40 protein-coding genes and 1 pseudogene (2 of these 41 cut by a window edge) are annotated in these 57,671 nt (G+C 72.7%); 22 read left to right on the top strand and 19 right to left on the bottom strand.

Annotation, left to right across the window (positions count from 1 at the left end; all coding sequences use genetic code 11):
* On the top strand, positions 1 to 1,016 hold the 3' portion of the coding sequence (locus ACIQVL_RS37535) for a glycoside hydrolase family 97 catalytic domain-containing protein (protein WP_403477586.1). 886 nt of this gene lie to the left of the window's left edge; 1,016 of the gene's 1,902 nt are visible here — the last part of the coding sequence; its start codon lies beyond the left edge, outside the window; it ends in the stop codon at positions 1,014 to 1,016.
* Here ACIQVL_RS37535 and ACIQVL_RS37540 read toward each other — a convergent pair.
* From ACIQVL_RS37540 to ACIQVL_RS37560, 5 genes are all read right to left on the bottom strand, one after another.
* Positions 1,007 to 1,921 carry a phytoene/squalene synthase family protein gene (locus tag ACIQVL_RS37540; RefSeq protein ID WP_403425503.1) on the bottom strand — a complete coding sequence of 305 codons (915 nt, stop codon included), beginning with the start codon at positions 1,919 to 1,921 and terminating at the stop codon, positions 1,007 to 1,009. The two genes, ACIQVL_RS37535 and ACIQVL_RS37540, sit on opposite strands and share 10 nt — an antisense overlap.
* Before the next feature lie 38 nt (positions 1,922 to 1,959).
* Complete coding sequence (locus ACIQVL_RS37545; protein WP_403477587.1) at positions 1,960 to 2,787, bottom strand: class I SAM-dependent methyltransferase; 828 nt, start codon at positions 2,785 to 2,787, stop codon at positions 1,960 to 1,962.
* Between the two features lie 114 nt (positions 2,788 to 2,901).
* Positions 2,902 to 3,348 carry a MarR family winged helix-turn-helix transcriptional regulator gene (locus ACIQVL_RS37550; RefSeq protein ID WP_403477588.1) on the bottom strand — a complete coding sequence of 149 codons (447 nt, stop codon included), beginning with the start codon at positions 3,346 to 3,348 and terminating at the stop codon, positions 2,902 to 2,904.
* A gap of 65 nt (positions 3,349 to 3,413) precedes the next feature.
* Positions 3,414 to 4,376, bottom strand: coding sequence for an alpha/beta fold hydrolase (locus ACIQVL_RS37555; protein WP_403425498.1), 963 nt, complete (start codon positions 4,374 to 4,376; stop codon positions 3,414 to 3,416).
* Between the two features lie 30 nt (positions 4,377 to 4,406).
* On the bottom strand, positions 4,407 to 6,110 hold the full coding sequence (locus tag ACIQVL_RS37560) for an MFS transporter (protein ID WP_403477589.1): 1,704 nt from the start codon (positions 6,108 to 6,110) through the stop codon (positions 4,407 to 4,409).
* A 246-nt stretch (positions 6,111 to 6,356) separates the two neighbouring features.
* Between ACIQVL_RS37560 and ACIQVL_RS37565 the strand changes: the two genes are divergently transcribed.
* Together ACIQVL_RS37565 and ACIQVL_RS37570 are read left to right on the top strand one after the other, a co-directional pair.
* Complete coding sequence (locus tag ACIQVL_RS37565; protein WP_403477590.1) at positions 6,357 to 7,292, top strand: LysR family transcriptional regulator; 936 nt, start codon at positions 6,357 to 6,359, stop codon at positions 7,290 to 7,292.
* A 120-nt stretch (positions 7,293 to 7,412) separates the two neighbouring features.
* Entirely contained in the window at positions 7,413 to 8,156 is a 744-nt protein-coding gene (locus ACIQVL_RS37570) for a DUF1275 family protein (RefSeq protein WP_403477591.1), read from the top strand.
* Positions 8,157 to 8,213: 57 nt separating this feature from the next.
* Here ACIQVL_RS37570 and ACIQVL_RS37575 read toward each other — a convergent pair whose 3' ends face one another.
* Positions 8,214 to 9,674, bottom strand: a complete 1,461-nt coding sequence (locus ACIQVL_RS37575) for an aldehyde dehydrogenase family protein (RefSeq protein WP_403477592.1) — start codon at positions 9,672 to 9,674, stop codon at positions 8,214 to 8,216.
* A 47-nt stretch (positions 9,675 to 9,721) separates the two neighbouring features.
* Complete coding sequence (locus ACIQVL_RS37580; RefSeq protein WP_403477593.1) at positions 9,722 to 11,248, bottom strand: APC family permease; 1,527 nt, start codon at positions 11,246 to 11,248, stop codon at positions 9,722 to 9,724.
* Positions 11,249 to 11,396: 148 nt separating this feature from the next.
* Here ACIQVL_RS37580 and ACIQVL_RS37585 point away from each other — a divergent pair, with 148 nt between their 5' ends.
* A complete protein-coding gene (locus ACIQVL_RS37585) occupies positions 11,397 to 12,344 on the top strand; it encodes a tannase/feruloyl esterase family alpha/beta hydrolase (protein WP_403477594.1) in 948 nt (315 codons plus the stop codon).
* Positions 12,345 to 12,414: 70 nt separating this feature from the next.
* On the opposite strand, the gene ACIQVL_RS37590 is transcribed toward ACIQVL_RS37585, so the two are convergent.
* On the bottom strand, positions 12,415 to 12,558 hold the full coding sequence (locus ACIQVL_RS37590; protein WP_403477595.1) for a hypothetical protein: 144 nt from the start codon (positions 12,556 to 12,558) through the stop codon (positions 12,415 to 12,417).
* A 434-nt stretch (positions 12,559 to 12,992) separates the two neighbouring features.
* Here ACIQVL_RS37590 and ACIQVL_RS37595 point away from each other — a divergent pair, with 434 nt between their 5' ends.
* Positions 12,993 to 14,036 (top strand): serine hydrolase domain-containing protein, encoded by a 1,044-nt coding sequence (locus ACIQVL_RS37595; protein WP_403477596.1) that lies wholly within the window; start codon positions 12,993 to 12,995, stop codon positions 14,034 to 14,036.
* 289 nt (positions 14,037 to 14,325) lie between these two features.
* Here the strand turns inward: ACIQVL_RS37595 and ACIQVL_RS37600 are convergent, their stop codons facing one another.
* Positions 14,326 to 14,988 carry a Tat pathway signal sequence domain protein gene (locus ACIQVL_RS37600; RefSeq protein WP_403425479.1) on the bottom strand — a complete coding sequence of 221 codons (663 nt, stop codon included), beginning with the start codon at positions 14,986 to 14,988 and terminating at the stop codon, positions 14,326 to 14,328.
* Positions 14,989 to 15,297: 309 nt separating this feature from the next.
* Between ACIQVL_RS37600 and ACIQVL_RS37605 the strand changes: the two genes are divergently transcribed.
* Positions 15,298 to 16,041 (top strand): TetR/AcrR family transcriptional regulator, encoded by a 744-nt coding sequence (locus ACIQVL_RS37605; RefSeq protein ID WP_403425477.1) that lies wholly within the window; start codon positions 15,298 to 15,300, stop codon positions 16,039 to 16,041.
* Between the two features lie 84 nt (positions 16,042 to 16,125).
* On the opposite strand, the gene ACIQVL_RS37610 is transcribed toward ACIQVL_RS37605, so the two are convergent.
* The gene (locus ACIQVL_RS37610; RefSeq protein ID WP_403477597.1) at positions 16,126 to 17,340 is read right to left on the bottom strand and encodes an acyl-CoA dehydrogenase family protein; all 1,215 of its coding nucleotides are present in this window, start codon (positions 17,338 to 17,340) and stop codon (positions 16,126 to 16,128) included.
* A 524-nt stretch (positions 17,341 to 17,864) separates the two neighbouring features.
* The gene (locus ACIQVL_RS37615) at positions 17,865 to 19,199 is read right to left on the bottom strand and encodes an NAD-dependent succinate-semialdehyde dehydrogenase (protein WP_403477598.1); all 1,335 of its coding nucleotides are present in this window, start codon (positions 19,197 to 19,199) and stop codon (positions 17,865 to 17,867) included.
* Between the two features lie 573 nt (positions 19,200 to 19,772).
* Here ACIQVL_RS37615 and ACIQVL_RS37620 point away from each other — a divergent pair.
* Complete coding sequence (locus ACIQVL_RS37620; protein WP_403477599.1) at positions 19,773 to 20,396, top strand: TetR/AcrR family transcriptional regulator; 624 nt, start codon at positions 19,773 to 19,775, stop codon at positions 20,394 to 20,396.
* 161 nt (positions 20,397 to 20,557) lie between these two features.
* Here ACIQVL_RS37620 and ACIQVL_RS37625 read toward each other — a convergent pair whose 3' ends face one another.
* Positions 20,558 to 21,091 carry a GNAT family N-acetyltransferase gene (locus ACIQVL_RS37625; protein WP_403477600.1) on the bottom strand — a complete coding sequence of 178 codons (534 nt, stop codon included), beginning with the start codon at positions 21,089 to 21,091 and terminating at the stop codon, positions 20,558 to 20,560.
* A gap of 169 nt (positions 21,092 to 21,260) precedes the next feature.
* On the opposite strand from ACIQVL_RS37625, the gene ACIQVL_RS37630 reads away from it, so the two are divergent.
* Positions 21,261 to 21,914 carry a dienelactone hydrolase family protein gene (locus tag ACIQVL_RS37630; RefSeq protein ID WP_403425467.1) on the top strand — a complete coding sequence of 218 codons (654 nt, stop codon included), beginning with the start codon at positions 21,261 to 21,263 and terminating at the stop codon, positions 21,912 to 21,914.
* 6 nt (positions 21,915 to 21,920) lie between these two features.
* Here the strand turns inward: ACIQVL_RS37630 and ACIQVL_RS37635 are convergent, their stop codons facing one another.
* The gene (locus ACIQVL_RS37635; RefSeq protein WP_403425465.1) at positions 21,921 to 22,388 is read right to left on the bottom strand and encodes a nuclear transport factor 2 family protein; all 468 of its coding nucleotides are present in this window, start codon (positions 22,386 to 22,388) and stop codon (positions 21,921 to 21,923) included.
* A 60-nt stretch (positions 22,389 to 22,448) separates the two neighbouring features.
* On the opposite strand from ACIQVL_RS37635, the gene ACIQVL_RS37640 reads away from it, so the two are divergent.
* On the top strand, positions 22,449 to 23,117 hold the full coding sequence (locus tag ACIQVL_RS37640) for a TetR/AcrR family transcriptional regulator (protein WP_403477601.1): 669 nt from the start codon (positions 22,449 to 22,451) through the stop codon (positions 23,115 to 23,117).
* Positions 23,114 to 23,779, top strand: coding sequence for an epimerase (locus tag ACIQVL_RS37645; RefSeq protein ID WP_403425461.1), 666 nt, complete (start codon positions 23,114 to 23,116; stop codon positions 23,777 to 23,779). Before ACIQVL_RS37640 ends, ACIQVL_RS37645 begins: the two co-directional genes overlap by 4 nt.
* On the opposite strand, the gene ACIQVL_RS37650 is transcribed toward ACIQVL_RS37645, so the two are convergent.
* Positions 23,760 to 24,959, bottom strand: coding sequence for an MFS transporter (locus ACIQVL_RS37650; RefSeq protein WP_403477637.1), 1,200 nt, complete (start codon positions 24,957 to 24,959; stop codon positions 23,760 to 23,762). The two genes, ACIQVL_RS37645 and ACIQVL_RS37650, sit on opposite strands and share 20 nt — an antisense overlap.
* Positions 24,960 to 25,310: 351 nt before the next feature.
* On the opposite strand from ACIQVL_RS37650, the gene ACIQVL_RS37655 reads away from it, so the two are divergent.
* The 3 genes from ACIQVL_RS37655 (at position 25,311) to ACIQVL_RS37665 (ending at position 29,143) form a co-directional block, all read left to right on the top strand.
* Positions 25,311 to 26,081 carry a dienelactone hydrolase family protein gene (locus ACIQVL_RS37655; protein ID WP_403425459.1) on the top strand — a complete coding sequence of 257 codons (771 nt, stop codon included), beginning with the start codon at positions 25,311 to 25,313 and terminating at the stop codon, positions 26,079 to 26,081.
* 129 nt (positions 26,082 to 26,210) lie between these two features.
* On the top strand, positions 26,211 to 27,764 hold the full coding sequence (locus ACIQVL_RS37660; protein ID WP_403477602.1) for a glycoside hydrolase family 30 beta sandwich domain-containing protein: 1,554 nt from the start codon (positions 26,211 to 26,213) through the stop codon (positions 27,762 to 27,764).
* Between the two features lie 140 nt (positions 27,765 to 27,904).
* Positions 27,905 to 29,143: an alpha/beta hydrolase family protein gene (locus ACIQVL_RS37665; protein WP_403425455.1), complete on the top strand. Its 1,239-nt coding sequence runs from the start codon at positions 27,905 to 27,907 to the stop codon at positions 29,141 to 29,143.
* Positions 29,144 to 29,155: 12 nt separating this feature from the next.
* On the opposite strand, the gene ACIQVL_RS37670 is transcribed toward ACIQVL_RS37665, so the two are convergent.
* A complete protein-coding gene (locus ACIQVL_RS37670) occupies positions 29,156 to 30,679 on the bottom strand; it encodes a tryptophan 7-halogenase (protein ID WP_403477603.1) in 1,524 nt (507 codons plus the stop codon).
* A gap of 43 nt (positions 30,680 to 30,722) precedes the next feature.
* Positions 30,723 to 37,595, bottom strand: coding sequence for an SDR family NAD(P)-dependent oxidoreductase (locus ACIQVL_RS37675; protein WP_403477604.1), 6,873 nt, complete (start codon positions 37,593 to 37,595; stop codon positions 30,723 to 30,725).
* 293 nt (positions 37,596 to 37,888) lie between these two features.
* On the opposite strand from ACIQVL_RS37675, the gene ACIQVL_RS37680 reads away from it, so the two are divergent.
* A complete protein-coding gene (locus tag ACIQVL_RS37680; protein WP_403477605.1) occupies positions 37,889 to 39,040 on the top strand; it encodes a glutathione-independent formaldehyde dehydrogenase in 1,152 nt (383 codons plus the stop codon).
* A 191-nt stretch (positions 39,041 to 39,231) separates the two neighbouring features.
* Here the strand turns inward: ACIQVL_RS37680 and ACIQVL_RS37685 are convergent, their stop codons facing one another.
* On the bottom strand, positions 39,232 to 41,409 hold the full coding sequence (locus tag ACIQVL_RS37685) for an MMPL family transporter (protein ID WP_403477606.1): 2,178 nt from the start codon (positions 41,407 to 41,409) through the stop codon (positions 39,232 to 39,234).
* A gap of 281 nt (positions 41,410 to 41,690) precedes the next feature.
* Here ACIQVL_RS37685 and ACIQVL_RS37690 point away from each other — a divergent pair, with 281 nt between their 5' ends.
* A complete protein-coding gene (locus ACIQVL_RS37690; protein WP_403477607.1) occupies positions 41,691 to 43,088 on the top strand; it encodes a 2-oxoadipate dioxygenase/decarboxylase family protein in 1,398 nt (465 codons plus the stop codon).
* Positions 43,089 to 43,113: 25 nt separating this feature from the next.
* Positions 43,114 to 44,643, top strand: coding sequence for an aldehyde dehydrogenase family protein (locus ACIQVL_RS37695; protein WP_403425442.1), 1,530 nt, complete (start codon positions 43,114 to 43,116; stop codon positions 44,641 to 44,643).
* An 87-nt stretch (positions 44,644 to 44,730) separates the two neighbouring features.
* Here ACIQVL_RS37695 and ACIQVL_RS37700 read toward each other — a convergent pair whose 3' ends face one another.
* Positions 44,731 to 45,915, bottom strand: a complete 1,185-nt coding sequence (locus ACIQVL_RS37700; RefSeq protein ID WP_403477608.1) for a PP2C family protein-serine/threonine phosphatase — start codon at positions 45,913 to 45,915, stop codon at positions 44,731 to 44,733.
* A 344-nt stretch (positions 45,916 to 46,259) separates the two neighbouring features.
* Between ACIQVL_RS37700 and ACIQVL_RS37705 the strand changes: the two genes are divergently transcribed.
* The 3 genes and pseudogenes from ACIQVL_RS37705 (at position 46,260) to ACIQVL_RS37715 (ending at position 49,396) form a co-directional block, all read left to right on the top strand.
* Positions 46,260 to 46,928 carry a glycoside hydrolase family 11 protein gene (locus ACIQVL_RS37705; RefSeq protein WP_403425438.1) on the top strand — a complete coding sequence of 223 codons (669 nt, stop codon included), beginning with the start codon at positions 46,260 to 46,262 and terminating at the stop codon, positions 46,926 to 46,928.
* Positions 46,928 to 47,614: pseudogene (locus ACIQVL_RS37710) on the top strand (polysaccharide deacetylase family protein); the annotation flags it as partial. The gene ACIQVL_RS37705 and the pseudogene ACIQVL_RS37710, both read left to right, overlap by 1 nt.
* A 120-nt stretch (positions 47,615 to 47,734) precedes the next feature.
* On the top strand, positions 47,735 to 49,396 hold the full coding sequence (locus tag ACIQVL_RS37715; RefSeq protein WP_403477609.1) for a tetratricopeptide repeat protein: 1,662 nt from the start codon (positions 47,735 to 47,737) through the stop codon (positions 49,394 to 49,396).
* An 84-nt stretch (positions 49,397 to 49,480) separates the two neighbouring features.
* Here the strand turns inward: ACIQVL_RS37715 and ACIQVL_RS37720 are convergent, their stop codons facing one another.
* A complete protein-coding gene (locus ACIQVL_RS37720; protein ID WP_403477610.1) occupies positions 49,481 to 51,592 on the bottom strand; it encodes a SpoIIE family protein phosphatase in 2,112 nt (703 codons plus the stop codon).
* 217 nt (positions 51,593 to 51,809) lie between these two features.
* Between ACIQVL_RS37720 and ACIQVL_RS37725 the strand changes: the two genes are divergently transcribed.
* The 3 genes from ACIQVL_RS37725 to ACIQVL_RS37735 form a co-directional block, all read left to right on the top strand.
* Positions 51,810 to 54,278, top strand: coding sequence for a SpoIIE family protein phosphatase (locus ACIQVL_RS37725; RefSeq protein WP_403425434.1), 2,469 nt, complete (start codon positions 51,810 to 51,812; stop codon positions 54,276 to 54,278).
* A 240-nt stretch (positions 54,279 to 54,518) separates the two neighbouring features.
* Positions 54,519 to 56,036, top strand: coding sequence for a hypothetical protein (locus tag ACIQVL_RS37730; RefSeq protein ID WP_403477638.1), 1,518 nt, complete (start codon positions 54,519 to 54,521; stop codon positions 56,034 to 56,036).
* A 43-nt stretch (positions 56,037 to 56,079) separates the two neighbouring features.
* On the top strand, positions 56,080 to 57,671 hold the 5' portion of the coding sequence (locus ACIQVL_RS37735; protein ID WP_403477611.1) for a serine/threonine-protein kinase. Its footprint extends 16 nt past the window's final position; 1,592 of the gene's 1,608 nt are visible here — the first part of the coding sequence; the start codon lies at positions 56,080 to 56,082; its stop codon lies off the right edge, out of view.

A 57,671-nucleotide genomic window follows, 5' to 3' on the forward strand; every position in this document is an offset into this window, starting at 1 on the left:
CCTGGCTGGCCGGCGGCCGCACCGCGGGCCAGAGCCTCGACGCGCAGAAGGCGTACGTCGACTACGCGGCCGCGCGGCACTGGCCCTACGAGGCCGTCGACGCCGGCTGGTACTTCAAGACCGACGCGTGGGACACCACCGACCCCGACTGGCAGACCGACAGCTGGATGCCTCAACTCGTCGACTACGCAAGGGCCAAGGGCGTCGGGATCGTCGTCTGGATCCACCAGCGCGACCTCGACACCCCCGAGGAACGCGCCCAGTGGCTGCCCACGCTGGAACGCTGGGGCGTCAAGGGCGTCAAGATCGACTTCATGAACTCCGAGGCCCAGTCCATGCTCCAATGGTACGACGCCATCCTCCCGGAGACCGCCGCGCACCACCTCATGGTCGACTTCCACGGCGCCACCCTGCCCAAGGGCATCCAGCGCACCTGGCCTCAGGTGATGACCATGGAGGCCGTCGGCGGCGAGGAGAAGCGCACCAACACCGCGGCCCACCTCACCACCCTGCCCTTCACCCGCAACGTCATCGGCTCCATGGACTTCACCCCCGGCGGCTTCCAGCGCGTCGGGATGCGCCCGAACTCGGACGCGGCCGAGGTCGGTCTCACCGTCGCCTACGAGTCGGGGCTCCAGATGTTCGCGGGCACCCCCGAGTCGTACGACCAGCGGCCCCCGGCCCGGGACTTCCTCGACCAGGAGCCCGCCGCCTGGGACGACACCCGGCTGCTGGCCGGCAGTCCCGGGCAGGAGGCGGTGCTCGCCCGCCGCAGCGGGGACCGCTGGTTCCTCGGCGGGGTGTACGCCGGTGCCGCCCACACCGCCACCGTGCCCCTGACCCTCGGCCCGGGCCGATGGCTGGTGCAGACGATCCGGGACGGCGCCGACGGCCTCGTCCAGGACAGCCAAGTCCTCCGTGGCGGTGCCGAGTTGAGTATCGACGTCGTCGACAACGGCGGTTTCGCCGGGATCGCCTGCCGCTGGCACCCGGGCATCACCACCTGCTACCGCTGAGCGCGAACCGCCGCCCGGCGGGCACCGAGCAACAGCCTCAGGGTGCCCGCCGTGGACGGTGACGCCGAACCCCGCAGCACCCCCGTGCCGCGGGCCAGTACCGCCTCGGCGGTCATCAGCTCGATCTCGATGAGGGCGCTCACCATCGGCCGGTGGGCGGGCGGCATCAGACCCAGCACCTCCCGCCCCGACCGGAGATCGGTCCGGGCCGCCTCGACCTCGTGCTCCACGAGGGAACGCAGCCCGGCGGAGGCCCGGCCCGCTTCCAGGTCCTCCACCGTGACCGAGAATCGCTTCAAGGTCTCCGCCGGGATGCCCAGATGTCCCTCCCGCAGGTCCTCGGCCAGGTCGTTGACGAAGTCCAGCCGTTGGCTGCCGTCGATGAGCGTGCGGCAACCCGCCCGGAACCGCCCGTCGGTGTCGCTCTCGGGCCCGAGGAGCCCGGCGATCGGCAGGAAGGCGGGCAGTGAGTAGGCGTCCACGTAGGCCTGGTAGTCGGCCTCCGTGGCGAAGCCGTCGAACGCCAACTCGGCAGCGGCGGTGGCCAGATACGCTTCCACGGCCTCCCGGTGCCGGGGGTACGCGGTGACGGTGTGCAGCAGGGTGCGGATCAGCGGGTCGTCACTGGTGCCGGTCTCCAGCGCGGTGCGCACCCGCTCCTCCCAGGCGTCCCAGGCCGCCGCCCGCTCCGGCTTCGGGCCGGAGTCCAGGAGTGTGTCCCCGTGGTGCATCACCGCCGTCGCGGCCACCACATGGGGCAGCACGGCGGGCGGCAGCAGCACCCGGCAGGCCAGGTAGGCGCTGCGCCGGTACTGCCGCACCAGCCGACGCTGGACGCCGTAGTCCCGGCGCAGTTCCGGGTCCGTGATGCCTGCCGCGGTCAGGGTCTTGTTCCACGCGCTCACGCGATGATCGTAGAGGCCCGCTGCTCCCCGTCCCCACGTCACCCGGTCGTCGCGGTGAGGAACTGCGTCTGGATCCCGACCTGTCGGCCGGTCACGGGCAGCTCGAAGTGGTCGACGGACGTCGGCTCGGCGGCGCTTTCCACCTGCCAGCCGTGCTGCTGGAAAAGGGCCAGCCAGGCTTCGCGGTCCTTGATGGTGTGCAGGGGACCGGCGCCGCCGAACATCACGTCGTCCACCGTCGAGACGACGAGCGCGGAATCGAGGCCGGCCGGGTGCACCTCGACGGTGAGGGCCAGGGAGCTGCCCTTCGCCGCGCGGCTGGAGACGCCGGTCAGGAGGCGCTGCACGGCGGCGGGTCGCAGGAACAGGACGAGGTGTTCGCCGATGAAGAGGGTCGGCTGCCGGGCGTCGTGCCCGGCGTCGGCCAGGACCTCGGCGACGTCGTCGGCGGCGAAGTCCACCGCGGTCAGGGCGACGCCGGTGGTGTCGGTGTCCAGGTCCCGGAGACGGCGGGCCTTGTCGGCGATGACGTCCGGCAGGTCCAGGTCGAAGAACCGGACGCCGGAGTGCCTGAACCGCAGTGCGCGGTCGTCGTGGCCGGCCCCGAGGTTGACGACCTGCCGGGTTCCGGCCGCGACGGCGTCCAGCACGAGCCGGTCGAAGTACGGGGCGCGGGGCGCCAGCAGGTCCATGGACAGGGAGATGTCACTGGGCTCGCCGTCCGGGTCGACGGCCTGAAGTCCCCGGACGAGGGCACGTCCGGCGGCGGTGTCGCCCTCGGCGGTGTGCGGGCGGTCGAACTCGACACGGCCGAGCGCGCACACCTCGCGGATCATGGTCAGCGTCTGTTCCGGCCGGGTCGTCATGGCGGGTGCTCCGCTTCCTTTTCGTGCGCGCTCGTCCGGGCAGGGGCGAGCGCGGGTCGGCCGCTGCCGACGTGGTGGCACGAGGTCGTGGTGCCGGTGGCTTCGACGCGCGGATCAGGACGTGCCGAGGTGGGGCAGAGCAGCGGTGACCTTGTCGAGCAGTGCCTGGAGAGCGGCCCGCTCCGCGGCGGTGAGGGGCGCGAGGATCGACTCGTCGACGGCGAGCATCGCCTCGTGGTGTCCGGAGACGAGCTCGGTGCCCGCGTCGGTGGCGAAGACCCGCTTGCTGCGTTCGTCGCCGCCTTGGAAGCGGCGCTCGACGAGGTGACGCGCTTCGAGGCCGCGCAGGACGCCGGAGACGTTCGCGGCCGTCGTCCGCGTCGCCTGTGCGATGTCGCGCTGGATTGCTCCGGGGTGGTCGGCGAGGTAGCCGAGCACGAAAGCCTGCTGCACGGTGAGTCCCCGGGAACGGATCCACTCCTGCCCTGCCTGCGCCTGGGCCCAGTTGATCACTTTGAGCTGTTCGAGCGGGCCGGTGGAGGTGTTCCCGGGACTGTCCATGCTTCGAAGTTAATCGTTAAGGACCTAACGGTCAAGCCATTAACTGATGGGTCGTGTGCAGACGCTCAGGCGAGGGGCTTCAGGAACTCCAGGAGCGCCGCGTTCACCTCGTCCGGGCGCTCCTGCTGGGTCCAGTGCCCGCAGCCCGCCAGCCTGACCGGCTCGCGTACCAGGTTCGGCATCAACTCAGGCAGGCGGGCGATGAGTTCGGGCGTGCCGGGGAACGCCGGGACCAGGTCGCGGTCGCCGTAGACGTAGAGCGCGGGCGGGGTGACGACGGCGCCCTGCCAGGGGGCGGTCAGTTCCCAGTTGCGATCGAGGTTGCGGTACCAGTTGAGGGCACCGGTGAAGCCGTGGGAGAAACTCTCGGTGAGCGCGTCGAGGTCCGCCTCGGTGAACCACTGCGGCAGGGTCTGCGGATCCGGCATGTCCGCGAGCCAGCCGCGCTCGGGGTCGACCAGCGGCTGCCGGACCTCACCGGCCCCGGCGCCCTCCCCGGACGCCATGGTGAAGAACTTCCGCAGCGTGGTGCGCGGGTCGCGGCCGAACTCCGCGTCGGCGACCCCCGGGCGGTTGAAGTAGTTCCAGTAGAAGCGCCCGCCGAACCGCTGCTCCATGGTCCGCAGCGGCGGCTGTGCCCCGCGGAACGGCGGCGGCACGCTCAGCCCGGCCACCCCGCGCACCAGGTCGGGGCGGAACAGCGCGGTGTGCCAGGCCACCGGCGCGCCCCAGTCGTGCCCGACGACGAACGCCCGCTCCTCGCCCAGCTCCCGGACCAGCCCGACGACATCGCCGACCAGCTGGGAGATGTCGTACGCGCCGACGTCCTCGGGATGGTCACTGCTGCCGTACCCGCGCTGGTCGGGGGCGACCACGTGGAAGCCGGCCGCGGCGAGCGGGCCGAACTGGTGCTGCCAGGAGTGCCAGGACTCGGGGAAGCCGTGCAGCAGCACGACCAGCGGGCCGGAACCCTCCTCGGCGATGTGCAGCCGGATCCCGTTCACGTCGAGCATTCGATGCTGAACCATGTGCACGAGCGTACGCGCAATGATCTTCGGCTACCCGTCCTGCCCGGCTCCGGACGCGGGGGAGACGTCCGGAGCCCGCGGCGGCGGTGCGGGGGCCCGGCGGCCCCGCACCGCGGCGACGGCGGCGTCGAAGGCGTGCGTGGCCTCGGGCGTGGTGCCGGGCAGCAGGTAGGACCGGGCCTGCTCCTCGATGCGCCGGTCGGTCACGGTCTGGCGGGTGTGGTGCTGGGCGAGGTGCTCCGCCCACGACCCGACGAGGTAGTTCTCGATGAACCGGCCGGGTTCCGTGCCGTCCTCGTACAGACCCCAGGTGAGCGCCCCCGTGCGGCGCCGGGAGCGGGCGACGTTCTCCATGGCCCCGGCGAAGGCCGCCCGGTCGTCGGGGGAGACGTGGTAGACGATCGAGACGAGGACCGGCCCGTCGGCCGGTCCCGGCTCGTAGACCAGGGGCGGGACCGGCCAGTGGTCGGACGGGGACGGGTCGATCCGCGCGGCGTCGTAGAGCGGCCACAACGGCACGCTGACGGCGGTGAGCACGAGCAGCCCCGCCGCCACGAGCAGGGCGGTGCCGAGCCCCGCGCCCTGGGCCAGCGCACCCCACAGCGGGGCGGCGAGGGCCTGGCCGCCCTGGAAGACCAGCAGGTACACGGCGAGTCCACGGGCCCGCACCCAGCCGGGCAGCCGGGTCTGGGTCGCGGCGTTCAGCGTGGACAGGACCGCGATCCAGGCCACCCCGGCGGGCAGCAGCGCGACCGCGACCACCCAGGTGACGTGGACCGTGGCCAGGACAGCCAGGACCACCCCGAAGGCGACGGCACCGGCGGCCAGGACGCCGTTGGCGCCGAGCAGCTTCTGCAGCCGGGGGAGCAGGAACGCACCGCCCACCGCGCCGAACCCGACGGCGGCCAGCAGCAGGCCGTAGCCGCCGGAGCCCAGGTGGAGCGAGTCGCCGGCGACCAGCGGCAGCAGCGACCACACGGCGGCCGCACCGGGGATGAACAGCGCGGTGCGCAGCAGCACCCGCCGGACGCCTGGCGCGTTCCACACGTAACGGCGGGCCGCGTACAGGGCGGTGAAGAACCCCTCGCCCTCGGCGGCCGGGACGGACGCGCCCGCGGGACGCTTCCACAGCAGCAGCACGGCCACGATGCCCAGGTAGGACACGGCGTTGAAGGCGAACGTCCACCCCGCGCCCGCCGCCGCGACCAGCACACCGCCGACGGCCGGTCCGATGGCGCGGGCCAGGTTCATGTTGACCGCGCCCAGCGCGGAGGCCTGCCCGAGCTGGGCGCGGCCGACGAGTTCTGGCTGGATCGCCTGCCAGGCCGGGCTCATCAGGGCGGTGCCGCAGCCCAGCAGGAACGTCAGCGCGAGCAGCGCACCCGGCGTGAGCGCGCCGGTGAAGGCCAGCACCGCGAGGACCGTCGCCACCGCGCACATGGCGACCTGGGCGACGACGAGCAGCCCCCGCCGGTCGAACCGGTCGGCCAGGACCCCCGACGGCAGCGCCAGCAGGACGACGGGCAGGCTGGACGCGGTCTGCACCAGCGTGACCAATGTGGCCCCGTGGCCCAGCAGCAGCCACTGCGCGCCGACCGTCTGCATCCAGGTGCCGATGTTCGACACGAACTGCGCGATCCACAGCGCCCGGAACACCGGCAGCGCCAGCGGCGCCCAGGCCGAACCGGGGGCCGGGGAACCACTGCCGTCGCCGTCCTTCGTGGTCCCTGCCATGCCGCCGCCGCTCCCCGAGAGGTGAACACCGGGGCCGGGCGCCCCCGGCCCCCGCCTTCCCGGCTTTCCTACGCCGCTTTCTTACGCGCCGAAACCGCGCCCCCGCAAGCAGAGGGCCCCTCCAGGCTCGCCCCCTGCCCGAACGGGCAGTCCCGAGGGGCCGACCGGGCCGGCGCGCCGCCCACGCCGATGGATCTGTCAGGCACATCGATTGACGGCCATGCATCGGCAGGGAAGATTGATCCCATGGAGCTGCGGCATCTGAAGTACTTCCTGGCGGTCGCGGACACCCGCAACTTCACCCAGGCCGCCGCCCGCTGCTATGTCGCGCAGTCCGCGCTGAGCCAGCAGATCGCCCGGCTGGAGAAGGACGTGGGAGCCCCGCTCTTCCACCGCACCAGCCGGTCGGTACGGCTGACCGCCGCCGGTGAACTGCTGGAACCGCTGGCCCGGCGCATCCTGGCGGACGTCGACAACGCCCAGGCCGCGCTCGACGCGCTGGCCGGGGTGCGCCGGGGCCGGCTGCGGCTCGGCCTGGTGCAGACGATGGCCGTGTCCCTCGACATGGTCGAGGTCGCGGCCGAGTACCGCGCCCGCCACCCCGGCGTCGACCTGCGGGTGTCCAACGCGCCCAGCTCCCGGATGGCCGCCGCGGTCCTCGCCGGCACTCTCGACGTCGCGGTGGTCAGCATGGCCGCCCGGGAGGTGCCGGAGGGCTTGGACCACCGGGTGCTCGGCAGCGCCCCGCTGGTCGCCCTCGTACCCCGGGAACACGCCCTCGCCGACCGGGAGGCCATCGACCTCGCCGACCTGCCGGACAGCCACCCGCTCATCCAGTTCTCCCGCGGCAGCGGCCTGCGCCGGCAGGTCGAGGCGGCGTTCGCGCGGGCCGGCGTCGAGGCGGGCCAGGACTTCGAGGTCGGCCAGATCCACGACATGATCAGGCTCGCCGTACGCGGGGTGGGGGTGACCGTCGTACCCCGCTCCTCCGTCGTCGGGCCCGACTCCCTGCTGGGGCTCGGCACCGCCGCCGAACTGCCCCGCGGCGCCCGGATGCTGCGCCTCCTGGACGACCAGGCCGTGCACCACATCTGCGTGGTCTACGACGGCACCCGCCTGGCGCCGGCGGGCGCGGTCTTCCTCGACGTCCTCGACCGGCACGGAGCCGGTCGATCGGCATGAGCGATCGCTGCATCCGGATCCATATGTTGGACGGCACGACCGGGGCGGCCGGACGCTGGTGGTGACGCACGCCACCGGGCGTGTCCCCGTTCCCGACCCGAATGGACCACCATGTCGATCATGGATGCGGTCCGGCCCGTAGTCCGAGACGTGCGGGCCGCCATACGGCCCGACCCGGCCGACCGGCACGGTCCCCTGCCCCCGGTGATGCTCGCCCTCACCGTGGTCACCGGACTCGTGGACGCCTTCGGCTACCTGGCTCTCGGCCATGTCTTCGTCGCCGACATGACCGGCAACGTCGTCTTCTCCGGCTTCGCGCTCGCGGGCGCCGCCGGTTTCTCCCTGGCCGCCACGCTGGCCGCGGCGGCCGCCTTCGGGGCGGGCGCCCTGCTGGGCGGCCGGATCGCCCACGGGTGCCGGGCGCACCGCGGCCGCGTCCTGCACGTGGCGCTCGTCCTGGAGACGGTCCTGGTCCTGGCGGCCTACGCCGTGGCCCGCTACCACGCCCCGCTGGGCGCGGACGGGGCCCGGTACCCGCTGATCGCACTGCTCGGCCTCGCCCTGGGCATCCAGAACGCGACGGCCCGCGCCCTCGCCGTACCGGACCTGACCACGACCGTCCTGACCATGACCATCACCGGCATCGCGGCCGACAGCAGGGCCGCCGGTGGCCCCGGAGGCAGGACGGGCCGCCGCGCCCTGCCGATCCTGGCGATGTTCGCCGGAGCCCTCGCCGGCGCCTCCGCGGTCCGCTTCGGCGACCCGTCCCTGCCGCTGCTGCTCGCCACCCTGCTCCTGGCCGGCTGCACCCTGACCGCGTTCACCCTGACCCGCTCGGACGAGAGCTGGACCGACCCGCTGTGACCCCGGCCCGCAGCCGGGCCCCTTGGGTGAGAACGCGGCCCACAGCGGGCGCGGCGTTCAGAACGGGAAGTGCGCCTGCTGGGTCGCGAGGGTCACCCAGCGGGTGTTGGAGAACGCCTCGACGCCCCACCGGCCGCCGAACCGGCCGTACCCGGAGGCCTTGACCCCGCCGAAGGGGGCGTGCGGCTCGTCGGCCACGGACTGGTCGTTGATGTGGACGATCCCGGTACGGATCCGGCGTGCGACCGCCAGCCCGTGCGTCGCGTTCTCGGTGATGATTCCGCAGGTCAGACCGTTGTCCGTGTCGTTGGCTAGAGCGATCGCGGCGGCGTCGTCGGCGAACGCCTCGACGACGCCGAGCGGCCCGAAGGCCTCCGCGTAGTACAGCTCGGCGTCCTTGGGGACGTCGGCCAGGACGGTCGCCGGATGCACCGCGCCCTCCGGCCGGCCGCCCCCGGTGAGCACGGTGGCACCCCTGCCGACGGCGTCCGCCACCAGCCCGGCAACCCGCTCCGCGGCGGAGGCGGTGACCAGCGGGCCCACCACGGTGTGCGGGTCGGCCGGATCGCCGGCCGGGAGCGCGGCGACCTTGGCGCTGAGCTTGCGGGTGAACTCCTCGGCGAGGGACTCGTGGACGAGGATGCGGTCGCCCGACATGCAGATCTGCCCGGAGTTCATGAACATGCTGAAGGCGACGGCGTCCACCGCGTAGTCCACGTCGGCGTCCGCGAGGACGAGCACCGCGTTCTTCCCGCCCAGTTCCAGCACCGCCGGCTTGAGGTGCCGGGCCGCGTGGGTGCCGATGATCCGGCCGACGCCGGTGGAGCCGGTGAAGTTCACCGCCCGCACCCGCGGGTCGGCGATCAGCGCCTCCGCGATCTCGGCCGCGTCCTCACGGGCGTTGGTGACCACGTTCAGCACACCGTCGGGCAGCCCGGCCTCGCGGAGCACGTCCGCGACGAGCAGCCCGCAGGCGATCGGCGCGTCCTCGCTGGGCTTGACGACGACCGTGTTGCCGGCGGCGAGCGGCGCCGCGACCGCCCGGACGCCGAGGATGACCGGAGCGTTCCACGGCGCGAACGCCGCCACCACCCCGAGCGGCTCCCGTACCGCGAGGCCCAGGGTGCCCGCCTCCTGGGCGCTCAGCACCTCACCCCGCGGCGCGGTGATCGCGGCCCCCGCCTCGCGCAGGATGTTCGCGGCGAGCCCCACGTTGAAGCCGGCCCACGGCCGGGTGCCGCCGACCTCCTGGGCCATCAGGTCGGCGACCTGCTCCGCGCGTGACTCCAGCAGGTCGGCGGCCTTCAGGAAGATCGCGCGGCGGGCGAAGGGGGCGAGCGCGGCCCAGTCCTCGAAGGCCGCGTCGGCGGCGTCCACGGCCCGGGTCACGTCCTCGGGCCCGGCCGCGGCGACCGTGGCGTAGACCTCGCCGGTGTAGGGGGCGATGTCCTCGGTGGTGCGGCCGGACAGGGCGGGGACGTCCTTGCCGCCGATCAGCAGTTCGCGAATGAGGGGCATGGGCGCAACCGTAGGCACCGCATGTTTATGGTTCAAGCATTCGCGCTCTACTTTTCGGCGGCCGCCACCCGGGTCGGCCGGCCCAGCGCCCAGAACAGGACCCCCAGGAGCATGAAGCCGACGAGCGGGATCAGCTCCGTCAGCAGGTACTTCCCGCGCTCGGCATGGGTCCAGCCGTCCGGCGCGTAGTCGGCGCCGAACCAGTGGTCGCCGGCCCCGGGCGCCACCAGCTGCACGCTGGCGAAGAGGATCAGCAGGGTGAGGACCGTGCTGATGACCCAGGGGAGGGGAGCCCGGTACGGGCGGGGCGTGTCCGGGTACTTGCGGCGCAGGAACGGCAGCGCCGGGAAGATGCCCAGGTAGCTGACGAGGGTCGTCGACACGGCGAGGCCGAGGACCGCGCCGAAGAGCTTGGCCCCGCTGCCGCCCGTCAGCTGGTGGGCCAGGATCAGGACGCCGGTGGAGACCAGGCCGCTGAGGATGTTCACCCGGACCGGGGTGCCGAACCGGCTGGAGATCACGCCGAGGAAGCGGGGCGCGGCGCCGTCGTAGCCGGAGACGGCCAGGGCGCGGTCCGAGCCCATGATCCAGGTGACGCCGGAGGACAGCACCGTGAGGATGAACATGATCGCGGCCAGGTCGCCGAGCACGGTGCCGAACCCGCTGAGCGTGGGCGTGCCGTCGGCGGCGACGTGCCCGCCGTACACCGTGAAGACCTGCCGGATCGCGTCGACGAACCCGCCGAGGCCGGTGATCGCCTTCACCGGCAGGACGAGCAGGATGCCGAGGATCGGCAGCGCGTAGAGGAGGACGGAGAGGACGGCGCTGCGGAAGATGCCGTAGGGGACGTCCTTCTGCGCGTCCGTCATCTCGTCGCCCGCCGTGTTGGGCAGCTCGAAACCGACGTAGTTGAACATCAGGACCGGTACCAGGCCGACGAATCCGGCGTAGGTCGGCGAGAAGTCGCCGATGCCGAAGCCGTGCAGACCGTGCCGGATCCCGTACACCACGACCGTGACCGTGAACAGGCCGAGCAGCACGAACCGGCTCCAGGCGCCGATGGTCGGGATCCATTTGCCGACGTCGAAGGAGAGGATCGCGGCGAGCACGCCCACCCAGACGAAGACGAGGGTGAAGACGTAGAAGGCGGGCGTGCTCAGGTCCTTCCCGCCGTTGAAGAAGGTGGTGTACGCCGTGACGGCGGAGACGGCGAGGGTGCCGCCCAGCCACACCGGGTTGGTGATCCAGTACAGGAAGTTGTTGACGGCACCGGCCAGCCGCCCGAAGGCCCGGCTGGTCCAGATGTAGGGGCCGCCCTCGTCGGGGAACGCCGCCCCGAGCTCGGCGATCAGCAGCGCGGACGGCACGAAGAACACCACGGCCAGCACGATCAGCCAGGTGAACGCCTCGGCACCGGACGAGGCCACGGCACCGATGGTGTCCACCCCGACGATGGTGCACAGCAGGAAGAACAGGATGTCGAAGCGGCCGAAGTGCTTGCGCAGCTTCTGCCGTTCCGCCTGGGCAGCGGCCGGCGCGTCGACCGGTTCGGGTGCGATGGGGGCAGCGGTCACCGGTAGCTCCAGCGTGCTCGGGAGGGGCGCGATTCGGCCATGGTCCACGGCACCGCACAACCGCACAAGCGCTCGGACCCAACTCGTGACCATCGCTTCCGGCACTCACAGCCGCCGGAAATCTCCCGGAAACCGAGGTCCGCTGCTTGTGTTCGTTTTGCGACTGTCGCGACGGGGCCGGCGGTGCGATGCACCGGCCGACGGCATCATCGCCGACCCGCTGGCCTGCACCTGGGACCCGGCGAGCATCCAGTGCAAGGTAGGCCAGACCTCGACGTCCGACAACTACTGCCTGACCGCCGACCAGGTCACCACACTGCGCCGCATCTACTCCGGCCCGACCGACGAGCACGGTCGACTCCTCTATCCGGGCTACCAGTTGCGCGGCTCGGAACTGAACTGGGCCGGCATCATCGTGCCCACGACGGCGACCGGCACCACCGGTGACCAGAACTTCGTGCGCGAAACCCTGCGCTACCAGATCTTCGACAGCCCGCAGCCGGCCCTCACCTACAAGGACATCAAGTTCACGGCCGCCTACTACAGGAAGGTCATGGAGCTGGGCGCGGGCATCTACGACGCCACGGACCCCGACCTCAGCGCCTTCAAGAAGGCCGGCGGCAAGCTGATCCTCTGGCACGGCCTGGGCGACCAGCACATCCCGGCGGTCGGAACGATGGCCTACTACAAGGCGGTTGAGAAAGCCATGGGCGGCGAGGCGGCCACCACCGACTTCGCCCGGCTGTTCCTGCTCCCCGGCGTCGCCCACTGCGGCGGCGGCCAGGGTCCGGACAAGCTGGACGCGCTGACCGCGATCACCGACTGGGTCACCCAGGGCAAGGCCCCGGCGAGCCTGCTGACTTCGACGGTCGACAGCACCGGCAAGGTCACCTCGTCCCGGCCCACGTACCCCTTCCCGGCCATCGCCGAGAACACCACGGGCGGCTCGGCCGACGACCCCTCCAGCTACACCTCGGTCGAGTCCACGGCCGAGGCGAACCTGACCCTGGACTGGCTCGGCTCCTTCCGCTCCGGCTACGAGCAGGTCGGCAACTGGATCCACGGCAAGTGGGTGATCAGCAAGGGGAAGGCCTGACCCTGCTGGTCGGCCCGGCCCCAGGACGACGGATCAGCACGGGACATCGCCCCGCGCGGCTACCCACGGATCACCCCAACAGCGTCACCGTCCACGACGTCGTGATCGAACGTGGCACGCCGTGGACGGTGACGCGGTTCGTCCGCGGCCGCTCGCCGGCCGCACCTCGCGTGACCTCGGTGCGGAACTGGACCTTGTAGAACGTCCCGCTCATTTCACCGACTCCACCCAGGGAAACACGATTGAGTAACTGATACTCATCTTCCTCACCCCGGCTTCGGCTACCCTCCGAAGGATTTCCAGGTCCGTGCAGGGGCCTCCGGAGCCGGCTTCGCCCGACGGCCGGGCGACAACTCGCCGGGCGGAGTGCCGTGTTCTCCTCCCCGTACGCCGATCGTGCCCGACGGTCTTCCCGGATTCTCGAAGGAGCATGAATTGCGTGTGAATGAGCGTGTTCGGCGCCGCCCGCGACTGACGGGGTTTCGCGCAGTAGCAGCAGTTGCGGTGGCCGCGGCCCTCGTCGTGCCCCTCGCTGCGACCCCGTCGAGTGCGCACACGATCCACGTGGGGGCGGCGGTCCGACAGGACGGCACTGCCACGACACGCGGCCACCTGCGTGAGTTGGCGAGGAAGCTGGTGGAAGAAGGGGTGCCTGGGGTGATCGTGCGGGTGGACGACGGTCATGGCAGGCCCATCGAGATCTCCGAGCAGGCCGCCTGGACGAAGAAGGACCATCGGCTCAGGGCGGACGACGAGGTGCGAGAGGCGTCCAACACCAAGACGGTGATGGCCACCCTCGTCCTGCAACTGGTCGCCGAGCACAGACTCGCCCTCACCGACCCGGTCGACAAGTGGCTGCCCGGCCAGGTGCGCAACGGCCAGGCGATCACCCTGCGCATGCTGCTGAACCACACCAGCGGGTTGTTCGACTACACCGAGGACCCCGCCCTCGCACCGGCCCTCACCGGCCGGGACTCCCATGTATGGACGTCGACGGAAATCCTGAGCCTGGTGAGCAGACACCCGGCACTGTTCGAGCCCGGCACCGAGTGGTCGTACAGCAACACCAACTACATCGCGATCGGCGCCGTCCTGGAGAAAGCCACCGGCAAAAGCCTTGCCGCGCTGGTACGGGACCGGATCGCCGGACCCCTGGGGCTCCGGCACACCTTCTACGCCACCGGCTCCGCCTGGCACGACCGGCACGCGCACGGCTACGAACCGGACGCCGCCCACATGCCGCCGGACGTCCCCGAGGAGTTCAGGAACTACGCCGGACCGCAGCACGACGAACACGTGGACGTCACCGGCGACTACGTCACGGCCGACGGAGCGGATGCCGCGATCGTGTCCACCGCCGGTGACTGGTCCCGTTTCTACGGCGCGCTGATGTCGGGCCGCCTGCTGCCCGCCGCCCAACTGGCCGAGATGCGCACCACGGTGCCGGAGGACGGGTCGGGGGACCCGGACGAGCTCGCCTACGGTTTGGGCATCGAGACGGCGAAGACCTCCTGTGGCACGGTCTGGGACCACGTCGGCGTCGTCCCGGGTTATGCGACCTACAACGTCACCGACTCCACCGGCCGTCGCACGGCCGCATTCTTCTTCGCCACGTCCACTCTCCCCACCAAGCAGGCGCACCAGACCGGCGCGGCCCTGATGGACGCGATCAACTGCGCCATGTTCGACTGACCTGCGCATCTCCGTGGAGAGACGGGCTGTCGACCAAGGCCTTCGTCATCGAGGGTGCGGCGGTGGTCGGTCTCCGACGTTCGACAAGTCCGACTGCAGCGGGCGCCACGCCGTCGACTGCGGCAGCAACCGCCTCAAGCGCAACCGGGCGGTGGCCACCAGGTACGACAGGATTGCCGTGCAGTCGAACGGGTGGGCGAGGTTCGCGTGCCGGAGGTCCGGCCGGCCGTCACAGGGGCGGCGGGCCGGACCTCCGGACGGAGCGTCGGTCCCTTCTGCCGGCCGGCGGTCAGTTGGTGTACACGGCCGGGGAGCCGCTGACGCTGCTGTCGACGACCGGCGCGTAGGCGGCCGTGAAGTATCCGCTCGCCGCGCACAGGGACGAACCGGACGCCTTGGTGAAGGCCTGGTTGGTGAAGGTCAGGCTGTTGGCGGTGTTGGAGCTCACCGCGGAGAGACCGGACGCCCGGTAGACACAGTTGACGGTGCCCAGCAGGGTCGAGAGGACCACCGTGGTCTGGATGGTGCTGCCCGAGGCCGGGGTCACGGTCACGGCGCCGCCGGAGGCGGCGGACGTGGTGTAGGGCAGGTTGTTGACGGTGACGCTCTGCACGCCGGTGACGCCGAAGACGTTGCTGGAGCAGCCGCTGAAGGTCTGGGAGGTCGCGGACTCGGTCGCGGTGCCCGGGGCGGCGGGGTTCGACGTCACCGTGGCGGACAGGGACGAGCCGGTGCAGGTGATGCCGGTGGAGCCACCGCTGGCCGTGGCGAGGGTGGCCTTGGTGCCGCTCGCCAGTGACGCGGTGAGTACGTCGCCCACGGAGACCGCGTTGCCGCCGGCGCTCCCGTAGGTGAGCACGGAGCCGGCCGCCGACACCGAGGCGGCCGGAAGGAGGGTCAGGGCGGACAGAGCGGCGGTGACGGCTAAGGCGGAGACACCGATTCTGCGCATGCGGGAGTCCTCTTTCGGGCGTGCGGGTGGTATGACGAAGGGGCGCCCGTCCCGGACATGGCGAAGGACGGGTGGCCCGGGCATGGCGGTCCCGGGTGGCGGACTGCCGGACCGGTGCGCGTTGCTGATGGCTGACCCGGCGTCAGGGACGCCGGTGCACTTGTTGGCGCCTTGCGGGTGCGTGACACTGACGGCTCCAGCAGGTCGTCCACCGCAGGTCCGCGTGAGAAGAAAACCTGTGAAGGTTGTAAACCTGACGAGTATTCAACGTCAAGGCATGACACGTGACGTCGTGAGAAGGGGCCTGGGATGGCAGCAGGTTCGCCGGTGCCGCCTCCGCTGGTGTTGCCCGGTACCCGCAGGGGGCGCGACCCGGAGCGCTCGCTGCGGCGGGGTCCGCGCCGTACCTCGCCGGAGGCGGTCGCCGCCAACCAACGGGACCGGCTGCTCGACGGGTTCGTCCGCACCGTCGCCCAGGTCGGCTACGCCGGCACCCGGGTCAGTGACATCTGCCAGGCCGCCGGCGTGACCAGACCGGTCTTCTACGAGCTCTTCAAGGGGAAGGAGGACGCCTTCCTCGCCGCTCACCATCACGGCACCTCCCTGGTTTTCGCCGCGATGGAGGAAGCCCGTGCCCAGGCCCGCGACTGGCCGGGGCAGGTGCGCGCCGGCCTCGGCGCGCTGCTGGTGATCCTCGCCGAGGCACCCGCGTTCGCGGCGATGGCGATCGTCGAGATCGACGCGGTGGGCCCTGCCGGACGAGAGGCCCGCGAACACCTGCTGACCCGCTTCCGGGACTGGTTCACCGACCTGCCCGTCCTGGAACTCCCCGTTTCTGAGGAGGAGTTGGTCGACACGGTGGTCGGCGGTGTGTACTCCGCGATATACCGACGCATAGCCACCGGCCGGACCGCTGAACTGCCCGCACTGCTGCCGGGCCTGGCCTTCTCCGTGCTCGCTCCGTTCCTGGGCCCGGAACGTGCCGCCGCCTGCCTGGCCGCCCCGCCCCCTGCCGCGGGCCCCCTGCCGTCCTGCCTGAACCCGGAGCCCTGAGCCGACCACACCCACGGCGACCGGGACGCCGACGCGGCCCGTGCCCGGACAGCCGGCACCGGTAGGCGCCGGAGGAACGCGGCACTAGAGGAACGGCGTCCCGGCGTCGAGCCCTGACAGCACCCTGCCGTACAACTCCAGGTTGGCGGCGGGATTGACGAACGAATGCAGGTTCAGGGCGTTGAGGTCCCGCACGATCCGCTGGATCGGCACCTCCCGGTGCAGGGAAGAGGCACCCGAAGCGGACCCGACCAGATCCGCGGCCTCCTTGCACAACCGCGCCAGATATCCGCACTGCGCCCTGATCCGGGACCGCTCCTGGGCCGTGTAGGGCTCTCCGCCGGTCACCCGGGATTCGATCAGCCCCACGAAGTCGGCGGCGAGCAGTTCCGCGGCGGAGACCTTCATCGCGGCCTCGGCGAACTGGAGATGCGTCACCGGGGCCTCGTGCTGGCGCTCGTAGAAGGTGTACGTGATCCCGCGCTGATGGATGCGGTCGCCGAACTCCGCCAGAGCCGCCCGTGCCAGACCGAGGGCGTTCGCGGCCGTCCAGGCGCAGAACAGCATCAGCACCGGCATGTGGTAGAAGGGGTCGGCGCCCGCGCGCCGCGACGGAAACGCGCCCGCCAGCAACGGCCCGACCGGCAGTACGCGATGGGCGGGTACGTGAACCTCCTGGGCCACGACGGTGTTGCTGCCGCTTCCGGCCAGGCCGGAGACGTTCCAGTCGTCCAGGACCTTGAGATCGGTCATGGGGACCGCCAGCCACAGCATCTCCGGCGGCCCCTGTCCGGTGTCGGCCGACGCGGTCAGCAGATGCCACTCGGCGTCCTGACAGCCGGTCGCGAAGGGTGAGTTCCCGCTCACCACATAACCGCCGTCCACCGCAACGGCCTTCGAGCCGGGGATGAGCGTGCCACCCACCCGCACATCGGGATGGGTGAAGATCTCGTCCTGTGCCTGGTCGGGGAACAGGGCCGCGATGAACGCGCACCCGGCCTGGATCAACGCCATGAACCCGGCCGACCCGCACGCGGCGGAGACCTCGCTCAGCGCGTCGACCTGCGTGCGCAGCGAGCTCTGGTAACCCCCATGGCGGCGGGGGACGTTCATACGGTGTATCCCGGCGCCCGCGAGAGCCTCGACGACCTCCTCGGTGACTCGCCCTTGCTGCTCCGCGCGCAAGGCGTGCGAGCGGATGAGGGGTTGGAGCGCGCGTACGCGTTCGACGAGATCGGTGTCCGAGCGAGGTGCTGACGAACCGGCCAAGTGACGACCTCCGCTCTCGGGGCCCAACACGAACCCTCACCGTCGCGCCGATCCCGCCCACTGTCAACGCACCGTCGCAGCAACGAAGTTGAGCCGAACCGCAGCCCCGCGACACCGCGAGCTGCCGCCGACCGCCAAGGCGCAGGAACCCGTCACGAACACGGAACGCCTGCTGCGCACATGCGGCGTCGGCTGCGGCCTGGAACACCGCAGCCACGGGTACGTGGCGAAGCGACGGCGCGCGGGCATCGGGGAGATCGCGCGGTGCGGATGTCCGAAGCCTGGGGGCCTTGCCGACCTGGTGCCGGCAGGCCCGCCGCACGACGGCATCCCGGAGTGGACGGACCGGGCGTCGCGGTCGTCGAACGATCGGGAGGCGCCGCCGGTCGCCGCGAGTGAGCGACGGAGAACGTTCAGCCACCTCGGAGGCCCCCGGCTCGTGCGCCCCGGCTCCGCGTCAGGCGCGGGTCGGAGACGTCCGCGAAGAGGCGGCGCGGGCCCCGCGCGAGGTGCCGTCCGGCACCGCCCGGGGCCCCGCTGATCGGCCGTGCCGTTCAGGCCACCGTGCGGATCAGCTTCTTGTTGGTGAACTCCTCGATGCCGAGGCGGCCGAGTTCCCGGCCGAAGCCGGAGCGCTTGACCCCGCCGAAGGGCAGCTCGGCGCCTTCCGCGCCGACGCCGTTGACGAAGACCATGCCGGCCTCGATGCGGTCGGCGACCCGTGTGGCCTGCTCGGGGTCGGTGGTGAAGACGTAGGAGCCGAGGCCGTAGGGGGTGTCGTTGGCGATCCGGACGGCGTCGTTCTCGTCGGCGGCCGGAAAGACCATGGCGACGGGTCCGAACAGTTCCTGGCGGGCCGCCGTGTGCTCGGTGGTCAGGCCGGTGAGGACGCCCGCCGGGAAGTAGGCGCCCTGCCGCTCGCCGGAGCCGTGGAGGGTGGCGCCCTCCGCCACCGCCTGGCCGACCTGCCGGGCGAGGGTCTCGGCGGCGGCTGCCGAGGAGAGCGGGGCCCCGGTGGCGGAGTCGAGGAGCCGGGCCGTGAACTTCTCCACGAACGCGTCGTACAGGTCCGCCACGACCACGAACCGTTTGGCGGCGTTGCAGGCCTGGCCGGTGTTGTCGAGGCGGGCGGCGACCGCGGCCTCGACGACGGTGTCCAGGTCGTCGGTGGACAGCACCACGAACGGGTCCGAGCCGCCGAGCTCCAGGACAACCTTCTTCAGGTGCCGGCCGGCGATCTCGGCGACGGCGGCCCCGGCCCGCTCGGAGCCGGTGAGCGAGACGCCGTGCACGCGGGGGTCGGCGATCATGTCGGCGATCTGCTCGTTGGTGGCGTACACGTTGACGTACGCGCCCGTCGGGAAGCCGGCCTCGGCGAACAGCCGCTCCAGCAGCGCCGCCGTGGCGGGACACTGCGGGGCGTGCTTGAGGACGATGGTGTTGCCCACGGCCAGGTTGGGGGCCGCGAACCGGGCGACCTGGTAGGCCGGGAAGTTCCACGGCATGATGCCGAGCAGGACGCCGACGGGACCACGCCGGACGACGGCGGTGCCGGGGCCGGAGGTGACGTCGAGAACCTCGTCGGCGAGGAACTCCTCGGCGTGGTCGGCGTAGTAGTGGTAGATGTCGACGCAGAAGCCGACCTCGCCCTCCGCCTCGGCGAGCGGCTTGCCCATCTCCCGCACGATGCTCGCGGCGAGTTCGGCACCGTGCTCGGCGTGCAGGTCGCCCAGGCGGCGCAGCAGCGCGGCGCGTTCGGCCACGGAGCTGGACCGGCCCCAGGCGCCGGCGGCGTGCGCGGCATCGAGGGCCGCGGCGATCTCGGCGTCGGTGGCGGTCGGGTAGGTCTCGACGATCTCGCCGGTGGCCGGGTCGGTGACGGCGTACATGGTGCCTCCAAGTGGCAGGGGGATGGGGGGGGAAGGAAGCTGGTCAGGGTTGGAGGACGGTCCGCAACCCGGCGGAGGACCTGAGGTCGTCGAACGCCTGGGCGGCCTCGCTCAACGGGAGGGTTCGGCCGACGAGTTCACTGCGGCGCCGCCGGAGGCGAGCATGCCGGGCAGCGACTCGATCACCTTCGGACTGCCGATGGCCTCGAACGCGTGCTCCACACCGCCGAGTTGTTCCTGACGCCAAGCCGCGAGGTCGTCGCCGGCGCCGTTGAGGGTGTGGGTGGCGCCGAGCAGCGGATCACGGCGAGCCGTTCGGTGTGCAGGGCCGGTGCGAGGTCTGCGAGCTCGCTGCGGGGCCGGGGGAGGCGACGATCACCGCCCGGATCCACGCGGGCCCACGAAGACGGCCAAGCTCACCGGCATCGGTGGGGGAGTCGGTCACGTGGATCTCCTGACAGTGCTGCGCCGGCCGCGGTCCGCAGCGAGCGGCGGTCCCGGGCGGACATCGACCCGCTTATTGGGCATACGACCAATTGCTTTATTGGTCGCCCACTCAATAGCATTGGCCGTATGACGTCAAGAGCCCCGGGCAAGCGCGTCCGCAAGGCGCCGGCCGAACGCCGCAACGAGATCGTCGCCACGGCGTCGCGGATCGGGCTCACCGAAGGCCTGGAGTGCGTCACCCTGCGCCGGGTCGCCGACGAGCTCGGTGTCCAGCCCGGACTCGTCGGCCACTACTTCCCCGCCGCGGACGAGCTGGTGGCCGAGGCGTTCACCCACGCCACGATGAAGGAACTCGACAGCCTGCTGCCGCCCGAGCCGGACGACCCTCTACACGCCTTCCGGAGGCTCTTCGGCCTCACGTCGAGCGCCGATTTCGACGACGTGAGCAAGCTCTGGCTCAACGCACGGCACCTGTCGCGCTACCGTCCGGTGCTGCGCGAGCACGTGACGAAGCAGGAACTGCTGTGGTGCCGGCGTCTGGAAGAGCTCATCGCCGCCGGGGCCGCGGCCGGGCTCTTCGCCTGCGCGGATCCCTGGGGAGCCGCCACCCGCATCCTCGTCGCGATCGACGGCGCCAGCGCGTACATCAACACCAGCGCCGACCACCGCAGGGTGCCCACGGCGGACATGCCGCGCACCGTGGCCGAGGCCGAGCTCGGGCTGCGACGCGGCATGTTTCTCACGGACTGACCCCTCCCGCAGGCCGGGACGGCCCACGGCAACCTCGGCCCTCTACGAACCGGCCGCCTGGGCGAGTGCCGCTCGGCACGGGGCCCGTTCTGGATGGTCGGCCTCGGGTCCGCCGACCGCCAGGTCCCAGGAGCTGTGGGGGTCGGCCGGTGCGGCCAAGGTCACGCCCGGAACTCCGTCAGGTCGATGGAGTGAACGCGGAGGGGATGGGCGTAGACCGGGTGCACCGTCTCTCGCTCGGGAACCATGCCGAGCTTGCGGATGACGTTCTCCGAGGCGCCGTCCCCCACCCGGCTGATGCTGATGACGCGGTCGAGGCCGCGGTCCTGGAGGGCGAACTCCAGCGTGGCGTGGGCGGCTTCGGACGCGTACCCCTGGCCCCAGAACTGGGAGCCGAACCGCCAGCTGACCGCTACGGCGGGCATCACCTCCGGCAGGAAGCCGGGCACGGACAGACCGGTGAAGCCCGCGAGCTCACCCGAGGCCAGCAGTTCGACGGCGAAGAGCCCGAACCCTTCCTCGTCCCACTCCTCCTCCCACTCCTCGATGGCCGTGGCCGTGTCCTCCAGGTCGAGCACCGAGCCGTCGTCGATCCAGCGCATGACGCGCGGGTCCGCGTTGATGTCGGCCATCGGCGCGAGGTCGTCGTCGTACCAGCGACGAAGGAGCAGGCGGGGGGTGCGGATCTCGGTCATGGCGCCCATCCTGCCGAAGGCGGGGGCCACGTCGGTAATCCGGTGCCCCGCATCGTGCCGCCCCGCCCGCGGACGGCTGACCTGTTCCTCCGTTGTCCACGAGGGTATGAACCATTTGATCGCATTTATGGTGTTTCATGTCTGGTATCTGCGCAGGTGAGGAGGGCTGGTGAACGCGGTCGTGGAGAGCGTGTCGATATGCGTGGCCGGGGTGCGGCTCGACGCCGACGTGGGCGTCCCCGAGGCGGCCGCAGGGGTCGTGCTGTTCGCGCACGGCAGCGGCAGCAGCCGGCACAGTCCCCGTAACCGCTTCGTCGCCGGCGAACTGCACACGGCCGGGATCGGCACCGTCCTCGCCGACCTGCTCACCCGCGAGGAGGAGCGGGCCGACGCGGTCACGGGGGCGCTGCGGTTCGACATCGGCCTGCTCGCCGCCCGCCTGACCGGCCTCGCCGACTGGGTCGGGGAGTACGAGCCCACCGCGGGCCTGGGGTGCGGGCTGTTCGGCGCCAGCACGGGGGCGGCCGCCGCGCTCGTCACCGCCTCCGCGCGTGCGGAGACGGTCCGCGCGGTCGTCAGCCGGGGCGGACGGCCGGACCTGGCCGTGGACGCGCTGGCGTCCGTCCGTGCGCCGACGCTCCTGATCGTCGGCGGACGCGACCGCGAGGTCCTGCGGCTCAACCGGGCGGCGGCGCGGCGGATCCCCGGCGAGACCCGCCTCGAAGTCGTCCCCGGCGCGACCCACCTCTTCGAGGAGCCCGGCACCCTGGAGCGCGTCGCACACCTGGCCCGCGACTGGTTCATCCACCGGCTGCCGGTCTGACGCCGCTCAGGGCGTCGACGGGCGGGTCTCCGTCCAGTCGACCAGCAGCCGGCGCTCGGCGAACAGCCACTCCCCGTCCTGCCTGACGAACTCGTCGAGGTAGCGGATGGACGCGACCATCAGCGTGCGCCGCCCGTCGTCCCCCACCGAGAGATGGTGGGCCAGGCAGTAGCTCTCACCGGTCGCGCGGTCCCCGTCCAGGGCGACGGTGCTCTGGCCGTTGAAGTGGGTCGTCGTCCGGTACGTGTTGAGGTTGTCGAACACCGGGGCGAGCGAGTCGCGGCCGTGCAGCTCCTGCGTCGGCTCCGCCGCCGTGGCGTCCATGAACACCAGGAAGCGGGTGTCCTCGGTGAACAGGCTCATCTGGCCCTTGGCGTCCCGCCGGTCCGCGCAGTGGGCGTAGGCGTCGACCAGCTCGCGGATGGCCAGCCGGTCGGCGGCCTCCTGCGGTGAGACGGAGGTGTGGGCGGCCATGAGGGGTGCCTCCAGCGGTTGCGCCGATCTATTTGACAGATGTATAAAAGCATCGTCGCAGTGGCCGCGCAACGGCCCGGCCCAGGAGGGCGGCACCAGGAGGGCAGTGCTCTGAACGACCGGACCGATCCGCGCGTCACCCGAACGGTCCGCGCCTTCGAGCAGGCCGTCGTGGAACTGGCCTCGGCGCGTCCCGTCTCGGGGATCACCGTCGCCGAGCTCGCGGACCGGGCGGGCGTCACCCGGGCGACCTTCTACAACCGCTACAGCACCCCACTGGACCCGCTCATCCAGGTGCTCCACGCCGACCTGGAACGCGGCCACCGCCGGGAGGCCGAGCTGCGGGCCCAGGGCGGGCACTCCGACCGGGAACTGCTCCGCCTCGCCACGGCGGAGGTCGCCGACCACGTCGAACGGTTCCTGGACGTCTACCGCAACTCCCTCGCCGACCCCGCGGACAGCGGTGTCTACGAGGCACTCGTACGGCACTTCGGCGAGTACACCCTGGCGTTCCTGGCCCGCGCGGGGCAGCCCGGCCCGCACGGTGCCGACCGGCAGGTCGTCGCCCAGTTCATGGCCCACGGGTTCGCCGGGGCCATCAGGGCCTGGCTCGACGACCCGTCCGTCACCAAGGACGACCTGGTCGACGCGGCCGTCGCCTGCGCCCCCGCCTGGTGGACGTCCGGTCCCGCGCCGGACACCGCCTCCCAGCAACGGAGATCTTCGTGAACGTCGTCGTGTTCGGTGCGTCCGGCATGGTCGGACAGGGCGTCCTGCGCGCCTGCCTCCTGGACCCCACCGTCGGCAGTGTCCTGGTGGTGGGCCGCCGCCCGCTCGGCATCACCCACCCCAAGCTGACCGAGGTCGCCCACGACGACTTCACCGACCTGTCCGCCCTCGACGGCCGGCTGTCCGGCCTGGACGCCTGCTTCTACTGCCTCGGCGTCTCCTCCGCGGGCATGACCGAGGCCGAGTACACCCGCGTGACCCACGACTTCACGCTCGCCGCCGCCCACGCCGTACTCGCCGCCAGTCCCGGACCGACCTTCACCTACGTCTCCGGCGAGGGCACCGACAGCACCGAGCAGGGCCGCACCATGTGGGCACGGGTGAAGGGCCGCACCGAGAACGAGCTGCTCGCCCTGCCGATGAACGCGTACATGTTCCGCCCCGGCTACATCCAGCCCCGCCACGGAGCGGTCTCCCGGACCCGCTCCTACCGCGTCATGTACACCCTCACCTCCTGGCTCTACCCCCTGCTGCACCGGCTCCTGCCCGCCCACACCACGACCACCGAGCACCTCGGCCGCGCCATGCTGGCCTTGACCCGCCCGGGTGTGACCGAGAGCAGGGTGCTGTACAGCAAGGACATCAACCGCCTGGGCGCCTGACGGGCCGTCGACCGCACGGCCCGGAGGGAGCAGCGGCCCGGCACGCGGCGACGGCCATGACGGTCAGCGCCGCCAGGGTGAGCGCGGCGCCGGTGTACAGCGGCGCCGTGTAGCCGAGGCCGGCCGTGATGACCAGGCCGCCGAGCCAGGCGCCGAGGGCGTTGCCGACGTTGGACGCGGACACGTTGGCGCTCGCGGCCAGCGCCGCGCCGCCGGCCGCGTCCGTCACCCGGGTGATCATGCCGGGTACCGCGGCGAACCCGGTCACGCCCATCAGGAACACCAGCGGCACGGAGGCGGGGGCGCTGCCGGCCAGCAGACCGAACACGGCCAGGGTGACGGTCAGCGAGAGCAGCGCGAGAACCAGCGCGCGGTCCCGGTCCCGGTCCGCCGCCCGCCCGCCGACCACGTTCCCGACGACCAGGCCGACGCCGTACACCATCAGCAGCCAGGGGACATCGGCCGAGGAGAAGCCGCCGACCTCGGTGAAGGTGTAGGCGATGTAGCTGAACGCCCCGAACATCCCGCCGTAGCCGAGCGCGGTGGCGGTGAGGGTGAGCCACACCTGCGCGGACCGGAACGCGCGCAGCTGCTCCCGCAGACCGCCGCCCGTCACGTCCCCCGGCACCGCCCCCGCCCCGGCCGGCACCAGGGCGGCGATCCCGGCCAGTGCGAGCACGCCGATCCCGGTGACGGCCCAGAACGCCGCACGCCACCCCCAGCGCTCGCCCACCAGCGCGCCGAACGGCACACCCAGCACGTTCGCGACCGTCAGCCCGGCGAACATGACGGCCACCGCCCGGGACCTGCGCTCCGGGGCGACCAGGCTCCGGGCGACGAGGGAACCGACGCCGAAGAACGAGCCGTGGCAGAGTGCGGCGACGATCCTCCCGAGCAGCAGCACGCCGTACGTGGGCGCGACCGCGGACAGCAGGTTGCCGACGACGAACAGCACCACCAGGCCGACCAGGACCCGCTTGCGGGGCAGCCGTGCCGTCGCCGCGGTGAGCACGATCGCGCCGACGGCCACACTCAGCGCGTACCCCGAGACCAGCCGACCCGCCGCCGCCTCCGACACCGAGAGACCCGACGCCACCTGCGGCAGCAGCCCGGCGATCAGGAACTCGGTCAGTCCGATGCCGAAGCCGCCGAGCGCCAGCGCGACCAGCCCGCCCGGCATCCGCTCCCGCATCGGCCGGTACCTGTCCTCGACCGCGGATCCACCCATGCACCGACCCTCGCCGCCGACGGCTGCGCCGTCCATGGACAAAGACCGGCGGCCCTTGGACGAACGGGCGAACGGGCGAACGGACGAACGGGGGTGGGGGCGGGGTGGCGGGCGGGGAAATCCGTTGGACGCGTGCATCCCTGCGTGCGTAACGTCCGTGGGGCCGTGACGTCGTCCGAGGAGGTGACACCCATGAACGCTGTATCCGCGTGGGTGCTCCCTCGCTCCGTCACGGTCGGGCGATCGACGTAGGTGTCGCCGGGAGCGCCTGAACGACAAGGCCGTCCCGAAAGGCAACACCCCATGCATTCTGTGCAGTTCACCGCCGAGACGTCGTCCGGCGGAGTCCTCGAACGCGACTTCACCGTCGGCGGGATCCCCGGCGTGCTCTGGTCGCCCGCGTCCGCCTCCGGGCGCGCGCCCCTGGTCCTGATGGGCCACGGCGGCGGCACCCACAAGAAGTGGCCGGCGATGCCCGGCCGCGCCCACCGGATCGTGCACGGCTGCGGGTTCCACGTCGCCTGCATCGACGCGCCCGGTCACGGCGACCGGCCGCGCACACCGTACGACGAACAGGAGATCGCCGCGCTCTACCGGGCACGCGAGGCGGGCGAGCCGGAGGGCCCGATCGTCGTCCGCTACAACGCCGACCTGGCCGAGCGCGCCGTGCCCGAGTGGCAGGCGGCCCTGGACGCCCTCCAGACGCTCCCCGAGATCGGCGCCGACGGACCGGTGGGCTACTACGGCCTCAACATGGCCACCGCGATCGGGGTACCGCTGACGGCGGCCGAGCCACGGATCACCGCCGCGGTCCTCGGCCTCCACTGGCCCGACGCCCTGGCCGCACCGGCCCGGCGGATCACTGTCCCGGTCCAGTTCCATCTCCAGTGGGACGACGAGCACATCCCGCGCGAGGCCGGTCTCGCCCTGTTCGACGCCTTCGCCTCCGCGGAGAAGACCCTGCACGCCAATGCGGGCAGGCACAAGGAACACCCCAGGTTCGAGGCCGACAGCGCGGCCCGGTTCTTCGCCCGGCACCTCACCCGGTCCGTACCGGCACCGGCCGCGAACTGACGGCCCGCCGGCGCCCGGCGGCCTGCCGGGCGTCGGCACCGCTGCTCCCGAAACCCTTTCTTCACACCTTGACTTAACATCACGGATATTGCTTGGATCGCAAGTCGTCGTCCACTCGGAGGAGTTGCTGTGAGACGTACGATCACCGCGATCGCGGCCGTTACTGTCATGACCCTGCCACTCATGGGTGCGAGTCCGTCCGGGCGGGCCGGGACCGGCGGCACCGGGCACGGCCAGGTCGTGACCGGCACCTACTCCACCGGCGCCGCCCTGGCCTGGCAGCCCCTGCCCGTCGTCAGGACCGGCACGGACCCGGGCGGTGCCGTCGACGCCACCGTGGTCGCCGACCCGGCCGCGCTGCGGCAGAAGTACACGGGCATCGGCTTCTCCCTGGACGAGACCAGCGTCTCCAACCTGTGGAAGCTCACCCCCGCCGAGCGGGCGAAAGCCGTCCGGCTCCTGGTCGACCCCGAGCACGGCGCCGGACTCGACCGGTTCCGGCTGACCATCGGCAGCCCCGACCTCATCGAGCACCTGCCGTTCTGGTCCGAGGACGACCTGCCCGCCGGCGTCACCGAGGACTTCGGCCTCAAGCACTTCTCCGTGCAGCGGGACATCGACCTGCACATCATCGACACCGTCAAGCTCATCCAGCACTACAACCCGCACGCCACGTTCTTCGCGTCGGCGTGGAGCGCCCCGGCCTGGATGAAGACGAACGACCGCTTCCTCGGCGAGGTCGCCCTCAAGCCCGGCAGCAGCACGGACTACTACCAGGTCGGCAAGTTGCGGGACGACTGCATCGAGGTCTTCGCCCGGTACTACGTCAAGTACGTCCAGGCGTACGCCAGGCACGGCATCCGCGTCGACGCGCTCACCCTCCTCAACGAGCCCGGCATGGACGTCGTCTACCCGGCCATGGACATCAGCGTCGCCCAGCAGCAGAAACTGGCCCTCGCCATCAAGCGCGAAGTGCGCGCCGCCCGCCTGGACACCCAGCTCTACGTGCACGACTTCAACTTCTGGGACTGGCACGACCCCAACAGCACGGCGACCAAGAACTACTACCGCATCTTCCAGGACGCCCCCGACGGCTCCGTGACCGGCGCACAGGTCCGCAAGGCGGCCGACGCCATCGCCTTCCACCCCTACTGGGGCGACCCGACCGTCATGCGCGACGCGTTCGAGGAGTTCGGCAAGCCCGTCCAGCTCACGGAGACCAGCGACCTGTCGCCCGCCACCGTCCTCGACGACTTCCGGCTGGACGCCGGCTCCTACATCCTGTGGGCCCAGACCACCGACCAGGACGGCGGCACCCTGCACTGGACACCGGCCCGGGACAACAACATCGACTGGGACCAGGTCGCGGCCACCACCAAGTGGAAGGACCGGCTGGTGACCGTCGACACCGGCACGAGGAAGTTCACGGTCCGCGACGAGCTGTACGGGCTCGGGCAGTTCGCGAAGTACCTCTCACCCGGTGACGTCCGCCTGGAGTCCAGCGCCACCGGACACGGCATCAGCAACGTGGTCTACCGCACCCGTGACGGCGGCTACGTCACCGTCCTCGGCAACGGCAACAGCACCGACAGCAGGGTCCGGGTCACCGTCGGCGGCCAGAGCTTCGTGACGACCGTACCGGCGGGCTCCTACGCCACCTACCGGTGGCAGGGCCGGGCGTAGGGCTAACCCCCCGGGGTGACGACAGGCCTGCCGGATGGTGGCGGCCGGGCCCGTCCACAAAGCTGGGAGGAGTCGCCGAACACGTGCGGTCCGCGCGGCCCGTGCCGGCCGCGCGGACCGCACGGCCAAGGAGGAACGCCTTGCTCACCCGCCGCACCGCCCTGCTGTCGACCGTCGCCGCCACCGCCCTGTCCGCCGTCTCCGCGCGCACCGCGTCGGCCACGCCGCTCGCGGCGTCCGCGGCGGGGCCGGTGCGGCTGACCCTGCCCGCGCCCGGCGGCCCGTATCCGGTGGGGACGGTCTCCCTGCGTCTCGTCGACACGGCACGCGCCGATCCCTGGATCACGGCACGGCCGTACCGGGAGCTGATGATCAGCATCCGGTACCCGGCGCGGGACACCGGCGGCCACCCCCGGGCACCGCAGATGCTGCCGGGGGAGGCCGCCGGCTTCACCGCCGTCAACAACCTCGCCGACGTGCCCGCCGACAAGGTCGACTGGGCCGCCACCCGGACCCACGCGCACGAAGCCGCCCCCGCCGAACGCGACCACGGCCCGTACCCGGTCGTCTGCTACTCGCCCGGCACCGGCGACCCGCGCTCCCTCGGCACCACCCTCTGCGACGACCTCGCCTCCCGCGGCTACGTCGTGGTGATGCTCGACCACACCTACGACGCCACCGCCGTCCAGTTCCCCGGCGGCCGCGTCGAACGCACCGTACTGCCCGCCGAGTACGCCAAGGCCTACCCGGACGGGAAGCGGATCAGGGCGCTCCTGAAGAAGACGATCGACGTACGGGTGGCCGACACCCGCTTCCTGCTCGACGAGCTGCCGCGTGCGCTGCCCCGAGGACTGCGCGGCACCCTGGACCCGGACCGCATCGGCATGTTCGGGCACTCCGCAGGAGGCTTCACCGCCCTCCAGACGATGCACGACGACCGGCGCATCGCGGCCGGGGCCAACATGGACGGCGTCGTCGCCTACGTCCCGGACGACAGCGACTCCGGCCACCTCTCCACCGTCGCGGCCGAGGGCCTCGACCGGCCCTTCCTGCTGCTCGGCAAGGACGGCAACGACCTGAGCACGGTCCCGTCCTGGAACTCCCTGTGGCGGCACAGCCGCGGCCCGCGCGAGGGCCTGACCGTGCGCGGCGCCGAGCACGCCACGTTCACCGACGAGGAGGCGCTGATCCCGCAGATCGCCCACCGGCTCGGGCTGTCCCGGACGACGGTCGTCAAGAACATCGGCACCGTCGCCCCGGCCCGCGCGATCTCCGTCGAACGGGCCTGCCTCACCTCCTTCTTCGACCGGTGGCTGCGCGGTGGGAAGGCGGAAGGCCTGTCGGCCCCCGCGCCGGAGGTGCGCCCGTTCGGCCGGTGAGCGCGCCTCGCGTCACGCCCGGCGCCAGGACAGGCCGTCCTCGGTGACCCCGAGGCGGCCGGGGCCGGACGGTGCGGGGGCCGGGCCGTCCAGCGGAGCGCCGTACAGGGCCTGTTCCTGGAGGTCGTTGCCGGTGCGGAAGGTCTCGGCGACGACCCGGGTGGTCAGGAGCGGGTTCACGCGATCGCCGGCGGCGGTCAGCCGGCCCACCGCGCCCTGCAGTTCGGCCGCCGCGCCGCTCCAGCGGACACCGAGACCGCCGGCGCCGGGAATCCCGGTGTCGCCCGACGCCACGCCCCCGGCCAGCTCGGCGAAGGCGGCGGCCTCGTCGACGTCCACCCGGGTGATCTTCTTCGCCGACCAGAAGTACGAGTCCTCGTCCCGCTCCATGTCGTAGAACGCGACGAGGAACTCGTAGAACACCCCGTACTCCCGGCGGTAGCGCGCCTCGAACTCGGCGAACCCGCGCTCCTCGGGCACCGTGCCCTCCAGCGCCGCGTTCACCGCACGGGCCGCCAGCAGGGCGCCGTACGTGGCCAGATGGACGCCCGAGGAGAGCACCGGGTCCACGAAGCAGGCGGCGTCGCCGACCAGCGCCATGCCCGGGACCCACAGGGACGTCTTCCAGTAGGAGTAGTCCTTGCGCACCCGGACCCGGTCGTAGGGCGGCTCGGTCGCGACCGGTACGCCCGTGAGCAGCCGGCCGACCTGGGGGCAGGCTTTGATCATGTCCTGCCACGCGGCCTGCGGGTCGCGCTGGACGGCCGCGTAGTGCTCCGGCGCGATCACGGCACCGACGCTGGTCAGGTCCTTGCGCAGCGGGATGTACCAGAGCCAGCCGGCGTCGAACGCGGCGCAGAAGATGTTGCCGTCGTTCGGTGCCGGCAGGCGCCGGCCGCCCGCGTAGTAGCCGAACACGGCGAGGTTGCGGAAGAAGTCCGAGTACACCCGTGCCCCGCCCACCCGGCCGTGGATCCGGCTGGTGTTGCCCGACGCGTCGATGACGAACCGGGAGTGCGCGGTACGCGGGACGCCGTCCCGGTCCGTGTACTCGACACCGCGCACCCGCTCGCCCACGGTGAGGACCCGGCGCACCGCACTGCCCTCGCGTACCTCGGCGCCGGCGCGCTCGGCGTTGCGCAGCAGGATCTCGTCGAAACGGGAGCGCTCCACCTGGAAGGCGGTCGCGGTGGGCTCCGGCAGCCGCGGTGTCGTCGCGAAGGAGAACTGCCAGGGTTCCGGGTCGCGGCCCCAGCGCAGGGTCCCGCCCCGCTTGAGGGTGAACCCGGCCGCCGCGACCTCGTCGGCGACGCCGAGGAGGCGGCACAGGCCGTGGACGGTGGCGGGCAGCAGCGACTCGCCGATCTGGTAGCGGGGGAAGGTCTCCCGCTCCAGCACGAGCACCCGGTGCCCGCGCCGCGCCACGGCCGTCGCGGCGGTCGACCCGGCCGGACCGCCGCCGACGACGATCAGGTCGTACTCCCCGTACTCCCCGTACGACCCGTACGCCTTGGGCCGCACGTCTCGCGCAGTCATCAGCGAACTCCTCTTCCGTTCTTGTTCTGTTCGGACGGGACGGTCACTCGGCCGGGCGGGCACGGACGGCGGCGGACGCCTCGGTCTCCGTTCCCGGCAGGGCGCCCGCGTCGAGCAGTGCCCCGTGGACGTGTGCCGTCAGCTCGGGCAGCGTCGGGTGCTCCAGAACGACGGTCGGCGACAGGCGGACCCGGATGAACGCGCTGAGTCGGTTGCGGACCTGCACGGCGGACAGGGAGTCGAAGCCGAGCTCGGTGAAGGCGCGTTCCGCGGGGAGGTCGGACGGGTCCGTGAAGCCGAGCACAGCCGCGATCTCGGCGCGGATCAACTCGGCCAGCAGAGGCGCGCGTTCGGGTGGCGCGACGGCGGCGAGCCGCTCCCGCCAGGCACCGGGCGTCCGGGCGGTGCCGTCCAGGGGTGCCGCGTCGGCCGTGGCCGGGCTGCGCGGCAGCAGGTCGGCGAGGACGGGCGGCGCGCCGGGTCCCGCGGCGGCCCGCACGTCCAGCGGCACCGGCACCAGGACCGGTTCCGGATGGCGCAGCGCGGCATCGAGGAGGGCGATGCCCTCGCGCTCGCCGACGGGCAGGACACCGCCCTCCCGCAGCCGGTCCGGCGCCACCCGCCCCGCCATGCCCTGCGCGCCCGCCGTGGTCCACGGCCCCCACGCCAGCGACTGCGCGGGCAGGCCACGGGCCACCCGGTACCGGGCGAGCGCGTCGAGGAACCCGTTCGCGGCGGCGTAGTTCGACTGCCCCGGCCTGCCGAGCACGCCCGCGGCCGAGGAGTAGAGCACGAAGGCGGCCAGCCCGAGGTCCTTCGTCGCCTCGTGCAGATGCCAGGCACCGTCCGCCTTCGGTGCGAGCACGGCCGCGAGCCGCTCGGACGTCATGGCGTCTGCCACGCCGTCGTCCACCACCCCGGCCAGATGGAAGACCGCGGTGAGCGGCTGCCGACAGGACGCGACCAGCGACTCCACGGACGCCCGGTCGCTCACGTCGCACGCCACCACGCGTACGTCGGCGGCCAGTTCGCCCGCCCAGTCCGGGACCTTCCCGTCGCGGCCGGCCAGCAGCAGGTGCCGGACCCCGCGCTCGGCGACCAGGTAGCGGGCCAGACTCGCCCCGAGCGCCCCCGTGCCGCCGGTGACGAGCACGGTCCCCTCGCCGTCCAGGCGGGCGGCATCGGCGGTCGGCGCAGCCACGGGAGTTAGCCGGGGCGCCGTGGCGACCCCGTCGCGCAGGGCGAGTTCCGGCTCACCGGTGCGCAGCGCCGCCGTCAGCTCCGCCGCCGTTGCCGCGACGCCCCGCCGGTCGACCAGGACGATCCGGCCCGGATGTTCCGACCCGGCGCTGCGGACCAGCCCGGCGACCGCGGCCTCGGCCAGGTCGGGGGCGTCTCCGGTGGCGTTCCCGGTGAGCACCAGCAGCCGCCCCGGCCGTGTGCCGGCCGTCCAGTCCCGCACCCGCTCCAGTACGGCGCCGAGCAGCCCGCGCACCCGCTCGGGCAGCGGCGCGTCCGGGCGCAGGGCGGCGGCCAGCCGTGCCACGTCGAGCAACTCGTGCTCCGGGCTCGCGGTACCGGTCGGCACCTGCCGCCAGGCGAGACGGTAGGTCTCGCCCGGCGGTGGCCCGGCCGCCGGGACCGCCCGGGTGACCACGGACTCCACGGCGGCCAGCGGCAGCCCGGCCCCGTCGGTGAGGGTGACGCGGAACTCGTCCGGGCCGAGCCGCCGTACGACCGCGCGCGCCGCGGCGGCACCGGTCGCGTGCACCGTCACCCCGGAACAGGTCAGCGGTGCCCTCGGCTCGCCCGGTTCCTCGGCCAGCAGCGCGGCGTGCAGGGCCGCGTCGAACAGGGCCGGGTGCAGGGTGTACGAACGCGCGGTCGCCGCCTCCCCGGGCGGCAGCGCCAGTTCGGCGAAGGTCTCGCCGTCCCGGTGCCACAGAGCGGTCACCGCACGGAAGGCGGGCCCGTAACGATGGCCGCGGCCGGCGAGCCGCTCGTAGTCGACGCCGACCCGCTCCACGCCCGCCGGCGGCCAGGCTGCGGGGGCGTCACCGGGCGGCGCCGCCACCGGGGCGGTCGTCGCGGTGGCGTGCCGGGTCCACGGGCCCGGCGTGCCGGCCGGGCGGCCCCAGACGGTGACCGGCCGCCCGCCCGTCCCGTCCGGTGCCCCGGCCACCACCTGCACCTGCGCCCCCTGCCCCGCAGCGAGCACGAGCGGGGCGTGCAGGGCCAGTTCGGCCAGCCGGACCGGCCCCGCGGAGCCGTCGGCGCGGGCGGCCAGTTCGGCGAAGACGGTCGCGGGCACCACGACCCGGCCGTCGATCACGTGGTCGGCAAGCCAGGGCTGGCGGTCGAGGGACAGCACGGCGGTGTGCCGGATCGAGGGCCCGTCGGCATCGGGCACCGGCTCGCCCAGCAGCGGATGGCCGGCCCCGGCCGGCCGCCGCACGGAGTCCAGCCAGTAGCGCTGCCGCCGGAAGGGGTGGGTGGGCAGCGGGCGCCGCCGGGCACCGGAGCCGGCGTACACCGCCCGCCAGTCCACCCCGGTCCCGTGGACGTGCAGCGCGGCCAGCGTCTCCAGGGTGGTCCGGGAGTCGGCGCACGACGCGAACACCGCGCCCGCGTCCGGCCCGACGCAGTCCTCGGCCGCCGCGCCGAGCGCGGCGGACGGCCCGGCCTCGACGAAGGCCGTGACGCCGTCCTCGGCGAGCACGCCCACCGCGTCGGCGAACCGGACCGTCTGGCGCGCCTGCCGCACCCAGTGCTCGGCCGTGGCCAGCGCGTCGGTCTCCGCGCGTCCGGTGAGCGTGGACACGACCGGCACGGACGGCGGCCGGTAGGTCACCGACTCGGCGACCGCGCGGTACTCGGCCAGCACCGGGTCCAGCAGCGGCGAATGGAAGGCATGGCTGACCCGCAACCGGTGCTGCGGCCGTCCGACGGCGGCGGCCAGCGCGGCCACCGCGTCCTCGGGCCCGGAGAGTACGACCGAGTCCGGCCCGTTGACCGCCGCGACCGCGACCGTCCGCCCGGGTACCCCGTCGAGCAGCGGCGCCACCTCGGCCAGCGGCGCCCGGACCGCGATCATCGCGCCGCCGGCGGGCAGGGCCGCCATCAGCCTGCCGCGCGCGGCGACCAGCCGTACCGCGTCGGCACGGGAGAACACCCCGGCCACCTGAGCGGCGGCCAGTTCGCCGACGGAGTGCCCGGTCAGCCGGTCCGGGCGTACGCCGAGGCCGGCGAGCAGGGTGTGCAGAGCCACCGCGTAGGCGAACAGCGCGGGTTGTGCGTAGTCGGTCCGGTCCAGCAGGCCCGGGTCGTCGATCGCCTCCAGCAGCGGGCGGTCCAGCCACGGGGTGAACTCCTCGCACAGGCCGGTGAACGCCGCGTCGAAGGCCGGGAAGGCCGCCCGCAGGTCGCGGCCCATGCCGGGGCGCTGGGCTCCCTGGCCGGGGAACAGGAGGGCCACCTTCGGGCGCGGACGCGCGGTGCCCCGCAGCAGTGCCGGACCGTCGGTGCCGGCGGCCAGGTCACGCACCCCCCGGAGCAGGCCTTCGGCGTCCGGAGCCAACACGGCCGCCCGGTGGGCCATCGGTGCCCGGGTCGTGGCCAGTGAGAACGCGACGTCCAGGGCCTCCGCGTCCTCCCGTACGCCGGCCAGCTCCGCCGCCAGCCGCGCGGCGTGCGCGCGCAGTCCGGCCGCGTCGTTCCCGCCCACCAGCCAGGGCATGAGCGGCAGCCGGCGGGCCGGTGACGGGGCCGGTGCCGCACCGGTGGTCGCCGTCGCGCCCGCCGTGTCGGCGTCCGCCGGCTCCTCGATGATCACGTGGGCGTTGGTGCCGCCGATGCCGAACGACGAGAGCGCCGCCCGGCGCGGCCGGCCGCGGCGCGGCCACGGGCGGGCCCGGTCGAGCAGCCGTACCGCCCCAGCCGACCAGTCGACGTGCGGAGAGGGCCGCTCCGCGTGCAGCGAGGCGGGCAGCCGGGCGTGGCGCATGGCCTCGATCATCTTGATCAGGCCCGCCATCCCCGACGCCGCCTGGGTGTGGCCCAGGTTCGACTTCACCGAGCCCAGCCACACGGGGTCGGCCGGGTCCCGGTGCTGTCCGTACGTCGCCAGCAGGGCGTTCGCCTCGATCGGGTCGCCGAGCGCGGTGCCCGTGCCGTGCCCCTCGACCGCGTCCACGTCGGCCCCGTCCAGCCCCGCGTCGGCCAGCGCCCGCCGGATCAGGTCCCGCTGCGCCGCGCCGTTGGGGGCGGTCAGCCCGTTCGACGCGCCGTCCGAGTTGACGGCCGAACCGCGCAGCACCGCCAGCACCGGATGGCCGTTGCGGCGGGCGTCCGACAGCCGCTCCAGCAGCACCAGACCGACGCCCTCGGCCCAGGCGGTGCCGTCCGCGCCCGCGGCGAAGGACCGGCAGCGCCCGTCCGCAGACAGCCCGCGCAGCCGGCTGAACACCACGAACGGCTGCGGGTTCGCCAGCACCGTCGCCCCGCCCGCCAGTGCCAGCCCACACTCCCCGGCCCGCAGCGACCGGGCCGCCAGGTCCAGCGCCACCAGCGAGGACGAACACGCCGTGTCCAGCGTCAGCGCGGGACCGCGCAGCCCCAGGGTGTAGGCGATCCGGCCGGACGCCACGCTCGGCGAGGAGCCGATGCCCAGCTGGGCCTCCAGCTCGCCGGGCACCCCGCCGCGGCCGTACCCGCCGGCGTGCATCAGGCCGACGAACACACCGGTGTCGGTGCCGCGCAGCTGCGGTGCCGGGACACCGGCCCGTTCGAAGGTCTCCCAGGCGACCTCCAGGAGCAGCCGCTGCTGGGGATCGGTGGCCAGCGCCTCGCGCGGTGACATGCCGAAGAACAGCGGGTCGAAGTCCGCGACCCCGTCCAGGAACCCGCCGCGACGGGTGTACGTCGTCCCTGGCCGGTCCGGGTCGGGATGGTGCAGCGACGCCAGGTCCCAGCCCCGGTCGGCCGGGAACTCACCGGTGGCGTCGCGCCCTTCGGCCACCAGGCGCCAGAGGTCCTCGGGGGAGCTCACCCCGCCCGGGAAGCGGCAGCCGGCCGCCACGATCGCCACCGGTTCGGCCTCCGGAGCGCGGCGCGGCGCCGCCACGGGTTCCGCCGTCCCGTGCAGCCGCGCGTCCAGGTGGGCGGCGACCGCGGCGGGGCTCGGGTGGTCCCAGACCAGCGTCGCCGGCAGCCGCAGCCCGGTGCGGGTGCCGAGCCGGTGCCACAGGGTCATCGCGTCCATCGACGTCAGCCCGAGATCGGCGAACGCCGTGCCCGGATCGGCGGTGCCGCCCCGGATCGCCGCCGTCTCCGCGCACACCAGGTCGGTCAGCGCGGCCCGCCGCTCACCCGGGGTCCGTCCGGCAAGCCCGGCGAGTCCCGGATCGGCCGGGCGGTCGGTGAGCGCCCGGCGCAGCAGGGCCCGGCGCGGCTTGCCGCCGGAGGTGCGCGGGACCGCCGGGATCGGCAGCACCTCCTCGGGCACCTTGTGCGCGGAGAGCACCGCGGCGCAGGCGCGCAGCAGCGGCACCGGATCGAGGTCCGGCCGGTCCGGTACCACGAACGCCACCGGAACCTCACCGAGCAGCGGATGGGCCCGCCCGACCACGGCCGCGTCCCGCACCCCGGGCAGCGCGCACAGCACCCGCTCCACCTCGGCCGGGTCGACGTTCTCGCCGCCGCGCACGATACGGTCGCCCGCCCGGCCGGTGACGGTCAGGAACCCGTGTTCGTCGAGCCGGCCCAGGTCACCGGTGCGGTACCAGCCGTCGCGCAGGGCGGCGGCGGTCTCCTCGGGCCGGTCGTGGTAGCCGAGCATGACGCCCGGGCCGCGGACCCAGATCTCGCCGTCCCCGCCGGCCCCCTCCGCCGGGGCGATCCTCACCTCCATGCCGGGCAGCGGCAGCCCGCTGCCGCCGCGCGCCCGTGGCCCGGCCGGCGCCTCCACGGCGATCTTGCCGCAGGTCTCGGTACTGCCGTAGCCGTCCAGCAGCGGGGCACCGAACCGTGCCTCGGCCTCCTCCCGCAGCTCCGGGTCGCTGGGCGCGCCGGCCGTGACGCACAGCCGCAGCGAGGGCACGGCCCCGAGCCCGGCGTCCAGCAGCTGCCGGTAGGTGAGGGGGACCCCGGCCAGGACGGTCGGTGCGTACGCGTCGGTCAGCCGGACCAGGGCGGCCGGTTCCCGGGCCGTGGTGATCCGGGCGCTCGCCCCGGCCATGGTGGTGCCGAGGACGCAGAGCGAGTGGGCGTAGGCATGCGACAGGGGCAGCGGCCACAGGAGGCGGTCGGCCGCCGACAGCCCGAGCCGGGGCAGATAGCAGGCGGCGGCGGACCACAGCGCCGACCGCTGGCTGGAGACGACCGCCCTGGCGGTGCCGGAGGTCCCGGACGTGTAGAGCAGCCAGGCCGGCTCGTCCAGGCCGAGGTCGTCCGGGGGAGCGGACGACGGCCGCGTGGCCAGCGCCTCCCAGGCGGCGACCCCGTCGGGCACCGGCCCCTCGCCGGTGACCAGCAGCCGGACGGTCCGGTCGGCCGTCAGCCGCGTGATCCGTGGCAGCTGGTGCCGGTCGGTGACCAGTACGGCCGGACGGCAGTCGGCCAGCAGCCCGGCGAGTTCGGCGTCGGTCGCACGGGAACTCAGCGGCACCCCGACCGCACCGGCCCGTACCGTGGCGAGCAGCCCCTCGACCAGTTCCACGCCGTCGTCCAGGCAGAAGGCCACCCGGGCGGCGCGGCCCACGCCCAGCCCGGCCGCCAGCCGGCCGGTCCTGCGCTCCAGGTCCGCCCAGCCCACCGCACGCCGGTCGTCGGCGAACGCGACCTTCCCGCCGTGGCGCACGGAGTTCTCGACGAGCAACTCCGAAACCGGCCGCACGGCCACCGCGCGCTCCACTCCCACCGGGCCCCCTTGGTGCAACAACCCTGCCGGCCACCCCTGTCGGCGAGGGTAGGGACGACCGCGCCGCAGCCGTCCGCGGCTCGCTGGGCCGGGCACTTTCCCAGTAGGAGGGTGTCGTCGGGGCCGGGGTTGCAGCGCCTGCCCGACCGGCGTTCTCTGGAAGTATCCGATGGTGAAACCAGAGCGCCCAGAGTTGCGGCACGGACCGGGGCGCTGCCCCGGCCGTCTCTCCTGGCCAGGCCTCCGGCCCGCGCGGTCCGCCTCGTGCGGCGTTCGACGCGGAGGTGAACCAGGTGAAAGCCGTCGTCTACGAGAAGCCCTTCACCGTCACGGTCAGGGACGTCGACGATCCACGCATCCAGCACCCGAACGACGTGCTGGTACGGGTCACGTCGACCGCTATCTGCGGATCCGACCTGCACATGTACGAGGGGCGTACGGCCGCCGAGGCGGGCATCGTCTTCGGGCACGAGAACCTCGGCATCGTCGAGGAGATCGGCTCCGGCGTGACCTCGCTGTCCGAGGGCGACCGGGTGGTCATGCCCTTCAACGTCGCCTGCGGCTTCTGCAAGAACTGCCTGGCCGGCAAGACCGGCTTCTGCCTCACGGTCAATCCGGGCTTCGCCGGCGGAGCCTACGGCTATGTGGCCATGGGCCCCTACAAGGGCGGCCAGGCGGAGCTGCTGCGGGTGCCGTTCGCCGACTTCAACTGCCTGAAGCTGCCGCCGGGCAACGAGTTCGAGACCGACTTCGTGCTGCTCGCGGACATCTTCCCGACCGGCTACCACGGCTGTGAGCTGGCCCGGGTGTCCCCGGGCGAGAGTGTCGCCGTCTTCGGTGCCGGCCCGGTCGGGCTGATGGCCGCGTACTCGGCGCTGCTGCGCGGCGCGTCCAAGGTGTTCTCGGTCGACCGGGTGCCCGAGCGGCTCGCCAAGGCCGAGCAGATCGGGGCGATACCGATCGACTTCACCAAGGGCGACCCGGCCGAACAGATCACGGAACAGACCGGGGGCGAGGGCACGGACAAGGGTGTCGACGCCGTCGGCTACCAGGCCCAGGCACACGACGCGAGCCACGAGGAACCCGCCGTCGTCCTGAACGCCCTCGTCGACACGGTACGGCCGACGGGCATGCTCGGCGTTCCGGGCCTGTACGTCCCTTCCGACCCGGGCGGACCCGACGAGCACGCCAAGCACGGCCTGCTGCTGGTGTCCATCGGCCGGATGTTCGAGAAGGGGCAGCAGATGGGCACCGGTCAGTGCAACGTCAAGCAGTACAACCGCCAGTTGCGCGACCTGATCATCGCCGGGCGGGCCAAGCCCAGCTTCGTGGTCTCCCACGAGCTGCCGCTCGAGGACGCACCGGGCGCCTACGAGAAGTTCGACCAGCGGATCGAGGGCTACACCAAGGTCGTCCTGCACCCGGGGCACGCTCTCGCGGCGTAGCAACGGCGACGGCGCGGCGCGGCGGGAGAGCGCGACGAACGCCAGGAATCGCCCTGTCCGGGGGATGGGGTCCGGGGTCGGCTTCACACCGTCCCCGGACCCCATCCGTACCCGGCAGCGCCCCGGCAGGGGCGCGAGGAACTGCACGACCGGCCACGACCGCGCCGCAGCCGGCACTTCCGGCGCAGTGCCTAGCCGCGGCGCCCCGCCGGAGCGTTCCGGTCCTCCCCGGCCGACGGCGTGGCATCGCCGTCTCCCTGCCTCGGGACCGCCGCCGGTTCGGCCCGGTCGGCATGCCCCGGCCACCAGGCCGCGTGGCCGATCAGCGCCGTGAGGCTCGGCGTGAAGAACATCGCCATGACGAAGGCGGCCACCGCGATGCCGAAGGAGACAGCGAAGCCCATCTCCGTGAGCAGCGCGTTGCCCGCCAGCATCATCGTGGCGAAGGTCGCCGCCAGGATGAAGCCCGCCGCGGCCACCGTCGGCCCGGCGTACCGCAGCGCCATACCGGCCGCCTCGCGCGGCTCCCGGCCCTCGCGGGCCTCCTCACGGAGCCGGGCGATCATGAGGATGTTGTAGTCCGTGCCGATGGCGACCACGAAGAGATACATGATCACCGGGAGCATGAACATCAGACCCGGCTTGTTCTGCGCCTCCTGGAAGATCCAGACCGTGGCGCCGAGCGTCGAGCCGAAGCCGAGCCCGACCGAGGCGATCAGGTACCAGGGCGCGACCACACTGCGCAGCAGCAGCCCCAGGATCACCATGATCAGCAGAGCCGCGACCGGGAACACCGTGCGGTAGTCGTGGTTGACCGCCGAGTCGATGTCCTTGTAGATCGAGGACATACCGCCGACGAGCGCCTCGGTCCCCTCCGGAGCACCGGCGTGCGCGACGTCCCGCACCCGGCCCACGGCGTCTATCGCCTTGTCCGTGGACGCCTCGTACTTGAGGGTGACGGTGAAGTCCGCCGTGGTCCCGGCCTTGTTGACCTGGGCCATCCGGGCGCTCGCGACGCCGTCCACGGCCCCGAGCTTTCGCGCGTACGCGTCGAAGGAGGACGTGTCCAGCGGCTTGCCGTCGGTGCTGGAGAGGTAGACGTCGGTGGGCGCGGCGGCCCCGGCCGAGTACGCCTGCTGCATCTGGTCCTGGACGACCATGGACTCCTTGGTCTTGGGCATCGAGCCCGACGCCAGGTCGAACGTGGCGTGAAAGCCCAGCGTGCCCAGCGACAGCACGACCAGGACCAGGCCGGACACCGCCGCGGTCAGCCCCGGACGGCGCTGCACCCCGCGGCCCAGGGCCGCGAAGCGGGCGTTCGACGGCTCCTGCTGCCAGGACTTGGACGGCCAGAACACCTTCGGGCCGATGAGCGAGACCACGGCCGGGATCAGCGTCAGCCCCGCGATCAGGGTGACCGAGACCGCGATGGCCAGCGCCGGACCCATCTGCTTGAGGAAGCCCAGCGTGGAGAGCACCAGCGCGAGGAAGGCGATGATGACCGCGCCCGCCGCCGAGGCGATCGCCTCACCGACCCGGCCGACCGCGTTGACCATGGCCTCCTTGGGTTCGTCACCCGCGCGCAGGCGTTCGCGGTACCGGAACATCAGGAACAGGAAGTAGTCCGTGCCCACGCCGAACAGCACGACGATCAGGATCGACGACACGGAACTGTTGGCCTGCAGACCGAACAGCTTGGTGGCGTACGCGATCAGCCCGTTGGCGATGGCCGACACCACGCCGATCACCACCAGGGGCAGGAACGCCAGGATCGGCGCCCGGAAGATGATCAGCAGAGTGACCAGGATGATCACGAAGGTGCCGATGCCGATCAGCGCCTCACCGCGTTTGGACGAGTCCTGCTGGTCGAGGGCCTGCGCGGCCGAACCGCCCAGCTTGACCTCCAGGTTCGTGCCCTTGGCCAGTTGCTTGACGTCGTCGCGCAACACCTTGGCCGCGTCCGCCTGTACGGGCTGACCGGCGTTCTTGCTGTCCATCTGCACCAGGATCAGGTCGTACCTGCCGTCCTTCGACGGCTGGCCGGGGACGACCTTCTGGACCTGGTCGATGTGCTTGCCGCCCAGTTCGGTGGCGAACCGGGCGACGTCCTTCGTGTCCGCGGCGGTGAGCTTGCCGCCGTCGGTGCGCTGGTACAGCGCGATCGCGGACGGGGTGAAGGCGCTGGGGAACGCCTTCGCCTGCAGATCGGCCGCTTTGATGGACTCGTAACTCTTGGGCAGGAAGCTGCTCTCGTCGCTGTTCGAGGGCAGGCTCGGGGCGGTGGCGACGATCGCCACCGCCGCGATCAGCCATGCCACGATCGTCCAGACAGGATGTCGGACGACGGCACTGCCAATTCGTCGGAACATGCGGAAGGTCCTCCTGGGTAGGAAGATCACCGCAGCCCGGGGAGCGGACCCTGGCATCGGCGACCCCGACCGGCACGCATCCGACGAGCCGGTCGCTTGGTTGTCTTGACGCCATATGTTAGGGATCAGCTGTGAAGATCGGTCCAGTGGGTTTTCCGCACCGCCCGTAGCTGCGGCTTTCCCGCCGCCCGCGGGCGGCCCTGTCATCTGTACGGCGGCGGCCCGGTCGGCGACCATCGACGTGGTGATCGCCGTCCCGTCGCCGACCGAAGGGCCGAACCATGCCGACGACCGGTCAATGGCAGCTGCGGGCCGCGTTCGCGGCGCGGCTGTCGGAGATGTACGGGCGGGAGGTCCCCGCCTACACCACGCTGGTGGACGTCTCCCGCGAGGTCAACGAGGACGTCCTGGGCGCCCGCGGAGCCGACGCCGAACGCCTCGGTTCCATCGGCAGGGTCACCGCCGAGCGGCACGGCGCCATCCGCGTCGGCACACCGCGCGAACTGCGGCAGGTCGCCCGCGTCTTCGGCGCCCTCGGCATGCACCCCGTCGGCTTCTACGACCTGCGGGAGGCCGCGGCCAGCGCGGTTCCCGTCGTCTCCACCGCCTTCCGCCCGGTCGACGGCGAGGAACTCGCCCGCAACCCCTTCCGGGTCTTCACCTCCCTGCTCACCCCCGCCGACCCCCGCTTCTTCGACGCGGACCTGCGCGCCCGCCTGGAGACCTTCCTCGCCGCCCGCGAACTCTTCCCGCCGGAACTGCTCACGCTCGCCGACCGCGCCGCGGCCGACCACGGACTGCCGGCGGAGGACGCCGAGCGCTTCCTGCACCTGGCCGTGCACGCCTTCGAGTTGTCGGCCGAACCGGTGGACCGCGCCTGGTACCGGACCCTGGAGCAGGTCTCCGCCGTCGCCGCCGACATCGGCGGCGTCCGCAGCACCCACATCAACCACCTCACCCCGCGCGTCCTCGACATCGACGAGCTGTACCGCCGGATGACCGACCGCGGCATCGAGATGATCGACACCATCCAGGGACCGCCGGCCTGGCACGGCCCCGATGTTCTGCTCCGCCAGACCTCCTTCCGCGCCCTGGCCGAGCCGCGGGCGATGCGCACCGAGGACGGCAGCGTCGTCAGCGGCGCCCTGCGCGTGCGCTTCGGCGAGGTCGAGGCCCGCGGCATCGCCCTCACCCGGGCGGGCCGCGCGCTGTACGACGAACTCCTCGGCCGCGTCGACACACAGGCCGCCCGGCACCCCGCGGAAGCGCGCGCCGACATCGCACGCGCCGTGTGGGAGCGCCACCTGCCCGGCAGCGAGGAGGAACTGGCGGCCCAGGGGCTCGCGTACTTCACCTACCGGATCGCCGACGACCGGCCGCTCGACGGGCGCACCCCGCCCACCGGCATCGCCGAACTGGTGCGGCAGGGCTGGGTGCGCGCGGAACCGGTCGTCTACGAGGACTTCCTGCCCCGCTCCGCCGCCGGCATCTTCCAGTCCAACCTCAGCGGCGAGGGCACCCGCCACGACGGCCGGCAGGGCACCGCCTACGACGCCGACTGGCTCTCCGGCGCCATCGGCCGCGACGTCCTCGACCCCTTCGCCCTCTACGAGCGGCAGCAGAACCGCTCCCTGGCCCGGACCGCCCGCGCCCTCGGCCTCACCGAACCCGTCCGCTGACCCCGCACACCCCCGGAGGATCAGGATGACCAGCACCGTGCTGCCCACCACGGACGAACTGCGCACCCGTGCTCGGACCTGCCTGCGCAACATCGGTGCACAGGTCACCGAGGGCGACGACTTCCCGGCCCGCACCCCCGTCACCGGTGAACACCTCTTCGGCCTGCGGGCGGCCACCGCCACCGACGTCGAGGACGCCCTCGCGGCCGCCCGTGCGGCCTTCCTGACCTGGCGCACCACCCCCGCCCCGCGCCGCGGCGACCTGGTCCGCCGCCTCGGCGAGCTGCTGCGCGAGCACAAGAGCGACCTCGCCGACCTCGTCACCGTCGAGGCGGGCAAGATCCGCTCCGAGGCGCTCGGGGAGGTCCAGGAGATGATCGACATCTGCGACTTCGCGGTCGGCCTCTCCCGCCAGCTCTACGGCCGTACGATCGCCTCCGAACGCCCCGGCCACCGTCTGGCCGAGACCTGGCACCCGCTCGGCGTGGTCGGCGTCGTCTCCGCCTTCAACTTCCCCGTGGCCGTCTGGTCCTGGAACACCGCGGTCGCCCTGGTCTGCGGCGACACCGTGGTCTGGAAGCCCTCGGAACTCACCCCGCTGACCGCCCTGGCCTGCCACCACCTGCTCGCCCGCGCGGCCGGGGAGACCGGCGCCCCGCGCGACGTGCACCGTCTCCTGCTCGGCGACCGCACGGTCGGCGAGCGGCTCGTCGACGACCCGCGGGTGGCCCTGGTCAGCGCCACGGGCTCCACCCGCATGGGCCGCGAGGTCGGTCCGCGCGTCGCCGCCCGCTTCGGCCGCAGCCTGCTGGAGCTCGGCGGGAACAACGCCGCGATCGTCGCCCCCTCCGCCGACCTCGACCTGGCCGTCCAGAGCATCGTGTTCGCCGCGGCCGGCACGGCGGGCCAGCGCTGCACCACCCTGCGCCGGCTCATCGTCCACCGCGACCTCGCCGACACCCTCGCCGAGCGCCTGACCACCGTCTACGGCAGGCTCCCCGTCGGCAATCCGTTCGATGCCGCGACCCTGGTCGGCCCGCTCATCACCACCGCCGCCCTCGACCGCATGCGGCACGCCCTCGCCCGCGTCCAGGCCGAGGGCGGCAAGCTGCTGGCCGGCGGGAACCGGCGCCTGGCCGAGACGGCACCCGCGGCGGCCTACACCGAGCCCGTCCTGGTGCGCGTCGACGAACAGACCGACGTCGTACGGGAGGAGACCTTCGCACCGATCCTGTACGTCCTCGCCTACGACACCCTCGACGAGGCGATCGCGCTCCACAACGACGTCCCGCAGGGCCTCTCCTCCAGCATCTTCACCCGCGACCAGCGCGAGGCCGAGCTCTTCCTCTCCGCCGCCGGCTCCGACTGCGGCATCGCCAACGTCAACATCGGCACCTCCGGAGCCGAGATCGGCGGCGCCTTCGGCGGCGAGAAGGACACCGGCGGCGGCCGCGAGTCCGGATCCGACGCCTGGAAGTCGTACATGCGCTCCGCCACCAACACCGTCAACTACTCCGGCGAACTCACCCTGGCCCAGGGCGTCAGCTTCCTCTGACCCAGGTGGTACCGGGCGGGCGGTCGTGGAGCCGCGGAGGCCCGGCCGGGGTGGCTGTGGCCTCCCCGGCGAGGGCCCCCGGTCGCGTCACGGCTGCGGCTCGCCGAACTCCTCGGTGACCGTGTCGTCCCGGCCGGGACGAGCTGTCCCGGCCGTCTCCTCGGGCAGCAGGAAGGCGGTGAGCGCGGCCGTGTCGTCCTGCAACTGGTCGTGGCTGTAGTCCAGCAGGTCCTGATGGAGCCGCTCCAGCAGCTCCGGGGGCGGCATCGGACCCCACGAACGCAGCTGCTGGAGCAGCGGGTAGAAGGTGCCGTCGGGATCGCGGGTCTCGGTGACACCGTCCGTGTACAGGAGCAGTTGGTCGCCGGGGCCGAAGGAGTAGGTCTCGACGCGGTAGGGATCCCCGACGAGCATGCCGAGGTTCAGCGGCGGGCCGGGCCGCCCCCGGTCCAGTTCGCTCACCTCGCCGGGGCGGATGAGCAGCGGCGGCGGATGGCCGCAGTTGAGGATGCGCACGATCCGCTCGCTCGCCGGGATCTCCGCGAAGACGGCGGTCACGAAACGCTCGCCCAGTTCGGTCCCGCCGAGCCGGTCCGCCCGGCGGGTCATGCTGATGTCCACCCGTTCCACCAGCGCGCGCAGGTCGGGTTCGTCGTGCGCCGCCTCGCGGAACGCGCCCAGCATCGCCGCCGCCGTCTCCACCGCGAGCAGCCCCTTCCCGCGCACGTCCCCGATGAGCAGCCGCACCCCGTACGCGGTCGGCACCGCCTCGAAGAGGTCGCCGCCGATGCGTGCCTCCGCGGCGGCGGACAGGTAGAAGCTCTCGAGGAGCAGGTTGCCGATCCGGTGCGGGACCGGTTTGAGCAGGACGCGTTGTGCGATCTCGGCCACGAACCGGACGTCGGCCAGGGTGCGTTCCCGGCGGATCCGGTGCGCCGCCAGGATCGAGCCCAGGGCACCCACCAGAGCCGTACACGCGTAGGCGGCCACATAGTGCCGTTCCCAGACGTAACCGACGGCGCGTCCCGCACAGCACGCGGTTCCGGCCAGTAAGAGTTCGAGGCCGATGCCGAAGACCGTGGCGACGGCGACGACGACGGGCGGGTGCGCGAAGGCGGTCACCAGAGGCAGTGCGATCAGGACGAAACTCACCGGCCACTGCACCGGAGTGACCGGTTCGATCAGCAGTACGGCGGCGACGTACAGGACCGGTAGCCAGCGCATCCACGCGGGCGGCGCGGGCAGTGGTGGGTTGGGACCGTCGTGCCTCACCCGGGACTCCTGGCATACGAATCTAGACAAGACACCCAGCCTCCCCGGCGGACGCACGGAACGCGGTGATTGCTCCACTCAGCGGCATGTTCCGAGACCCGCAGCAGCATTCGGGCCATAGACCGAAACATTCGGAGATCTGAGACGCGAAAATGGATCTTGTTTTCCGTGCATCTCGGGATATTCGATCTTCGACTTGCTCACCGATTGAACTAGCTGCGGAGATGTGTGGCCCGGTGAACCGAAGGTTTCGAAACAGTCACCGAAACTGTTGACGGGTGACATGGGCAGACCAATACTCCCCACCAGGCCGCACCCGCACAGGCCACACGAGGAGGCATCCCATGAACCCGCTCGACCACGCCCTGAGCCGCAGGAGTGCCGGCGCGCTGCTGCTGGGCGCCGCCGCCGGGCTGGCGCTGCCCGGCACCGCCCGCGCCGCCACCGTCGTCACCACCAACCAGACCGGCACGAACAACGGCTACTACTACTCGTTCTGGACCGACGCACAGGGCACGGTCTCCATGACCCTCGGCTCCGGCGGCAACTACGGCACCAGCTGGAGCAACACCGGCAACTTCGTCTGCGGCAAGGGCTGGAGCACCGGCGCCCGCCGCAATGTGACCTACTCGGGCAGCTTCAGCCCCTCCGGCAACGGCTACCTGTCCCTCTACGGATGGACCTCGAACCCGCTCGTCGAGTACTACATCGTCGACAACTGGGGCACCTACCGGCCCACCGGCACGTACAAGGGCAGCGTCACCAGCGACGGCGGCACCTACGACATCTACCTGACGACGCGGTACAACGCCCCGTCCGTCGAAGGCACCAAGACCTTCAACCAGTACTGGAGCGTCCGCCAGTCCAAGCGGACCGGCGGCACCGTCACCACCGGCAACCACTTCGACGCCTGGGCCCGCGCCGGCATGTCCCTCGGCAGCTTCAGCTACTACCAGATCCTCGCGACCGAGGGCTACCAGAGCAGCGGCAGCTCGAACATCACGGTGGCGTGATGAGCGCCTCAGCGGCACGCCCGTCACGACCCCTCATCGCGACCGCCGTCGCCGTCGCGCTGGCCGCCGCCGGCACCCTCGCCGTCGGTGCCGCCCCCGCCCACTCCGCCACCTGCGCCGGCTACGTCGGCCTCACCTTCGACGACGGGCCGTCCACCGCCCACACGCCGGGCCTGCTCAGCGCCCTGCGGGCGAACGGGCTGCGGGCCACCATGTTCAACGAGGGACAGTACGCGGCCGCCTACCCGGCCCAGGTCAAGGCCCAGGTCAGCGCGGGCATGTGGGTCGGCAACCACAGCTACACCCACCCGCACCTCACCCAGGAGACCCAGGCGCAGATCGACTCGGAGATCTCCCGCACCCAGTCGGCCGTCGCGGCGGCCGGCGGCGGGACACCGGTCCTGTTCCGGCCGCCGTACGGCGAGACCAACGCCACCGTGCGGGCGGTCGAGGCGAAGTACGGGCTCACCGAGATCATCTGGGACGTCGACTCCCAGGACTGGAACGGGGCGAGCACCGACGCGATCGTGCAGGCCGTCTCCCGGCTCACCGCCGGCCAGATCATCCTCATGCACGAGTGGCCGGCCAACACCCTGACCGCGATCCCGCGCATCGCACAGACCCTTGCGGCCAAGGGGCTGTGCTCCGGGCGGATCTCCCCGCAGACCGGCCGCGCGGTCGCACCCTGACAGACCCGGGGGAGCGGTGGCACGAGTGGCGCGGCGGCCCGTCAACCGCCGCGCCACTCTCACGACTTCGGATGAACGGGGATCGCCCGCCCGCCCCGCGTCGATAGGTTCGCCACCGTGGACTACTACGACCTGGGCAGTCACCGCAGGCGCGTGACGACTTCGTCCGCCGCCGCACAGACCTGGTTCGACCGGGGGCTGAACTGGACCTACGCCTTCAACCACGAGGAGGCCGTCCGCTGTTTCGAGGCGGCAGGCGCGGCGGATCCGGACTGCGCCATGGCCGGCTGGGGCGTCGCCTACGCCCTCGGCCCCAACTACAACAAACCCTGGGAGTTCTTCGACCCGGCCGACCTGGCGGACACGGTGGAGCGGACCCACGCCGCCGTGGAACGCGCCCATGCCAAGGCCGCGCACGCCACCCCGGTCGAACGCACCCTGATCGAGGCGCTCCGCGCCCGCTACCCGCAGTCCGCGGTCCCGGACGCGGCGGCCTGCTCCGTGTGGAACACCGCCTACGCCGACCGCCTGCGCACCGCCTACGAACTGGCTCCCGACGACCTGGACGTCGCGGCCCTGTACGCGGACGCCCTGATGAACCTCACCCCCTGGCAGCTCTGGGACATCCGCAGCGGCCGCCCGGCCGACGGCGCCCGCACGGAGGAAGCGCGCGCCGTGCTGGAGCGGGCCCTCGGGAGCGAGGCCGGCACCCGGCACCCCGGGCTGCTGCACCTCTACATCCACCTCATGGAGATGTCGCCCACGCCCGAGACCGCCCTGCCGGTCGCCGACCGGCTCCGCGCCCTCGTGCCCGACGCCGGGCACCTCCAGCACATGCCCTCCCACCTGGAGGTTCTCTGCGGCGACTACCGACGCGTCGTCTCCGACAACGCCGCGGCCGTCGCCGCCGACGAGAAGTACCTCGCCCGCGCGGGTGCGATGAACTTCTACACCCTCTACCGCTGCCACAACCTGCACTTCGGTATCTACGGCGCCATGTTCCTGGGCCGCCTCCAGGACGCCCTCGCCGCGGCCGGACGGCTCGAAGCCGCCGTACCGGAAGAACTGCTGCGGGTGCAGAGCCCGCCGATGGCCGACTGGCTGGAGGGGTTCCTGGCGATGCGGGTGCACGTCCTGGTCCGCTTCGGCCGCTGGGACGACATCCTGCGCCTGCCGCTGCCCGCCGACCCCCGGCTGTACTGCGTGACCACCGCGATGCTCCACTACGCGCGCGGGGTCGCGCACGCGGCCACCGGCCGGATCGCCGAGGCCGGGACCGACCGGGCCCGGTTCCGGGAGGCGGCCGCCGCGGTCCCGGAGACCCGCATGCTGTTCAACAACACCTGCGTCGACATCCTGGCCATCGCCTCCGCCATGCTCGACGGCGAACTCGCCTACCGCAAGGGCGACTTCGACACGGCCTTCGCCGAGCTGCGCCGGTCCGTCGACCTGGACGACAACCTCCCGTACGACGAACCGTGGGGCTGGATGCAGCCCACCCGGCACGCCTACGGCGCCCTGCTCCTCGAACGCGGCCGGATCGCCGAGGCCGAGGCGGTCTACCGGGCCGACCTCGGCCTGGACGACACCCTGCCCCGGCCGTTGCAGCACCCGGGCAACGTGTGGGCGCTGCACGGCCTCCACGAGTGCCTGCGGCGGCTCGGCCGGGAGGGTGAGGCGCGGATCGTGGGCCAGCAGCTGAAGCTGGCGGTCGCTCGCGCGGATGTGCCGATCAGGGCGTCGTGCTTCTGCCGGGCGGAGTGCTGCGGCCCGCTGTAGGCGGTGCGATGGACCGTCGTCCGTCTGCGGCCGGGTGGGGGCTGGTCGCGCAGTCCCCCGCGCCCCTTCGGCGCGCGCCGCCTGTCAGAGGGCCCGGGCTATCAGGAGGGCCACGTCGTCGTGGTCGTCGGGGTGGCGGAGGCCGTGCAGGAGGAGGTCGCAGGTCTCCTCCAGCGGGCGGTGGGGCTCGTCGAGGAAGCCGAGGAGGACGTCGAGGCGGTCGTCGATGGGGTGGCGGCGGGTCTCGACCAGGCCGTCGGTGTACAGGACCAGCAGGTCACCCGCTTCGAAGCGGACCGTCGTCGTCTCGAAGGCAATGCCGCCGACCCCGAGCGGGGCGGCCGACGGCAGTTCCAGGAGGGCCGGCGGGCGGTCGGAGTGCACCAGCGCGGGCGGCATGTGGCCGGCGTTGGCGATCTCGCAGCTCCCGGTGTGCGGGTCGTACACCGCGTACAGGCAGGTGACGATGTAGTGCTCCAGGTCGCAGGTGATCCGGTCCAGGTGCCGGAGCACCGAGTCCGGGGGCAGCTCCAGGTCCGCGTAGGCGCAGGTTGCGGTGCGCAGCCGGCCCATGGTGGCGGCCGCGTCGATGCCGTTGCCCATCACGTCGCCGACGACCAGCGCCGTCCTGTCCTGCGACAGCGGGATCACGTCGTACCAGTCGCCGCCCACCTCGCTCGTCGCCTGCGCCGGTTCGTAGCGCGAGGCCAGCTCCAGGCCGGTGTGCTCGGGCGGATGGTCGGGCAGGAGGCTGCGCTGGAGGGTGAGGGCGGTGTTGCGGACGCTCTGGAACCAGCGGGCGTTGTCGATGGCCACGGCCGCCCGCCCGGCCAGCTCGGTGGCGAGGACGACGTCGTCCTCGTCGAAGGGGAGCGGATTGCGGGTCCGCTTGAGGTCGAGGGCGCCGAGCACCTCGCCGTGCGCGATCAGCGGCACCGCCAGATACGAGTGCACGCCCGCCTCCTCCAGCAGCGCCCCGGCCTCCGGACTGCGGGCGATGCGCGGCAGGTCCTGCTTGCCGACCCGCGGGACCAGCACCGGGCGTGCGGTGTGCACGCACAGCGTGACCAGCCGGTCGCCCTCGTAGGAGGCGAGGTCACCGGGCGTGTCGGCGGCCCGCAGGGCGACCGTGGGATGGGCGGCCTCCAGGGCGAGGGCCCGGAACAGCTCCGAGCCGTTGTCGGGGCGGCGCGAGCGGCGCAGGGCCAGCGCCGCGTCCAGCACGTCCACCGCGACCACGTCCGCGAGCACCGGGGTGGCGATCTCGGCCAGCTCGTGCGCCGTGCGCTCCACCTCCAGCGAGGTGCCCACCCGGGCCGAGGCGTCGGCGATCAGGGCGAGGCGGCGCCGGGCCCGGTCGGCCTCGGCGGCCGCGCGGTGCCGTTCCGTCACGTCGACCACCGAGGCCGCGGCGCCCAGGACCCGGCCACCGTGGTCCTCGAGCCGGTAGAACGACAGCGACCAGGCGTGCTCGTGCTCCGGGTCGGCCGGCGTACGTCCCACGTGGTACTGGTCGAGCAGCGGCGTGCCCGTGGTGAGCACCTGGCGCAGCGCCGACTCCACGGTGTCGATGTCGGGCAGCGGCAGGGTCTCGCGCAGATGGCGGCCGATGTGCTCCTCGGCGGGGACGCCGTCGATCCGCTCCAGCGCCGGGTTCACCAGGAGATAGCGCAGATCGGGGTCGAGCAGGGCCAGGCCGATCGGGGACTGGCTGATCAGCCGCTCGCACAGCGCCAGGTCGGTCTCCAGCCGCTGGAGCAGGGTGTGATCGGCGACGATGCCCAGGGCGTAGACGTCGCCCAGGTCGTCGAGGAGCCGCATGGTGCGGAACTCCATCAGCCGGCTGCTGCCGTCCCTGTGCCGGACCGGGAAGGCACCGGCCCAGCTGTGCCCGGTCTCCAGCACGTCCACGAAGACCTTCACCGCGGCCTTCAGGTGCTCCGGCTGAACGAGCAGCCGCGCCGCGTTCTTGCGCAGGGCCTCCTCGGACGTGTAGCCGAAGAGTTCCTCGGCCTGCGGGGTCCAGAACACGATCCGGCCCTGCGAGTCCAGCGCCACCGCGGCCACGCTCAGCAGGTCCAGCAGGCCGGTCGGACGCGGTATGCCGGAGCCGTACTCCTCGGCGCCGGAAACGCTGGAACCGCCGGGACCGCCGGAATCTTCGGCGTCACCGGACCGCAGGGAATCCACAGCCATCCCTCAACCACCTCCACCGGCGCCGGGGCGATGCCGCTGCCGCTGCCACGGTCCTTCCATGCTGCCCCGGCGCGCGGCTCGCCCCCAACTCCAGGCCGGGTACCCCGCTCCGCGCCCGGTCTCACGCACCGTGTCGAGGCGCCCGTCCCGGTCCCGTCAGGGCCGTGCGCAACGCGTGGACAAGCAGGAACATTGGGGTACGTACAGGATGTAGCCAATGGATTCTCCGCGAGAAGATACCGACGTGCCGACCACCGTGGGGCCGCACGACCTCCTGGACGCCTCCAGCGACGCTGCGGCGGTGCTGTCGGCAGCGGGCGACGTGATCGGCTGGACCCGTGGCGCCGAGGCCCTGCTCGGCCATCCGGCCGCCGCGGTGCTGGCGCGCCCCGCGGCGCGGCTGCTCGCCATGCGCGTCGACCCGGCCCGCGCCGCCGGCGTCGCCGAGCGCTGCCGCTCGGGCATGGGATGGAGCGGCCTCGTCCCGCTACGGCACCTCGACGGCCGCAGCGTCGTCGTCGACCTGCGGGTCTCCGCGTCCTTCCGGATCGGCGGCGCCGATTGCTTCCTGGTCTCGGCGCGGGAGCAGCGCCCGCAGTGGACCGTGGGCCAGTCCGTCCTCGACGGGTTCCTCACCCGGTCGCCGATCGGCATGGCCGTGATGGACCTGGAGCTGCGGTACGTCTGGCTGAACGACACCCTGGAGCAGTTCGGCGGGGTCCCCCGCGAGCAGCGCCTGGGCCGCCGGCTGAGCGAGCTGCTGCCCGGTCTGCAGGGGACCACCATCGAGGGCCTGATGCGCAAGGTGCTGACGACCAGGGAGCCGGTCACCGAATACGAGTACCTCGGCTGGAGCTGGTCGGATCCGCACCGCCAGCGCGCCTACTCGACGTCGTTCTTCCCGCTCGTCGACCCCGACGACTCGGTGACCGGCGTCTGCTACATGGTCTCCGACGTCACCGAACGCTGGAACGCGCGGCAGCGGCTGTCGATGGTCAACGAGGCCGCCACCCGCATCGGCACCACCCTCGACGTGCTGCGCACCGCCCAGGAACTCGCCGACTTCGCCGTCCCGCGCTTCGCCGACTTCGTCATCGTCGACCTCCTGGAACCCGTCCTCAGCCACGAGGGACACGGCGCCTGGCTGCCCGACGCGGGCCCGGTCCCCGCACGGGCGGTGATGCGGCGCGCCGCACTGCGCACGGTCCGCGAGGGCAGCCCCGAGGCCGTGGCGCGGATCGGCGACCGGGTCGACTTCGTGCCCCCGCCGCACGGCGTCGGCCTGCTCATCGACGGCGAGCCGGTCCTCATCCCCGAACTCGACCCCGACGACCACCTGTGGATCACCGAACAGCCCGCGCGGACCGCCCGCATCCGGGAGTTCGGACTGCACACCCTGATCTCGGTCCCGATGCGGGCGCGCAACACCGTCCTCGGGCTCACCACCTTCGCCCGCTCGCTCAACCCGCTCTCCTTCGAACCCGACGACGTCCTGCTCGCCCAGGAACTGGTCGCCCGCGCCGCCCTCTGCGTCGACAACGCCCGCCGCTACACCAGGGAGCACACGGCCGCCGTCACCCTCCAGCGCAGCCTGCTGCCCCAGGCCCTGACCGGCGGCACGGCCCTGGACGTGGCCTCCTCCTACCTGCCCGCCGACGCGACGGACGGCGTCGGCGGCGACTGGTTCGACGTGATCCCGCTCTCCGGCGCCCGGGTCGGGCTGGTCGTCGGCGACGTCGTCGGGCACGGCCTGACCGCGGCGGCGAGCATGGGCCGGCTGCGCACCGCCGTGCAGACCCTCGCCGACATGGACATGCCCCCGGACGAACTCCTCGCCCACCTCGACGACCTCGTGCTGCGGCTGGGGGAGGAGGGGACCGCGAGCGCGCCGGCGGAGGGCGGTGCGGACACGTTCGTCGGGGCGACCTGCCTGTACGCCGTCTACGACCCGGTGACCCGGCGGTGCGCGATGGCCCGCGCGGGGCACCCGCCACCGGTCCTCGTCTCGCCCGACGGGCACGTCCACTTCCCCGAGATCCCCGCCGGACCGCCGCTCGGACTCGGCGGCATGGCCTTCGAGGCCACCGAGATCGAACTCGCCGAGGGCAGCCTGTTCGGCCTCTACACCGACGGCCTCATCGAAGGCGCCGACCAGGACGTCGAACTGGGCATGGCCCGCCTCCGCGGTGCGCTGTCCGCCCCCGGCGCCGATCTCGACACGCTGTGCACGTCGGCCGTGCAGCAGCTGGTCCCCGTTCCCCAGCCCGACGACATCGCCCTGCTGCTGGCCCGCACCCACGCCCTGGGCGCCGACCACGTCGTCTCCTGGGAGGTGCCGGTCGACCCGGCCGCCGTCGCCGACGTCCGCGCCGAGGCGGTCCGCCAGGTGGTCGCGTGGGGCTACGACGAACTGGCGACGACCACCGAACTCATCGTCAGCGAACTGGTCACCAACGCCATCCGCTACGCCGAACCGCCCATCCGGCTGAGGCTGTTGCGCGACGCCTGGCTGACCTGCGAGGTCGCCGACGGCAGCAGCACCGCACCCCGGCTGCGGCACGCCCGGAGCACCGACGAGGGCGGCCGGGGCCTTTTCCTGGTGGCCCAGCTCGCCCACCGGTGGGGCGCCCGCTACACCGGGGAAGGCAAGATCATCTGGGCCGAGCAGGAGATCCCCGGGGCGTGACCGGGCGTGTACTGACCGTCCTCGCCCCCCTGTCGAATTCGCACGTATGGCCGTACGCTGTCAATTCACAAGGATTCGGCAGCAATTGGGGGAGCCGCCATGTCCGGGGACGGCGTGTACGGTCCGCACCAGGAACCACCGCACCAGGGCCCGCAGAACCACGGCTTCCCGGGCCAGGGCCCACCGGACCAGGGCTTCCCCGGCCCGGGTTTCCCGCCTCCTGGCTCGTTCGTGCCGCCCATGCCGTCGGCTCCGCCGCCCGCGCCGCCGGACCCCCTGCGGGCCACCGCCGTCGCCCTGCTCAACCTGAGCGGCCTCGGCCTCGGCTACCTGCTCCTGCGAAGATGGATTCCGCTGGCCGTGTGTCTGGCGGCCACCGTCGTCCTGCTGGTCGTGGCCCTGCCCGCGGACGCCGACGGCGTGTCCGGCACCGCGCTCGTCCTGTACGCCGTTCTCCTCCTGCTGGCCGCCGTCCACGGCTGGTTCGCCGGGCTGCGCACCCGCCTGGTGTGGCCGGGACAGCGGCCCCTCGCGCTCGTGCTGGGCGTCGCCCTGCTCGCCGTCCCGGTGGGCGGTGCGCTCTGGTACGACAGCGCGCACAAGGAAGCCGTCGAACGCGCCCTCCTCGACCGGCTCGACCGCGCCGACCGGCAGGTCGGCGCGGCCTCCGGACAGGATTTCGGCACCGCCAGGTCCGGTTACCGCAACGCCCTGGCCGTCTACCGCGACCTCGCCGTCCACCACTCCGGCTCGCGCGCCGCCGCCCAGGTCCCCGACCGGCTGAAGACCTACTACACGACGGTCGCGGCGGCCTACAGCCACCGCGACTACTGCTCGGCCGTCGAACCGCTGCAGTTCCTGCGGACGGTGCCCGACTCCATGCCGAAGGACCAGCTCGGCACGCTCGCCCACTGGCCCGACGACCGGCTGGCCACCTCGCTCTACGAGTGCGGCGCGCAGGGCCTCGCCACCGGCGGGACCGACTGGGTCGACCGGTTCGGCGACCTGCTGGGCACCTTCCCCGACTCCGGCCAGGCCGCCAAGGTCGTACCCGCCGTGGACGCCGCGGAGAAGAAGGCGGCGAAGGCGGTCTCCGGGAAGGACCCGTGCGGTGCCGTCGAGCAGCTGGGCACGCTGAACACACAGATCATCCAGCTGTCGAACGGGTCCGGCGCCCAGGCCGACGGACTGGTCGGGGTCGCCGGCCGGGCCGACCGCAGCGGCGACGCGGGGAAGTACCAGTGCGGCGTCAAGCAGTACCGGGACGGTGACTACGCGCAGGCCCAGCAGACCATGCAGAAGTTCGTCACCGACAACCCGCACGACAAGAACCGCGACCGCGCCCGCAAGATCGCCATCGGCGCCGAGGTCGCCCAGACCCTCCCGGCCGCCGGCAAGAAGCTGCCCACCACCGCGTCCGGCGGCGGCATCTCGGTGACCGTCAAGAACGACAGCCCCGACGACATCACCGTCCTGTACACGGGCCCGGTCACCGGCAGCTTCACCCTGGACGCGTGCGGGAGTTGCAAGGCGTACTCGTTCGCCAGCCCGCTCATCAGCGGCTGGGAGCCGTGCAGCGACAGCGGCAAGAACTACCCGCAGCGCACGATCAGCCTCCCGCCCGGCACCACGTACTTCGTGCACAAACCGAAGAACGACAGCACCGCCACCCCGGGCTCCGACACCGCCAAGCTGCGCTACGGCTACATCTACACGGAGTGCGCGTACACGACGCAGACACTGGGGTCCACCTACTGAGCGCGGTGCGAGGCTGTCGGACCGGCCAACTAAGCTCCCGCGCATGAACGACGAGGGCAGGGACGACCCCGCGAGACGGGTCGTCGACGGGCGGTTCGAGCTGGTGGCACGGCTCGGTGGCGGCGGCATGGGCACGGTGTGGCGGGCCACCGACCTGGTGCTGCGGCGCAGCGTGGCCGTGAAGGAGGTACGGCCGGCCGACCCCGGGCTCGCCGAGTGGGACCCGGAAGCCGCACGGCTGCTGCGGGAACGCGTGCTGCGGGAGGCCCGCGCGCTGGCGCGGGTCGACCACCCCAACGTGGTGACGATCCATCACATCGTCGACGGCGGCCCGGGGACCTACCCGTGGATCGTCATGGAACTCGTGACGGGCGGCTCGCTGGCCGACCGCCTCGCCGCCGGGCCGATGAACCCGGTCGAGGCCGCGCGCATCGGCCGCGAGGTGTTGGCCGCGCTCCGCGCCGCCCACGCGGCGGGCATCGAACACCGCGACGTGAAACCGGCCAACGTCCTACTGCGCCCCGACGGGCGCCCCGTGCTCACCGACTTCGGCATCGCCGCGGTCCGCGAGTCGACCGCCCTCACCGCCACCGGCTCGGTCATCGGCACCCCCGACTACATGGCGCCGGAACGCGTCTCCGGCAAGGACGGCGGGCCGGCCGCGGACCTGTGGTCGCTCGCGATGATGCTGTACGTCGCCGTCGAGGGCCACCATCCGCTGCGCCGGGGCACCACCCTCGCCACGCTCGCCGCGGTCCTCGCCGAGGACGTCCCGCCACCGGTCCAGGCCGGGCCCCTCACCGACGTCCTCACCCGTGTCCTCGTCCGCGACCCCGCGGCCCGCCCCGACGCCGCCGCACTGGAGCGGATGCTGGCCCGCGCCGCCCTGCAGACCGAGTCCCCCACGTCGTTCCCCCTGCAACCCCCGGCCGCGCCACCACGGGACGCCGGGCCGCAGGACGTGCGGCCGCGGACCACGGCGCCCATGTCTCCCGGACCCGCCCCGCGCCGCCGCCGGACCCTGCTGCTCCTGCCGGTGGCCGCGGTGGCCGTGGCCGGTGCGCTCGCGTGGAACCTGCTGCCGGACTCGGGCAGCCACGCCTCCGGGGCCACCGACTCCGGCACGGCGCACGCCACGACCTCGCCCCCGGCCGGGAGCACCGCCGCACCCACGGCCGCGCGGCAGACCGCAGGCACCGACCTGCTGACCCCGCAGGGCATCCGCACCGCCGTCGCCGCCCTGGAGAAGCAGACCGGCCGGAACCGCTTCGGCAAGCTCACCGTGTACCCCGAGTACGTCATCGCCTACCTGATGGTGAAGGGCAGCGACACCGCGTACGACCAATACACCTACCGCTCCGGCCAGGGCGTGCAGAAGGACATCATCTCGGGCAGCCTGACCGGCGACGGCAGGCCCGTCAGCCTCGACGGCTTCGCCTGGGACAAGGTCCCCTCGCTGCTGGTCCAGGCCCGCAAGCAGCTCAAGGTGCCCGATCCCACGAGCCGCTACCTGGTCGTCGTCCTGCCGGGCAACGCCTTCGGCGACCCCGCCGGGATGTCCGTCTACCTCAGCAACAAGTACAGCCAGGGCGGCTACTTCCAGACGGACAGCCAGGGCAAGGTCGTCAAGGTGAT

The sequence above is a fragment of the Streptomyces sp. NPDC090499 genome, from assembly GCF_044769305.1.
Taxonomy (GTDB): domain Bacteria; phylum Actinomycetota; class Actinomycetes; order Streptomycetales; family Streptomycetaceae; genus Streptomyces.

Excerpts from the sequence above, each read along its gene's own strand:
- ACIQVL_RS37545 (WP_403477587.1), bottom strand. The coding sequence starts at position 2,787 with ATGACGACCCGGCCGGAACAGACGCTGACCATGATCCGCGAGGTGTGC.
- ACIQVL_RS37550 (WP_403477588.1), bottom strand. The coding sequence starts at position 3,348 with ATGGACAGTCCCGGGAACACCTCCACCGGCCCGCTCGAACAGCTCAAA.
- ACIQVL_RS37555 (WP_403425498.1), bottom strand. The coding sequence starts at position 4,376 with ATGGTTCAGCATCGAATGCTCGACGTGAACGGGATCCGGCTGCACATC.
- ACIQVL_RS37560 (WP_403477589.1), bottom strand. The coding sequence starts at position 6,110 with ATGGCAGGGACCACGAAGGACGGCGACGGCAGTGGTTCCCCGGCCCCC.
- ACIQVL_RS37565 (WP_403477590.1), top strand. The coding sequence starts at position 6,357 with ATGGAGCTGCGGCATCTGAAGTACTTCCTGGCGGTCGCGGACACCCGC.
- ACIQVL_RS37570 (WP_403477591.1), top strand. The coding sequence starts at position 7,413 with ATGGATGCGGTCCGGCCCGTAGTCCGAGACGTGCGGGCCGCCATACGG.
- ACIQVL_RS37575 (WP_403477592.1), bottom strand. The coding sequence starts at position 9,674 with ATGCCCCTCATTCGCGAACTGCTGATCGGCGGCAAGGACGTCCCCGCC.
- ACIQVL_RS37590 (WP_403477595.1), bottom strand. The coding sequence starts at position 12,558 with ATGAGCGGGACGTTCTACAAGGTCCAGTTCCGCACCGAGGTCACGCGA.
- ACIQVL_RS37600 (WP_403425479.1), bottom strand. The coding sequence starts at position 14,988 with ATGCGCAGAATCGGTGTCTCCGCCTTAGCCGTCACCGCCGCTCTGTCC.
- ACIQVL_RS37605 (WP_403425477.1), top strand. The coding sequence starts at position 15,298 with ATGGCAGCAGGTTCGCCGGTGCCGCCTCCGCTGGTGTTGCCCGGTACC.
- ACIQVL_RS37615 (WP_403477598.1), bottom strand. The coding sequence starts at position 19,199 with ATGTACGCCGTCACCGACCCGGCCACCGGCGAGATCGTCGAGACCTAC.
- ACIQVL_RS37620 (WP_403477599.1), top strand. The coding sequence starts at position 19,773 with ATGACGTCAAGAGCCCCGGGCAAGCGCGTCCGCAAGGCGCCGGCCGAA.
- ACIQVL_RS37625 (WP_403477600.1), bottom strand. The coding sequence starts at position 21,091 with ATGACCGAGATCCGCACCCCCCGCCTGCTCCTTCGTCGCTGGTACGAC.
- ACIQVL_RS37635 (WP_403425465.1), bottom strand. The coding sequence starts at position 22,388 with ATGGCCGCCCACACCTCCGTCTCACCGCAGGAGGCCGCCGACCGGCTG.
- ACIQVL_RS37650 (WP_403477637.1), bottom strand. The coding sequence starts at position 24,959 with ATGCCGGGCGGGCTGGTCGCGCTGGCGCTCGGCGGCTTCGGCATCGGA.
- ACIQVL_RS37655 (WP_403425459.1), top strand. The coding sequence starts at position 25,311 with ATGCATTCTGTGCAGTTCACCGCCGAGACGTCGTCCGGCGGAGTCCTC.
- ACIQVL_RS37670 (WP_403477603.1), bottom strand. The coding sequence starts at position 30,679 with ATGACTGCGCGAGACGTGCGGCCCAAGGCGTACGGGTCGTACGGGGAG.
- ACIQVL_RS37685 (WP_403477606.1), bottom strand. The coding sequence starts at position 41,409 with ATGTTCCGACGAATTGGCAGTGCCGTCGTCCGACATCCTGTCTGGACG.
- ACIQVL_RS37690 (WP_403477607.1), top strand. The coding sequence starts at position 41,691 with ATGCCGACGACCGGTCAATGGCAGCTGCGGGCCGCGTTCGCGGCGCGG.
- ACIQVL_RS37695 (WP_403425442.1), top strand. The coding sequence starts at position 43,114 with ATGACCAGCACCGTGCTGCCCACCACGGACGAACTGCGCACCCGTGCT.
- ACIQVL_RS37705 (WP_403425438.1), top strand. The coding sequence starts at position 46,260 with ATGAACCCGCTCGACCACGCCCTGAGCCGCAGGAGTGCCGGCGCGCTG.
- ACIQVL_RS37720 (WP_403477610.1), bottom strand. The coding sequence starts at position 51,592 with ATGGCTGTGGATTCCCTGCGGTCCGGTGACGCCGAAGATTCCGGCGGT.
- ACIQVL_RS37725 (WP_403425434.1), top strand. The coding sequence starts at position 51,810 with ATGGATTCTCCGCGAGAAGATACCGACGTGCCGACCACCGTGGGGCCG.
- ACIQVL_RS37730 (WP_403477638.1), top strand. The coding sequence starts at position 54,519 with ATGCCGTCGGCTCCGCCGCCCGCGCCGCCGGACCCCCTGCGGGCCACC.